Genomic DNA, 57671 nt, shown 5'->3' with positions numbered 1-57671 from the left:
CATTCAACGACTCCATCGTTGGCACGATTTCGCCGAAAATCAGCAACTCAGACTATGATTTCGGTGCCGAAGTAGCTGCCATATATAAGGTGAAAAACCTCTCCAATGAGAAGAATATCGTCAAGTTAACCGTACTTTCCGCACAGTCGTCATCGTCGCCGATGCGCCTCGATTACGTTTCGTTGGCTTACGACAATCCCCTGCCGGCTCCAGATTTGAGAGCAGCAAACATCCCCACACCACAATATGTATATCGCATAACCAATCAGGACCATCATGCCGATCCGCAGGCAGATATGGTGATTATCATCCCCACATCGCAGAAGCTCCGTCCGCAGGCAGAGAGGCTGAAGGCTTACCGTGAGCAGAAAGACTCGTTGAGAGTGAACATTGTGCCAGCCGACGAGCTTTACAACGAGTTCAGCAGCGGCACACCGGACGTGTCGGCGTACCGCCGTTATCTGAAGATGCTCTACGACCGCGCCACCACCGCAGCCGACCAGCCGCGTTATTTGGTGCTCTTCGGCAACAGTGTCTGGGACAACCGTATGCTTACGCCTGCCTGTCGCAGCCTTAATCCCGACGACCACCTCCTCGTCTTCGAAAGCGAGAACTCACTCAATAAGGTGACTTGCTATATGGACGACGGCTTCTCATGTATGCTTGACGACGGAGAAGGATCGGAGCCGCTTTCCAAAGACAAGCTGGACGTGGCTGTAGGACGCTTCCCCGTCAATACTGTGGAGGAAGCGAAGGTGATGATTGACAAGATGATGGCGTACGAGGCAAATCAGAATGGTGGCGCATGGCAGAATACCATAATGGTTATGGGTGACGACGGCGACAGCAATCAGCACATGGAAGACGCCAATAGAGTGGCTGACCAGATTATATCAGTCCATCCAGGATTCTATGTCAAGAAGGTTATGTGGGACTCGTACACCCGTGAGACCACTGCGTCAGGCAATTCATATCCTGAAGTTACGAAGCTTGTAAAGGCGCAGCAGGAGCAGGGAGCGCTCATCATGAACTATGCCGGACACGGTTCGGAGATTCAGATATCGCACGAGAAGGTTCTGCGCATCAACGACTTCAAGTCGTTCACCAACACCAATCTGCCGCTTTGGGTGACTGCGTCGTGCGACATCATGCCTTTCGACGGCGTGGACGAAACCATCGGCGAGATGGCTGTGCTGAACGAGAAGGGTGGAGCAGTGGCGTTTTACGGCACCACACGTACCGTATATGCCAGCCAGAACACCCGCCTTAACCTCGCGTTTATGAAGCACGTGCTCACCTATGAGGACGACGGACGCCCCATTACCATCGGCGAAGCCCAAAGAAGAGCCAAGAATATGAATTCGGATTCGGGCTTTGCGAAGAACTCGCTACAGTACTCGCTGTTCGGCGATCCTGCCATGCGACTCAACTTGCCGACCGCGCAAGTGGCAATCGACTCCATCGCTGGGGTGGATGTCACGGACGGAAAGAATGCGCATATAAAGGCAGGACAGGTGATAACGGTCACAGGACATATTGTCGATAATGACGATTTCAGCGGCATGGTGAGCCTCACGGTTCGCGACAACCTTGAGAAAATCGTGACACGAGGCAATACTGCTTCAGAGAAAGACTATGTAGGACCGTTCACATACACCGACCGCACGAAGAAGATATTCTCCGGCGACAACGTCGTTAAGGACGGACGATTCCAGATAACCTTCGCCGTGCCGAAGGACATCAACTATTCCGGCGAGACCGGACTCATCAATGCGTTTGCCATCAACGACGACCGCACCCTCATTGCCAACGGCTATTCGGAGAACGTGGTGATTGGCGGTAGCGACATTGCAGCCAACGACTCCGTGGGACCGTCAGTATATTGCTATCTCAATTCGCCTTCCTTCGTAAACGGAGGAGCCGTCAATCCCACGCCTTACTTCGTGGCGGAGATAAATGACAAGGACGGCATCAACGTCTCTGGTTCGGGAATCGGACACGACATGCTGCTCATCATCGACGGCAAGCAGACACAGACATACACGCTGAACGACAACTTCAGCTTCGATTTCGGTTCGTACACGTCAGGCACCACTTACTACGTAATCCCCGAACTCGCGGTAGGAAAGCACAGTCTGAAGTTCCGCGTGTGGGACATTCTCAACAACGTCACGACGTCAGAGCTGCAGTTTGAAGTGAAGAAAGGCGTCAAGCCGTCGTTCTCCGTCAGCTGTACCGACAATCCTGCACGTGACAACACCACCTTCATCATTGCGCATGACCGCAACGGAAGCGATGTCAGCGTGACGCTTGAGGTGTTCGACATGAGCGGCCGACTGCTCCTAAGACGACAGGAAAGCGGCGCAAGCAACGGTTCGCTCTACACGATGAACTGGAATCTGGACCTCGACGGAGGCGCAAAGCTCCAGACCGGTGTCTATCTTTATCGCGTTCTGCTCACCGCAGACGGAGCCACAACAACGTCGAAAGCCAAGAAACTTGTTGTGATAGGCAATAAATAACACATAAGAACGTTTTAATAATAAAACAAGAAAGACTAAAATAAGAATGAAGCAAGACATAAGACTCGCGGCCATTTCGCTATTAGCCTTGATGGCATTGCCATCTATAGCCGACGAAAAGAAGGATATGTTCCGTCCGGAAAACGCTTCCGTGACGTCACAGTCGATAGCGCCTGACGCAAGGGCAGGCGGTATGGGCGACATCGGTGCCGCCACTGACCCTGACGTCATGTCGCAGTACTGGAACCCTGCCAAGTATCCATTCTGCATCTCACGTGCAGGAGTGGCGCTCAACTATACTCCGTGGCTGCGTCAGCTTGTCAGCGATATGGACCTTGCCTATCTCGCAGGATATTACCGCATCGGCGACTATTCAGCCGTATCGGCGTCATTGCGTTACTTCTCGCTCGGTGAAGTCTACACCAATTCGGGCTCTACTAACGACAATTCGATGACCATCAATCCCTACGAGATGTCGATGGACGTGGCTTACTCGCTTATGCTTAGCGAGAAATTCTCCATTGCAGCTGCCGTGCGCTGGATTTATTCCGACCTTACATACGACTATAGCGACGACACATCGCCGGGATCAGCGTTCGCCGTTGACCTTGCAGCATATTATCAGAACTACATCAATATCGGACAGCGTGAGTGTCAGCTCGGTTTGGGTCTTGATATCTCGAACATCGGTTCGAAGATCAACTTCGGCGGTGACGACAATTCAGAGTTCATCCCTGCCAACCTGCGTCTCGGTGCATCGCTGATGATTCCCATTGATGAGTACAACCGCCTCACCATCGCAGCCGATGCCAACAAGCCTCTCGTCCCCACCATGCCTATCAAGGGCGCCAATGAGAGCGACGAAGACTTCGAGGTGCGCAAGCAGAAAGACTACTATGACCTGTCGTCCATCAGTGGCATCTTCAAGAGTTTCGGCGATGCGCCGGGCGGATTCAGAGAGGAGATGCAGGAGATACGTTGGAGCGTAGGTGCTGAATACGTCTATAATGACAAGTTCGCGCTGCGTGCCGGTTATCATCACGAGTCGGAAAACAAGGGTAATCGTAAGTACTTCACAGTGGGTGCAGGATTCAAGATGAACGTATTCTCGCTCGATGCAGGTTACGTTATAGCCACGGCAAAGTCGAACCCGCTCGACCAGACACTACGTTTCACGCTGTCCTTCGATATGGACGGCATAAAGGATCTCTTTAAACGCAGATAAAAATCATGAAGATAAGAACAGGATTCGGATATGACGTCCACAAGCTGGTGGAAGGTCGCGAGCTTTGGCTTGGCGGCATAAAGCTCGATTATGAGTTGGGATTGCTCGGTCATAGCGACGCTGACGTACTCATACATGCCATCTGCGACGCCTTGCTTGGCGCTGCCAACATGCGCGACATCGGCTATCACTTCCCCGATACAGCTGCCGAGACGCTTAACGTGGACAGCAAGATATTGCTGGCAAAGACCATTGACCTCATCGCCACAAAGGGATATCGCCTCGGAAATGTGGACGCCACGGTATGTGCAGAGCGTCCAAAGCTCAATCCCCACATTCCGCAGATGCAGCAATGCTTGGCAGAAGTGATGCATACAGACATAGACAACGTATCCATCAAGGCCACTACAACGGAGAAACTTGGATTCACTGGACGTATGGAGGGCATCTCTGCATACGCTGTGGTGCTTATTGAGAAGGAAGACTAATGGATAAAAGCAAAAGAGCAGGAGCTTCGGAAACGTCCGAAACTCCTGCTCTTTTGCTTTATATCCCCTTTTATTCAGCTTTTAATACGCCATTTTCCGAATACGAATGGCACGTATTTGTATAATGCCCAGACGAGTATTGCCGTCAGTATATATACAATAAGGAAGACCGGCAGAACGGTCAGATAACACCCGTTGTATGCAAAACCTAAGCGTTGAAGTGCCATGCTGACCGTCAAAGGCACGCCGCCGCAGAGGAAATAGAAGCCGAGCGAGCGTATTCCGGTCCACTCCATCAGGCGCATTCTTGGCAGACGCTTGCATATAAGTATCAGCAATGCTGCTCCGCAGACGGTGTCTATCAGGAACATAGGATAGCAGTCGATGTTGATATACCATTCTGTCATGCTCACATCGTAATACATCTCCCATGTCTTTATTCCGACAAACGGCACCGACAGCAGCCCTATGGCAAGCGGCGGGCTGGTTATACAGCCGTCTATAGTCTCTTCATGCTTATGATAGGCATAGCCGATGCTGAGATAGAACATGGCTTGAAGGGCATTGTCAGCCTGCCAAGGGAATGGAGGATTGCCTGCATAGGGCATAAACATGGAAGCGATGAGGCCGGTTGTTCCCACCGCCAGTAGCGCCAAAGTCCTGCCTTTCGTCAGCCGTATGGCGATACTGAACAGCATTTCGGCAATGAACAGTGCCGCCACAAACCACGAAGCCTTTCCCGATAACACGTTAATAAGCATGTCAGCAATATTGAAGCTCAGTCCGTGCGCCAACGATTTGGGTAGCGCCATGGCTATGGTGAATATCAGGTAAGGCAGCAGAAGCCCCTTTATAATAGACCTTATCTTATTCTTCAGGCAGAATCCTGACCGCTTATACATCAGATACCCCGACAGAATGAAGAAGGTGGTAAGCGCATTCGGGACATACAGTTCGTAGGGCAGGACGTTGGTGTCTGAATAATAGATGTCCGTATGGTCATACAGGATGGCTGTCATACATATTCCACGCACAACGTCCGCCCAATGTTTTCTCTTGCTGCCCATCGCTGTTTCTGACTTTTCCATTTCTCTTATACGTTCTTTCCTTAACCGTTACGTCTCCATTATCCTCTTTTTCCTAAACCATTTGCAAGCCGAACGCCTCGACGAATGCGGCAAATTCCTTCTGCTTGGCGAGTTCGTCGAACACCTCTTTCTTCGTCAGACGCTTCTTTATCTCCTCCGGCGCCGCAAGTCTGAGAGTTATTTGGATGTTGCCGTTATGCAACGCCAACGCCAACGTAGCGCGGATACGTCCCTTTATATTGTTGATTTCGTCAAGGAGCAGTTGGTTGTCCGCCACGATTTCTATCTCCGGGAAGGCGATAATGCGTAGCGTGACGTTCTTCATTCGCGACGCCAGACCAATCATCTTCTTCGGCATACGGTTGCACATCGACAGCCATTGCAGCTCTAACATGTCCTGCGAGAACTCCTCGTTCTCGTCCTTGTTGGTCACCTCCACTTCCTTTTGGGCAGTCCTTTCCTCTTTCTTTTTCAGCGATTGGAAGGTTACACCGAGTCCGGAAAGCTTCAGCGGTCTGCCCATTGGCGACGGCGAAGCGGCAGAAGCCGGGGTCTGAGCGCCTGCTGGTGTTACCGGAGCTGTCTGAGCGCTGCCCGAATTGGTTGCGGCTGCGCCCTCTTGCGGTGCAGCATTGGCGTTGTCAGCCGTCCCTTGCGGGTATGCAGCATTTGAGGAAGCAGCATTAGCCGCTGCTCCCTGAATGTTTTCACCCGGAGCAGCCACCTGCTGGACCGCTTTATTCCGGGGCTTTTGAGTAAGAAGTCGGAACAGGATTTTCAGCTGTTTGGGGCTACGCCCCGCGCCATCCGCATCCTCCGGTTGCGTCAGCTGAGCCACCTGAATGAGCGTCAGCTCCACAAGCAGACGCTTGTTGCTGCTCTGACGGTAGGCGAGGTCGCACTGATTCATTATCTTCAGTGCCTGATAGAGGAACTTCGCCGGGCATTTCTTAGCCTGTTCCTTATACTGTGTCTTCTGTCTTTCGCTCACCTCCAGCAGCTTAACGGTCTGCTCATCCTTCGCCATGAGCACGTTACGTACGTGTGATGCAAGTCCGTTGATGAGGTTTCCGCCGTCAAATCCCTTCTCTATTACAGAGTTGAGCAACAGCATGATGTCGCTCACCTTGTTCTCCAAGGCAAGGTCGATGATGCGGAAGTAGTTGTCTGCGTCCAGCTCGTTGAGGTCTTCTATTACCTTGGCGTACGTGATGTTGCCCTGGCAGAAGCTGGCTGTCTGGTCAAAGATGGAGAGAGCGTCACGCATGCCGCCGTCAGCCTTCTCCGCTATCACCGCCAGCGCCTCCTCCTCGTAAGTGATGCCCTCCTTCTGCGCCACCATCTTAAGGTGTGCGATGGTGTTCTCCACCGTCATGCGCTCGAAGTCGTAAATCTGGCAACGTGAGAGAATCGTAGGCAGAATCTTGTGTTTCTCGGTGGTGGCGAGAATAAAGATGACATGCTTTGGCGGTTCCTCGAGAGTCTTGAGGAACGCGTTGAATGCAGCCGTGGACAGCATGTGCACCTCGTCGATGATAAACACCTTGTACTTGCCCACCTGCGGCGGGATGCGTGTCTGCTCCATGAGCGACTTTATCTGCTCCACGGAGTTGTTGCTGGCTGCGTCCAGCTCGAAAATGTTATACGAACGCTGCTCGTTGAAAGCGCGGCAGCTCTCGCACTCGCCACATGCTTCGCCGTCCGCAGTAGGATTGAAGCAGTTGATGGCTTTAGCGAAAATTCGCGCACACGTCGTCTTTCCCACTCCTCTCGGTCCGCAGAACAGGTAGGCGTGCGCCAGCTTGCCGCTCTTAACGGCGTTTTTGAGCGTCGTCGTAAGCGAAGCCTGTCCCACAACGGAGTCGAAAGTCATCGGACGGTACTTGCGCGCCGATACGATATAGTCTTCCATATAATGATATGCTAATACTGTTGTAGATGGTTTTCTATATACAAAAGTACTTAAAAATTCATACTTTCGTGTAAGAAAACGGAAAAATTGTAGTAAGTTTGCAGTCAAAACAATGAAACAGATGAGTCGTTTAAAACCAATCCTTGACCTCATTAGCCACTACAAGTATGCTATAACCATCATCATTTGTGTGTTGCTCGTCGGCTTTGTCGATGAGAACAGCTTCATGCGCCGCACCCAACTGGAGATGCAAATCAGCGACTTGGAAAGCGAAATTGAGAAATACAACGCACAGAATGAGGCGAACATGAAGCAGCTCAAGGCACTCGGACAAGGTCCGGACGCCGTAGAGAAGATTGCGCGTGAACGCTATTTCATGCACACGGACGACGAGGATATCTACGTACTCAGCGACGACCCCAAACCAGATAACGAAAATACAGACAATGATGAAACAGCTGAATAAGACACAGAGTGCGCTCTTCCTTATCGGTGGAGTGCTGATGGTTATCGGAGCAGGATGCTTCGCGTTCCTTTACGAGCAGCAAGTGGTGTGTTGGATCTACCTTGTGGGAGCATTATTGTTCGCCACCATGCAGGCTTTGCAGACATACGAAGGTACTGATCCGACCGTAAAGCGCCTGAAGCGCATCATGACTCTTGCTGATTTCTTCTTCGTGCTCTCCGGACTGCTCATGGTGGACAACGCCTACATGTGTCTGCGCGACGCATTCACCGACTGCATCACCTATCTGCAGCTCATCTACAACAAGTGGGTGTTGTTGCTTCTTGTGGCTGCCATCCTCGAAATCTACACCATGCACCGCATCTCACATCTCCTTAAAAAGGAAGAAGACAGGCTGCCAGATTCTGAAAAAAATCTAAATTAAGAATAATCATCATTTAAATCTCATAAACAACCGCAATTTATTCGGCAATACGTTGTACCTTTGTGTAACAAAAAAAGACCGATACATTAGCATATATGAATAAAATACTCTACGCATTATTGATTGTCATGGCTGTTACGTCGTGCGCCAACTCGTATAATATACAGGGAACGTCAAATGTGTCTACACTTGACGGACGAATGCTGTATCTTAAGGTTCTGAAGAATAATGACTTCAAGAACATCGATTCGTGCGACGTCGTTCACGGACAATTCCAGTTCTGCGGAACATACGACACCGTACGAATGGCGAACATCTTTATGGACGACGAGAGCGTCATTCCCGTCGTAATAGAGAAGGGCGACATCACTATAAGGCTGGACAACACGCAGCAGACGGTAAGCGGAACGCCGCTTAACGACGAACTCTTCAAGTTCTTCAACCGCTATAACCAGATTAAGAATCAGGAGTCAGAGCTGCTCCACACTCACGACCGCGCCATTATGAACGGTAGCGACATGGAGATTGTCAATGCCAAGCTGCGTCAGGAGGCAATGAAGCTGTCTGAACAGGAGGACAAGCTCGTCACCACTTTCGTGACAGACAACTTCGACAACGTGCTCGGTCCTGGCGTCTTCTTTATGGTTACCATCGGCAATCCTTATCCGGAGCTTACACCATGGATAGAGGATATATGGAGCAAGGCCACAGACAAGTTCAAGAACGACCCCTACGTAAAGGACTATTACGAGAAGGCGCAGGAGAATCAGGCCATCATGAACGGCATGAAAGCGCCCGTACAGCAAGCCCCAAATCCCTCAATGACCCAACAGCCAATGCCCGAGGGACCAACGCCTAACCAAATGGCGCAGCCGTCAGGAGCGCAGTAAGGGGCAAGAGCAGATAATAACAAGCAATAACGATAATAACAAGTAATAAGCAATAACGATAATAACGACAATACTCTTAATATGAAGACATTAATATACGGAGGAAAAGTCGTGGAAGAAGGCTGCTCACGCCTTGCTTCGGTCGTTGTCGACGACGACATCATCACAGACATCATCGACGGAACAGAAATGCCCCGTGGCAACTACGACAAGATCGTGGATGCCACGGGGTGTATTGTTTTACCCGGAGTGATTGACGACCATGTGCATTTCCGCGACCCTGGCCTGACACAGAAGGCTGACATTGAGACCGAGAGCCGTGCAGCAGCTTACGGCGGCGTCACATCTTACTTCGACATGCCCAACACCAAACCGCAGACCACCACCTTGGAGGCTCTGGACAACAAGATGGAGGAGGCGGCGAGACGTTCGCACGTCAATTACGGCTTCTTCATCGGTGCCACTAACGACAACATCGACACCGTTTGCGACATTGATCCGCACCGTGTGCCGGGCATAAAGCTGTTTATGGGCTCCAGTACGGGCAACATGCTCGTCGACAAGCGCGACGTGCTGAAGGCGCTCTTCCAGAGAGCCACACTTCCCATCATGGCACATTGCGAGGACACCGACATCATAAACCGCAACATGGAGAAGGCGAAGGCTAAGTACGGTGCCGACCCTGACGTCATCCATCATCCCGAGATAAGGTCGGAAGAGGCTTGCTATGAGTCCACCCGCACAGCCGTAGAGCTTGCCACCGAAGCAGGAGCACGGCTCCACGTGGCTCATCTTACCACGGCACGCGAGCTGCAACTCTTCGGCAACAACCCTCGCATCACGGCTGAGGCTGTCATAGCCCACCTCTTCTTCTCGTCGTCAGACTATGAGCGTCTGGGCACACGCATAAAGTGTAACCCTGCCATCAAGACCGTCAACGACCGAGACGCACTTCGCAAAGCGCTCTCCGACGGACGCATAACGACCATCGGCACAGACCACGCGCCACACCTCCTTGCCGACAAGGAAGGCGGATGCGCCAAGGCAGCGTCAGGCATGCCGATGATTCAGTTCTCGCTCGTGGCAATGCTCGAGCTTGTTGACGAGGGCGTGCTGACCATCGAGCGCCTTGTGGAGCTGATGTGCCACAATCCAGCCCGACTCTTCAGCGTCAGCAAGAGAGGATTCATCAAGAAGGGATATAAGGCGGACATCGCCATCGTAAAGGCTGGCGAACCTTGGACCGTCACTCCCGAGACCATACAGAGCAAGTGCGGATGGAGCCCGATGGAGGGCCATGCCTTCCGCTGGCGCGTCGTCAGCACCATCTGCAACGGTCGCATGATATACGACAACGGCACGTTCGACGGTGAAAGCCGTGGCGAAGCGCTGATGTTCAGGACGGACGAAACGGCTTAAAGCATGACTGAGCGAAAAGATTATGCCATAAACTCATTGCGTCCGTACATAAACTGGCTCTACTTCTATCATGCCTGGGGGCTTTCCGGCAAGCCGCAAGCCGAGAAGGACAAGATGCGGAAGGAGGCAGACCGAATGCTCGACGTGCTGGACGCTCGCTACATGACGCACGCCGTATTCGGTGTGTTCGACGCCAACAGCGACGGCGACGACATCATCGTGGGCACCGTGCGCATGCCGATGCTCAGACAGCAGTATGTGGCTGACGCATCCGGACCATATCTCTCCCTCGCCGACTTTGTCAGACCTCTCTCGTCCGGCGTGAAGGACAAGGTGGGAGCCTTTGCCACCACCGTGGACACGGAGATGGAACACGACTATCTGAAGGACGACTTCAAGCGGATGCTCGTCCAGACGTTGGCGGACCGCTTGGCGGAAGCCACGGCTGAGGTGATGCATCTGGAGGTGAGAAAGACCTATTGGGGATACGCGCCCGACGAAAATCTCTCCATAAGCGAGTTGCTGCGTGAGGATTTCCAAGGCATACGTCCCGCCGTTGGCTATCCCTCCATGCCCGATACGAGCATGAACTTCCTCATCGACTCCTTGATAGACATGAAGCAGATAGGGATTAGGCTGACGGAGAGTGGGGCTATGAAGCCGCATGCCTCTGTCTCCGGGCTGATGTTCGCACATCCTAAGGCGCATTACTTCGACTTGGGCAAGATAGGCGAGGACCAGCTTCGCGACTATGCACGTAGACGTGGCATACCTGTGGAGCTGGCAAGACGCTTCCTTGCGGCAAGATTGCAATAGGCGGTGCCTATTGCAGTTTTGAATTTTGAGTTTTGAATTTTGAATTAATAGATGATAGCAAGAATATCAATAATAATACTGCTGGTCACGCTTCTGCCTGACATTTATATATATCGCAGATACGTGAAGCGCAGGTTGGGGAACGTATGGGCACGCATTGCGTGGTGGCTGCCGACGCTGCTGATAACGGTTTCCACCATCAGCGTGTCGCTGACGCGCGACTTCGCCCCGCACAACCTCACCCTCTTCAACACCTACCTCTTCATCACCGCCCTCGTGGTGCTGCCGAAGCTCACCTTCGTACTGTGCTCCTTGGCGGGACGACTGGCAAGGCGCATGCTGAAGCTCCGTCGCAATTGGGGCAATTACGTAGGACTGGTCCTCGTACTTGGCGAACTCTACATCCTCTTCCACGGCACGATGGTGGGCACCGACCGTCTGAATGTCCGTCAGGTAACCATCGAGTTCGACGATCTTCCTAAGGCGTTCGACGGCTATCGCATAGCCCAGTTCACCGACGTGCATCTCGGTTCGATGAAGGACGAGTTGATGTTGCGTGCCGTCACAGCCATTGACGACATGCGTCCTGACCTCATCGTCTTCACAGGCGACATCCAGAATATGGGTCCTGACGAACTGCCTCGCTTCGCGCAGACCCTCAAACGCCTGAAGGCAAAGGACGGCGTGATGTCCGTACTCGGCAATCATGACTACAGCCGTTACGTCAATCTGCCGCTCGACGAAGCCCTGCGCAACGAGCGGCTTACGCGTGACTTTGAGACTTCCGTGGGATGGCAGCTGCTTCTTAACGACAACCGCATTGTCCGACGCGGCTCTGACTCCATCGTCATAGCCGGAGGCGAGAACGACGGACGCCCGCCGTTCCCTGCCAAGGCAGACCTCAAGAAGGCCATGCGCGGCATCCACGCCAAGTCGTTCGTAGTGATGCTACAGCACGACCCCTCTGCTTGGCGCCGCCACATACTGCCGCAGACCAATGCGCAGCTGACGCTCAGCGGACACACGCACGGAGGACAGATAAGCCTGTTCGGACTTCGCCCGACAGAACTTGTAGGGAAGGAAGACGACGGGCTCTACGCCGAAGGCAAGCGCAAGCTGTTTGTCTCCACCGGACTCGGAGGATTCATCCCCTTCCGATTCTATATGAATCCGGAAGTTGTGGAAATAACCTTGAAGAAAACCAATAAGTAATCATCCTAAGATAATAAAAAAGAAACATCATGAAATATCTATATCGACTTTATCAGCTGTTCATAGCCCTGCCGCTCATCGCCGTCTACACCGTGCTGACATCCATTGTGGTAATCATCGGCTGCGCCATCGGCAACGGTCACTTCTGGGGATATTATCCCGGCAAGCTGTGGGCACAGTTCATCGTACGTGTGCTTCTGCTGCCCGTGAAGGTGGAAGGCCGCGAGAACCTAAAGAAAGGCCAGTCATACGTATTCGTGGCTAACCACCAAGGCTCCTTCGACATCTTCCTCATCTACGGCTTCCTCTGCCGCAACTTCAAGTGGATGATGAAGCGACAGCTGCGCCAGATACCCTTCGTGGGCAAGGCATGTGAGTCTGCCCACCACATCTTCGTGGACAAGCGCGGACCGAGCCGCATCCGCGAGACCTACGACAAGGCTCGCCGCACCCTTCAGGGAGGCATGTCGCTCGTGGTGTTCCCCGAGGGCGCACGCACGTTCACTGGTCACATGGGAGTGTTCAAGCGTGGCGCCTTCATGCTTGCTGACGACATCGAGCTGCCCGTTGTGCCCCTCACCATCAACGGTTCGTTTGACGTGATGCCAAGGATGCGCGACATGAAGTGGGTGACATGGCATCCGCTGAAGCTGACCATCCACAAGCCCATCATGCCTATAGGCAAGGGCAGCGACAACATCAAGCACCTCGAAGAAGAGAGCTATAAGGCTGTGATGTCAGCCATCACGCCCGAATATCAGGGATTCGTGGAGAACCCTGACCAGTAATGTTATCCGAAACCGCCACTTTAGTGACCTCACACCGAACGAAGTGAATGCTTACACCGAACGAAGTGAATGCTCATATCGAACGAAGTGAATGCTTACATCGAACGAAGTGAATGCTTATATCGAACGAAGTGAGAGGCCGAAACAAATGTTTTGTGTCAGCAATAGTAACGGTTTTGTAAGAGAATAGGTCTTGTTTGACTTTTTTAGACAAGAAGACAGGTTGAATCCTATCAATTCAATCAGCGCCGTGTCCTGAAGGGACACGTATCTATCAAGAAACCCACTGCAAGCTGCGAAGGAGCGCAGCTTGCAGTGGGTTTCTTGATATAGGTCCCGCTCCGCGGAACCCGTAGCTAATACTCAATCTGCTCGCATTTGTGTGTGCGTGACTATGGCGTTTTTTAGTTATGCACCAGCGTACCGATGGGTTCGCCGTCCATAACCTTCTTGAGATTGCCCACGATGTCCATGTTGAATACGTAGATGGGGAGATTGTTCTCCTTGCACATGGTTGTGGCGGTGAGGTCCATCACCTTGAGACCGCGAGTGTAGATCTCGTCGTATGTGATGTCTGCGAACTTTGTGGCAGTCGGATCCTTCTCCGGGTCGGCTGTGTAGATGCCGTCCACGCGTGTGCCCTTGAGCATAACGTCAGCCTCAATCTCGATGCCGCGAAGCGAAGAACCAGTGTCGGTGGTGAAGTAAGGCGAGCCTGTACCGGCAGAGAAGATGCAGACGTAGCCTGCCTCCATAGCCTCAATGGCCTTCCACTTCGAGTAGAACTCGCCGATTGGCTCCATGCGGATGGCTGTGAGCACCTTTGTCTTTACGCCGATGGCGCCGAGAGCAGAGCTGAGAGCGAGCGAATTGATGACTGTGGCGCACATGCCCATCTGGTCACCCTTCACGCGGTCGAAGCCCTTGGAAGCTCCGCTGAGGCCGCGGAAGATATTGCCGCCGCCGATTACGATGCCTATCTGCACACCCATCTCGTGCACTTCCTTAATCTGCTGTGCATACTCGCCCAGACGAACGGGGTCGATTCCGAAACTCTGTTTGCCCATGAGGCTCTCGCCGCTGAGCTTAAGTAGGATTCTCTTAAATCTTGACATTTTTCTTTTATATGATTATGTTTATACGTTTCTGATTCGTTTTTTATCTCAGGACAAACCTTACTTCCTTGAGCGAGTAGGCGCGTTGCCGTCCGTTCTCGTCCGTAAGACGCAGCATTCCGTCCGTTCCGACGTGGTCAATGCTGGCGAGGAAGGTCTCGCCGGTGGCTGTGTCCTCGTAGCGGTGCAGGCCGAAGCGTCTGTAGAGCGCATCGTTATATTCGCTTACGATGGCGTCCTTGTCGCCTTCCACGACCCGTTGGTAATAGGCATCAAAGGCTTCGGCAAGCTCGTTCGCCACTCTTTCTATCGGCGTATAGAGTCCGGTGATGTTGAGGAGCGATATGGGATTAGGCGCGTCGCTGCGGAATATCTCCTGATTGACGTTCAGCCCGATGCCGAAAATGCAACGTGTGATTTCCTTTCCCGACACGGCAGTCTCGATGAGCGTGCCGCTAATCTTGCTGTCGAACCAATAGATGTCGTTAGGCCACTTCAGCTTTATGGCTCCGCAATAGTTGTCGAGCACGGATTTCACGGCGAGTGCACCAGCCATTGACAGCACGAACTGTTCGGTTATGCGCACCCCCTTGGGGCTTGTCAGAATGGACGTGAGCAGGTTTTCGCCCGCATTGCTCTCCCACGAGTTGCCCTTCTGTCCGCGTCCAGCCGACTGAAAGTCAGCCCTTACCATGACAAAATGGTCGGGTGCGGGAGTGGGACAGTCCTTCAGATAGTCGTTGGTGGACGTCGTGACGTCGAGGTGTATCATTTCTTTGTTCATGTCGGTGAGGATTTTAGTTGCTTAATAAACCAGGCACGGATTGAATGCGTCTTTCACATGCTCTATCTCCGCTACGTCCTTATTTCTGCCTACGATGGCTATAATGTCGAAGCGCAGCAGGTCAGCGATGTTGAACTGCTTGACGAAGGCGTTGGCGCAATATCCGATACTGCGTATCTTGCGTATGTCCACAGCGTCCTCCGGCTTGGTGATGATGTCGCCCGAGCGTGTCTTCACCTCCACGAACACCACCTCGTTGCCCTCCGGCGACCGTACAATGATGTCGAGGTCGCGGTGGCCGAACCGCCAGTTGCGCTCCATTATCTGGTAGCCGTTCTTTCTAAGGAAGTCGGCAGCAAGCTCCTCTCCCCATTTTCCCGTTTCGTTATGTTGGGCCATACGCTCGTTGTTTTTCGCAAAGGTACGGCAAAAAATCCGGTTAATCGAATCGAATGTATATTTATTTTATAATCATATCAGTCCTCAGCTGCTGATTATATCAGCGGCATGCCGAGCCTCTTGCATTCTTCACGCATTTCCTTAGGCCAGATGCTTGCCTGTATTTCGCCGATGTGCGCTTTCTGGAGGAGCACCATGCAGAGACGGCTCTGACCGATGCCGCCGCCGATGGAGAGTGGCAGTTCGCCGTTGAGCAGACGCTGATGGAAGTAGAGCTTCTCGCGTTCTTCCTCGCCCTCCTCCTTCAGCTGGCGCAGCAGAGCCTCACGGTCAACGCGGATGCCCATGGACGATAGCTCGAAGGAGCGCTCAAGGACAGGATACCAGATGAGGATGTCGCCGTTGAGACCCGCGCGTCCGTTCTCAGCCACGGTGGACCAGTCATCATAGTCAGGGGCGCGTCCGTCATGCTTCTTGCCGTCAGCCAGTTTTCCACCGATGCCGATGATGAACACGGCGCCGTATTCGCGGCAGATGGCATCCTCGCGCTCCTTCGGTGTCAGTCCGGGATACATCTGCTGGAGCTCCTCGCTGTGTACGAAATGGATTTTCTCGGGAAGGAAAGGCTTGATGTTGTCATATGTCTCGCAGACGAGAAACTCGGTTCGTCTTATGGCAGCATATATCCTCTTCACCACGTCGCGCAGGAAAGCAAGCGTGCGGTCCTCCTTGCGGATGACAGCTTCCCAGTCCCATTGGTCGACGTAGAGCGAGTGCAGATTGTCCAGCTCTTCGTCGGCACGGATGGCATTCATGTCCGTATAGATGCCCGCTCCCGGCTCTATGCCGTAGTCGGCAAGAGTCAGACGCTTCCATTTTGCGAGCGAATGCACCACCTCCGCCTTCTCGTCGCCGAGGTCTTTGATGGGGAACGTAACAGGACGCTCCACGCCGTTAAGGTCGTCATTGATGCCAAGGCCTTTCAGTACGAAGAGTGGAGCGGTGACGCGGCGCAGATGCAGCTCAGTGGCAAGGTTCTGCTGGAAGAAGTCTTTTATCAGTTTGATGCCCTGCTCGGTCTTGTGTACGTCGAGCAGGGCGGTGTAATGTTCGGGATAAATAAGTGTGCTCATATATATAATGTGTTTTGTCTTTAATTGAATAGATATAGGCAAATGTCGCCTTTTGCGTGATGCAAAGTTACGCAATTAATTGTTTATTGACAAGCGGAGTGGTATGTTTTATTAGCAAAGTGTTTATATTGTTGCTTAATTTGTGGCATTTGGATAGTTGCAACGGGTGTGATGCTTGCTTTTTATAAATCAGAAAACGTTGATAACATGTCAATAATGTTAACATACGGTAACGTAAAGGTTAAACTTAGTTATTGTCGTGGTATCATAAAATAAGGTTTCGCCAAAAATTTCTACTTTTGTGAGTCATTTATAACAAGACCGATGGTTTTCAAATACGACTTTCTAATTATTGGCGCCGGTGTAGCCGGCATGAGCTACGCCTTGAAAGTGGCCCGCGCACACAAAGGAAAGGTGTGCATTATCTGCAAGACTTCGCTTGACGAGGCAAACACTTCGTTTGCCCAGGGAGGTGTTGCCTCAGTGACTAACCTCGCAGTCGACAATTTCGACAAGCACATAGAGGACACAATGATTGCGGGCGACTATATCTCAGACCGTAATGCTGTGGAACTGGTGGTGCGTAATGCTCCGGCACAGATAAAAGAACTGGTGAAGTGGGGTGTGAATTTCGACCGTAAGGAAGACGGCGAGTTCGACCTTCATCGTGAGGGCGGACACTCTGAGTTTCGCATCCTTCACCATGCCGACGACACGGGAGCTGAGATTCAGCGCGGCCTGATGGCTGCCGTGCGTGCATGTCCGGACATCGACATTAAGGAAAACCACTTCGCTGTGGAGATTATCACACAGCACCATCTCGGAGCTCGCGTAACGCGCCGCACCCCACATATTAACTGCTATGGAGCTTACGTGCTCAATCCGGAGACGGAGAAGGTGGACACTTACTTGAGTAAGGTGACGCTGATGTGTACGGGCGGTTGTGGCGCTGTATACCAGACCACCACTAATCCTGTTATCGCAACGGGTGACGGCGAGGCTATGGTATATCGTGCCAAGGGAACGGTGAAGGACATGGAGTTCGTGCAGTTCCATCCGACGGCGCTTTATCATCCCGGCGAGACTCATCCTGCCTTCCTTATCACTGAGGCTATGCGCGGTTACGGCGGCATATTGCGTCTGCCTAACGGCGAATCGTTCATGGAGAAGTATGACAAGCGCCTCTCGCTTGCTCCGCGTGACATCGTGGCTCGCGCCATCGACAAGGAGATGAAGATACACGGTATCGACCATGTTTGTCTGGACGTTACGCACAAGGACCCTGAGGAGACGAAGAAGCACTTCCCCAATATATATCATAAGTGTAAGACAATAGGCATCGACATCACGACTGACTATATTCCTGTTCGTCCAGCAGCTCACTATATGTGTGGCGGCATTAAGGTGGACCTTAACGGACAGTCGTCCATCGAGCGCCTTTATGCCATCGGCGAGTGTTCTTGCACAGGACTTCATGGCGGCAACCGTCTTGCCAGCAACTCGCTCATTGAGGCTGTGGTTTATGCCGATGCTGCTGCAAAGCATTCATTGGAGCATATCGATGAGTATGACTTTAACGATAAGGTTCCGGCATGGAATGACGAGGGCACGATGACCAATGAGGAGAAGGTGCTTATCACGCAGAGCGTGAAAGAGGTGGGCGAGATAATGTCAAACTATGTTGGCATTGTTCGTTCTGACCTTCGTCTGAAGCGTGCCTGGGACCGTCTGGATTTGCTTTATGAGGAAACAGAGGAACTGTTTAAGCGTGTGAAGGCAAGTCGTGACATCTGCGAGCTCCGCAATATGATTAACGTGGGCTACCTTATTACACGTCAGGCCATCGAGCGCAAGGAATGTCGCGGACTGCATTACACGACAGACTATCCGCTTCACGCCTACGACAAGAAATAAATCTTTCCTGACACAATACGTCTGCTTATGAAACAGAATGTTTGGTCTGTGGCTGTGGCTTGCGCCGCTTTCGCTCTGATGAGCTTCTGCGTCAGCAAGAACGCCATAAAGTACAATAAGGATGTTGCCGTAATTAATACGTCTTCAATAGTGAAGGCGCGTGGATATATGGGCAATACGCCTGTGAAGATTTTCGTTCGCAATAATAAGATAGTCAAGATTGAGTCGCTTCCTAATCAGGAAACTCCGGCTGTATATGCCAAGGCAGAAGAGCTTCTTAAGCGCTTCGTCGGCAAGTCGGTGGATGAGGCTTCAGCCATGAAGGTGGACGGCGTTAGCGGTGCCACATATTCATCAAAGGCTCTTATACAGAACGTAAAGGGTGGACTGAAGTATTATAAGGATAATAAGAAGTCTAAATAATCGGGGCGGTTTGGCCTTTATTAATAGGACAGGCTTCCTTGATAAAAATGATAATGGCAAGCAGCAGCTCATGCAGTTGTAGCTTGCCATTATTTGTTTTTCTTAATTACTACTAACATTACATCTATGGACATTACTAACCTTACATCTATGGACATAGCAGACAACAATAACAATGTTCCTTCTGTGCTTGGCAGACAGACCAAGTGGGAGGACCTTTTCTTTTATCAGAAGGCTGACGTTATTTATCAGCTATCGTTTGTCTTCTGTGACAGATTCATCCATCTTTATAAGGACCGCACTCGCGATCAGGTCATTCAGGCTGCCCGTTCCTGCAAGCAGAACATTGTGGAGGGGCTGGCTGACGGTGTGACGTCTTCAGAAATGCAGCTGAAGCTGCTGAATGTGGCAAGAGCCTCGCTGAAGGAACTGCGTGAGGATTTTGAGGATTATCTCAAGTCGCGTCATCGCGAGTTTTATGTAGCGGGGGAGGAGCGTTATGACGTAATGCTTGATTACTGCAGCCGTCATAACAAACTGAAGGATTATGAGCCTTTCTTCCAGACATGGAGTGACGAGCAGATGTGTAATTATGCCTTAACGCTTTGCCACATGATAGACCGTATGATGATGTCTTTTCTGAAAAGGCTGGAAAGGGAGTTTGTGACGGAAGGAGGCATCAAAGAACGCATGCACAAGGCACGGACTGGCTACAGACAGCAGCAGGACGCTCGCCTCAAACAACTGGAGGCTGAGCTGCCTGTTATGAGAAAGGAGCTTGACGAAGCACGTGCCGCTGCCGAGAAATGGAAGGCTGCTTACGAAGACCTTAAGCAAAGAGCGCTTAAGGCATATTACAAGCAGCAGGAAGAGATAAAGAGGCTGAAGAACTTGCTGGGGGAGGAGGGGCTTTAAGCCCTTCTGGCATCTCTAACCCTTCTAGCGTCTCTAGCTTTTCTAGAAGCTCTAGAATGTCTAGAAGAGCTAGAACGTCTAGTCTCTCTAGACCGTATAGAAGAGCCAGACCGTCCAGAGCCTAAAGAGAAGCCTCCTAAAACAGCTTGTCAATGTCCACTCTCAGCCCCACTTGCAGTGTGGTGCCGTCCGTTAGCGGACAGTTCAGATAGTAGTGTTTTGGGCGGTAGTTCAGGAGGTTGTCAAGAGCTGTGGTCAGCGTTATGGCTTTGCCGATGCGCTGCACGAGCGACAGCTTCCAGATGGTGTAAGCAGGATACTTGACGCTTACGGTTCCTTCGCTCACGTCATAATAGTTCTTATACTCCACGTTTTTGCTTCCAGAGAGAACGCGTCCGCTTATTCCAGCGCTTATCCCGTAATTCTTTGTGAAGTCATGATCGTAGTCGAGACGGACGTTTACGGCGTGCTTGCGGGCTGGGATGTACTGGTTGTTGATGGTGTTGCCGTCCTTGTCCTTTGCCAACTGTTCGTTGGTGTAGGCGTAAGTGAGGCGTGCAGACAGACCGTTGTCCCATCTTCCCTGGGCAGCCAGTTCGCCGCCACAAACACTATACTCGCCGAGATTGGCATAGGGGAGGTAAGGCAGCTTGTCCGTTGGAGTCTTAAAGTAAGGAGCTGCGGTGGAAAGTTTGTTGGTGACGTGGCTGTAAAGAACCGAAGCCGTAACGTTATATTGTCCCTTCACCATTTCCACAGAAGCGTTAAAGTTGTGACTCAGTTCCGGCTTCAGGTTCTCGTTACCCTCAACAATCCAAATACCAGCCATATCAAAATTATAGTATTTCTCCTTCAGCGACGGCGCTCTGAATCCCATGCCGTAACCTGTGCGGAGAGTGATGTTGCTGCAAGGACGATAACGCACGTTAAGCTTTGGCGTAACGCGCGAATTCTGACCGTCAGAAAGATAGTCATAACGCAATGCTCCAACCACCTCCAGCTTTGACGTCACCATCCAGTCGTACTGTGCGAAGACATCGAAGCAGTCCTGCTCTCTCTTCTTGTTCTCAAGGTTGGTATTGAACAGGTAGTCATGCATATAGTCTGCGCCGACGGTAAGCATGTCGCCGTTGTCGAACGAATGATTGTAAGCGGCACGGAAGGAGTTTTGCACGTTGCTGTAATCGCGGATGTCCAGTCGGCGACGGGTCTGATAGTCCGACTTGTCATACTGGTCGAAGGTGTAGCCCACCTTCAGGTCGTCCGCGTCAGAGATGTTCCAGCCAAGCTTCAGTCCACCCGAGAAGTCGCGATAACGCTCCGGAAGGTCTGCCGTACGTGCTGTCTCGCGGAAGAAATAGCCTGCACGTGCTGTCAATGACAGCTTGTCTGTCGGTACCCATGTAAGCTTGTCGCCAATATTGACAGTCTTGCTGCCATAGATGGTGGAGATGACACGCGTAACAGGATTAGGCGCACTGGTGACGTTATAGTTGTCCATCGCCGTACGTTCAGCCGTGAGCAGATTGTGCACGTGCTTGCCTTTAAGTCCGAACGACGTGCCATAACGCTGTTCGCCATGTTTCGAAATGCGTCCGTTGACGTTCAGCGTCCAAGGTTTTGAAGGCTTCTTGGTTATGATATTTATAACTCCACCGTTGGCATTGCTGCCGTAAAGAGCCGAAGCCGCACCCTTCACAATCTCCACACGTTCCACGTTGTCCATGGAAAGGCGTGAGAAGTCGATGTCGCCACTGACGTCGCCAGCCAGACGTTCACCGTCAACAAGGAACAGCACGCCCTGTCCTCCGAAACCGGAGAAGTTGAGGTGTGTCTGCTGGTTCATGGCGTATGAAAACTCAGCGCCTGGTATTTCCTGCTGTAGCAGATCCTGCACGTTGGTGGCATCAGTACGTTCGATGTCGCGTGAGGTGATGAGTCGGGTCTGGATAGGAGTGTCCTTGAGCAGTTTCGGTGTGCGTGTTCCGGTTACCACCACCTCTTCCAGCATGTAATTGCGCATGATGGAGTCAGTGAAAGCCTCGCTTGTCTGTGCGGCAAGCGGCAGCGCTGAACAGCAGACGGTGGCGATAAGAGCGTTTTTCTTTATCATTATATTATTAATGTATTAATAAGGATACTTATAGTTGATGGTCATGAAGCACTTCTCTCCTTGCGGCGAAAGATAGTTGTTGAGTTGGAGAGCGGCGTAGGTTCCGTCGTTGAGTCGGAGCACAAACACACGGCTGTCCATTGAGAACTCTGGCGGCATTGGCGGCACCTTTACGATGAGCCATGACGAGAGCAGGCGGTTTATCTTTATGCCCTGCGACGGCACCAGACCCAACAGCATCTTCTCCTGTCCGTCCCAAACGTCGTTCTCTGACCATTCGTCCTCCGTGAAAGTCATTCCGTCGAAAGCCTCAGACGACTCAGGCAGTTCGGCCATCGACTTGCAGTTGGTTCGCAGAACGGCTCCACCATTCGTGCGGACATTGTTGCGATGAATGGCTATGGTCCATTCTTCAGGTTCTTCCTGTGGATCGCAAGGCGTAAATTCGCGAAACTCGCTCTTCGTTATTCCCTCTCCGAACACATCAAACCAGTACATATACTGTCCCGACTTGCCGTCCGACTCCTTTGTCAGCGTCATCGGAATGGGATAAGTCTCAGGCTCCATCTGTGCTTTCTGCAGCCCTTCCTCGTCGCCGCTCTCTGCCAGACGCTGCAGCTTCTTGAGGTCAAAGTAGTGCCAGTCGGTCCAGCTCGTTGCGTCCATGAACAGCTGTCCCTTTGCAGCCACAATCTCCTTGTCTGGTTGGTCGTATATATCGTCGAGAATGCCGTTGCAGGCAGTGGTGGTAAAGATCACCATGCATGCAACGGCAAGTCGGATGGAATATTTGAGTGAATACTTTAACATTCCTGTTATTTCAGTGTTTTTATTCTTTGTTTCTGCTTTATTTTCTAAGGTATTTCTTGCCGTTGATGATGACAATGCCCTTATAGTCATCGCTCACACGCTGTCCGGCAATGTTGTATGCCTTACCGTCCATAGGCTTGTTGTCTGTCTTTACGGTGTTGATGGCGGTGGTGTTTACATTGAATGTCGATACGATGTCGAACGGCATTGCACCCATCTGGAACTTGTTGATGATGGAAGTAACCTTTGTACCGTCATACTTCACGAGGATGTTGTTGTCCTTCTTGCTGTTGAAGACATAGTCGCCGTTAATTGTGGTATTGCCGTCCTTCTCTGCCGAGAAGTGGAATGTGAGACCGTCGTCCTTATAGTCGCGATAGAATCCACCCTGCTCGCTGTCATAAACCAGTCCCTTAACAGTGTATGCTCCAAGCGAAAGGTTGCCGATAAGAGTGTTGTCGAGTGTGTAGGCCGGAACAGTCACATCCACCTTCTCCACGTCGCCGTCCTTATACTTACGTACGTTGTAGGTGACGCTGCTGTTTGTGTAGGTGTAAGCGCTGCCGATGCAAACGCTGATGGCATCGGTTACTGACTTGACGTAATATCCCTTGACGGTATAAGTTACGGGGAAGGGCATTGAGCCGTATGTGAAAGTGGCGCTAAGGTCAAACGAGTTGTCTGCCATATTGTAAGTGGCGCTCAATGACGAACCCTTAATGGCTTTCTCCTTACCGCCTACGTTGATAGTGGCGCTGAACTCCTGTGAAGGAAACTCCACCACATGATTGGCACCCATCGTGAATGTGGCTCCCTTAATGGTAAACGAAGGAATGGCAGCCATGCCCTTCATCTCTGGCAAAGTGATGTCGCCGGATGTAAGGTCGTTCATCTTGAACTGTATGGTGTCGCTCTCGTTGTTTACGTCCATTGTTGAAACTTTAGCGTTAGACGCTCCCACGAAAGACATGGGTGTGTGCTGTTGGGCTGACATTGAGGCTGCAGTGAAGGCTGCAAAGAGGAGAGTAAAAATCTTCTTCATATTCTTATTGTTTTTATTTTTTACGTTTTATGTTATTCTATATTTTATTCTGTTTCTGAATTGTCCGAATGGTCAGCGTGACTGTCCTTGGCATTGTAAAGCCAGAAGCCTGCAATGAGGGCAACGAAGAGGGCGAGGATGCCAACCATCTCTGCCACGTGGTTTATCGGGTCCACCCATATCTCCTTGAAAAAACCGTTGCGTGCAGCCACCTCAACAAACGACCAGAAGACAATGACGTTGGCAAGAGCCATACGGAGGTTTCTGCCCCATGAGGCTATGTGGAGCTGCTTCTTGAGAATCATGCCTGAGGACACAAGGCAAGCAGCACCGATGGCGTAAGTGACGGGATGGTCGCTACCCAAGAATACGGGGTCGTAGCAGAACATGAGCAGGATATAGAGGCCCCACATCATGATGTTCCATTCCATGAATACCACTACGCTGGGATGGTATGCCATCGGGCGAAGCTCCACGTGCTGCTTTACGCCGCAATGATTCTGTATCCAGCGGATGAAGTTGCATCCTGTGCGGGTGCAGAAAACATACATGAAGATGGTCATTATCCACATTCCGAACGTGGCTGGCATAATGAGATATTCTGGTCTTGAGCCGCGTATCTCCTTCAGTTCGCCACGCGAGAAGTCTTCCAGCGGTGTGCCGTTGATGGTAAACGAGTGGTCTACTGCCACTCCGTTGACGTATCGGCTGACAGTCTCCACTACGCCGTTGCCTACAAGGTCGCAGTGAACGCCGTAGCGCTGAGCGTAATAGGCGAGCAGAAATTCCACCCATCCCGTCCAGAAAAGCATTGCGCCCGTTATGCCGAGGCAAGTCTGCTTGGTGTCTCCCTTGACAAAGATGCCCCAAATGGTTATGGCGAGACCCACAAGACCCATGAAGAAAGCCGAATAGTGAAGCGTTGTCGGTTCCAGAAAATGCTCCATAAGAATCATGAGAGCGTGACCGAGAGGCATTAGCAAGAGCACAATAAGGAGTGCTCCCAGTGTCTTGCCGGGATACATTCTTGATTTCATACTTTTGTTGATGTTCATAATTTTGTATAGAGGGCTTTGTTTGTTTTTCTATAAAAAGAATGGTTTTGTTTTGCGGATGCAAAGTTAGGTATTTCGTTTATTCCTTGAAATACTCATTTATTATGATTTTTATAACGAAATAAAAGTTAACGGACTAATGCTTTTATTGATTCAATAAAGCAAAAGTCCGTTAACTTTCCTGTTCGTATTCTGTTTACACTCTGTCTGTTATCTTGTCAGCGAGAACTTGATGCTCAGTCCGAAATCCTGCGTCGTTGTAGGATAAGAGCTTGACGAGAGCAGCGGGGTGTTGGTCTGACGGTCGTAATAGAAGCTCATGGTCAGCAGACGTGAGAGCGTGTAGTCGGCTGAGAACGATAGCTTGAACGCCGTGTTGCCGCTGTTTGCTGACGATGTCATCGAGGCGATATCACGACTGATGGATGCCTGCTTGCGCAGACTGAGGTCCAGTCGGAGCTTCAAGTCGTTGTTTACGCCGCCTGTTGATCGGCTGCGGTTTGTCATTGAAGCCGTCTTGTTGTCCTTGTCGTTGGCTCCCCTCTTCTTGCCCTTCACCTGACGGTGCTTGTTTGAGCCGCCGCCTCCGAAGAGATTGAAGTTGTTGATGGTGTATCCGGCACCAATCACCCAGTCGTGTGATGACGACTCGTTTATCTGAACTGACGTCATGCTGAGGCTAAGCACACGTGTGGTACGATATTCCGCCTTCACCGTCATGTTGTTGTTGAGTGTCACGTCTATTCCGAGCAACGGCGAGAACGACTCGTTGATGCTGACTGTCGACACGTTATACATAGAATTAGGTATAGGTGCTCCGGTTGTGGCGTCGTTGATGAATCCCAGTCCGTTCATGTATTCCATGAAGGTGCTGTACGACGAATACGAACCTACGGCGTATACGCTCTTGTATGCGTGGTTGACATTCACGCTCTTGAATACGTCCCTGAACCAAGGCAGCTTCGACAGTCCGCTGTACTTGATGGTCCAGTTGGGCAGCAGCTTGGAGAGTGAGGGGAATATGGACATGCCTCCGTCTCCCATGCTTGTGTAAGCGGAGAGGAATGCCGGCACCATTACGTCAGCACTGTATTTGTTTACAGCACCGTTGGCAGCGTCAAACTTCTGTCCTGCCAGCGCCGTTCCCTGCGGATAAATTGCCCCCGCGTAACGTGCCTCTACCTTTTCGCGGAATCCGTCGAGCGACTTGCAGAAGCGTTCGAACGACGGCGAGTGATAACCGTTAGAGGCATTGCCTGATCCTTCGAATGCGCTCTTGAGCGACAGCGTTGTCATCGTGAACGTTCCGCTCTGCGTTGTCGGGTTGCCCGCATACATATATTGTACGGAGCGTGCCGTTGTCATAGCGCGACTGGCGTTGAGGTCAATCTTGAAGTTGCGTACAGGCTCGAGCGTTGCTCTGAGTTGCAGGTCCTCCGTACGGTTGGTTGTGGCAGGTGTTGCCAATGAGTCGTTCATGAGTAACCATCCGTTCTCCCTCGCCTTGTCGATGTAGGAGTCGCCTATGAAACCGAAGGCGAAGTCGAGTCCAGGCGACATTGCTCCCATTCCTGAGCGCTGGCCGAAGATGTTGCCAATCATTGGCTTGAAGCCCGGCAGCGCCATAGAGTACTGGTTGCGGTAGCTGAGGCTTACGTTTCTGACCATCATCAGCACTCTTGCCACCGACTGAGCGGTCTTATACCAGCCCTTGTCCTCAAGCGGTTCCTTCGCAAGTACCGACACCTTAATCTTCGTTGCCGAGTCCACCTTGTTGAGGATGACGATGCTGTTGGCGTCAGTGCGGCGATATTTGATGTCGAACGCCTTGCCGTCAGCTGTCTTCGCCGAAACGATGATGCGCTTGGTGCGCTTGGCATGGTTCACCTTAATGGTGGTGTCAGGCGCCAGCGTCACCTCCTTCTCGAAGGCTTTCTTCTTCGGGTTCTTGTTTCTTCCCACCACGTTGTCGTCGCCAAGAAGAGGCTTGTTCTTTCCGCCGGGTTTCTTTCCGGCGTTCTCCTTATCGTCCTCGCCCTTCTTTACGGTGTTGAAGTTCTTCCGACGGTTTCTTTCTATCTTCTTGTTGCGGTTGGTTTCCTTCTTGAACCGCTCGTTGGTTTTCTTCAGGAACGGCACATGGTTGTAGAGCTTCTCCATGTTGAACTGTCCGTTGATGTTTATCTGACGGTTGTTGGCTATGTTGTTTCCAAGCGACGTTCCGTCCTCAAGGTCAGTTCCTCGTGTCCAGTTATACGTGGCGTTGTACGAAGCGTCCGACGTTATCCAGTCGAATATTGGCAGGAGATTTATAGGCAACTTGTATGAAGCCTGGAACGACTGGTTGTAGTTGAGCGGCGTGCCCATGTGCTTGATGGACGTCCATACAGAGTCTTTCCATGCCGAATACTGGTCAGGATAGAGGTCTTTGTTCACCGGAGTGTAAGGCTGTTCTATCTCGGCGTTCGTGGCACTTTGGAAGTTCATGTGCAGATTCTTCGTGATATCCCATCTGATATTGAACTCTCTGTTCCACAGGAACTGTGAAGAGAAGGTCAGCGGGAGAGCCGAATTTTCCGTCGATTCCATATCGCGCTCCTGCAATTCGTAGTAGTTGCGCGTGATGTCGGTGCTGAAGCCTACGTTCTGCGGCAGCCAGTTGATGCCGAACTTCTTCGGGAAGTCCATCCACTTCGACTTCGACTTAATCTTCTTGAACGGTTCAATTGGCTTATATACCGGCGTCCAAGAGTATGTCATCGATCCTCTCCAGTTGTCCTCCTTCTCATAAACAGTAGTCTCTCCTGACGTGTAAGAGTGGGAGTGGCTGTATGAGAACGAGAAGTTGGCAGGGTCGTACGGCATCGGGTGGCGCTTGTTCTGTATGCCGACGCGTACGTTGGACAGCGAGAAGTTGGTCTGAGTGACCTTCGTCACGGCGATGCTCTCAATGGAGTCGCGCTCGTGCTTTGATCCTGCTGCGTCGAGAGCGTCCTTCAGCTCCATATCGGTGTCGAGCGGATTATACTTAGGTGAAGTCTTCTCCTTCGTCACTGAGTAGTAGAGTGGGGCTGAAACCTTCGCCTTGTCGGGGAAGAACTTGCCCAGCTCAATGTTAGCTGTGACAGTATAGTTGGCTTGGTTGTCGGTGCTGCGTTGTGCCACACCCTCTTCCAGTCCGCCGAAACCTGACGACATATACTTGCCCTGCACGTTTACGGTGCCGAGGTCAGAGAGTTGCAGGTTGAGGTTGCCTTGTGCAGCCCAACCGCCGGAGTTGTTGTATTCGCGCAGACGCAGCTCATTGAGCCACACCTCGCCGCTCTTCTCCGTGCCCGAGTTGTTGCGCACACCAATCACCATTGTCTTTATCTCGCCGAGAGTCGGGTTACCCATCACCGAAATCTTGTTCTTCGGCTTGTCCGAGTCGTATGCTGAGAACAGTCGGTTGTACGATGCCTGTCCGTTGGCCTTCGCCTTGTTGCGTTCCTTCTTGAGGTCGGTCAGCTTCTTGAGGTCGATGTCCAGCATGTTCTCCTCAGGCCAAACCTTTCGTGCTTCGGCTGTTGAGTAGCGGTCGTACTTGCCCGGAGCTGTGAGCTTCAGCGGAATCTCGTACTCATAGAAGTTGCTCTTATAGTCCGATCCGAGACGTACGAAAACGGAGAGCTGTCCGTCTTCCAGTCCGGTGGTGTTCTGCTCGAAGGCGTTGGCATGCACGAACATCTGCAGACGCTTATACTGACGGACGTCCAGCGTGGTGTTCTTATATACCGCCTTTGCCTCACCTGAACCGAGCGTTGTGACGGTCATGGCAAGCGCCTGCTCGTTGTTCTCCACGAGCTGAGGCTGCGTCGGGTCCTGTCCGCGCTTGATGCCCGGAGGCAGAACGTAGTTGACAGGCTGCTTGTCAGCGTTCTCTTCTATGTTGACAGCCGAAACAGCCAGTCGTCCTGACGTTGAACTTGAATTGTCGATGTTCTGCTCGTATACTCGCCATTCGCCGCGAACGAGGTCGAGTGTGCCGAAACGCAGGATGATGGGGTGCTTGAATCCTGTTAGGAACATACGCATGAAGCGCACGGAGGTGAAGTCGCTGATGGCTCCGACGCGTTTTTCATACTCTCTGAGCGGAATGCGGAACTGATACCAATGTACGGTTTCCGTCTTCTTATTGCGCAGCGGTCGTGTGTCGGCACGCATGTCCACGATGTAGTTCTTGCCAATCTCGAGGTCCTCAGGACGGATGGAGATGCGATACTGGAAATACTTCTCATACTCGTTGAGCGTATAGTCCTGATTGATGTCCTCCACGTCCGGTGTCGACTTGTATGACGTATCGTATCCTTCCGTACGCGAGTCGTTGTCGGGCGAGTTGCCCTGCGGGTTGTTGATATACTTGTAGCGACGGAGGATTGGAGCCTCCATGCGGTCGTAGTCAGAACCGCGGAAGTAGTGATAGTTGTCGCCTGCGGGGTCAGCCCAGATAGAGTCCCACACAGCCGGATTGACCTTGCCCTGCACTTCCTTCAGAAAGTCCTGATAAGACTCCCACTTCTGTTCCTCTTCGTCGGTCAGTCCGTTGAAGCCCACGTCCTGCTTTGCTCTTGCGCCGCTTGACGTAGCGAAGGCGTAAGTTACGGTAGCCTGGTTCGGAACCTTACCCCATTGTGTGGTGGTGTAAGCCGCTGAACCGTCCGTAGGCATTCCGCTCTCATAGAATTTCTTACCGTCGCGGAGGATGTCCTCGCTCATTTCGCCGAGGTTGATATAGAAGTCGCCGCCGTAGTCGGACGCCGTTCCCTGCTCACGGGTGTAGATAAAGGGGTCGAGCATCCAGAATTCGATGTACTCGATGTTGGCTGTCTCGAAGTCGTTGGTGTCCAGCTTTCGCATCATACCGCCCCAATGCTGCTGCGGATTGTTGAGTGTTCCGTCGTAGTTGAGGTCCGGATTGAAGTTGTACGGTCCGCGCTCGTTGGGGTAATAGGCGAGGTTGAGGATGGAGAGAGTTGACGTGCTGCCGTTGTAAGCGCTCTGGTCGCGGTTAGGGAACAGCTCGTTTACGTATATCTCACGTACATAATGGTTTGACAACTGGTCGAGGTCGCTCTTGATGTGGCCCGGCGTAAGCGACGACGAGCGGCGTGTGAAGAGCGGGTCGATGGTATACCAAGCCATGCGAGAGCGGTTGAATCCCGAGCGCAGCGTGTTCTTGTCGTTCGATTCCTGGAACATTGACGGCACGCTTGAGATTATCCACGACGTCGGTGTAGACACGTCTATGGTGTTCTTCGTATTCTCGAAGTCGTCAATGTACGATGCGTTGTCCTGCGTTCCGTGGCTCTGTCCGGCGATGAGTTGTGCAAACTCACCTGAGAACGATATTGACGAAGGCTGTGTAAGGTGCAGCAATGGTATCTTGTCCAGCATGTTGGTGAGCCATTGGCTCTCCTTCTTCCAGTTTATGTTGAGTCCCCAGATGGTGTTGTTGAGCGGTTCCGAACCCATGTTCACCTTGTTGGTGAGCGGCTGTTCGGAGAGATGCTGGAACGTACCCGAGAGCTGGAAGTTCTTCGATATGTCGTACTCCCAATTGAGGCCGAACATTGTCTTTCGCTCCTGCGCATAGTCAGTGTTGCTCTCGAGCGACACGTTCACGCTCGTTCCTGCGTCGATGATGCTCTGATTGAGGATGGTCACCTCGCCACCCGAGTAGTCCACGGAGTAGTCGGTGCCCTCGGCAAGGGTCACGCCGCCTGCCGTTACCACCACTGAACCTTGCGGAATGTTGTATGCGCCGAGCGATATGACGTTGGCAGATGTACCACGGAACTGTCCCATGAGCACGTACTTGTCCTTCTCGGCTATCTGTTTAGCCACGGTTTTTGTCGAGTCGTACAGCTCGGTGAAGGCATACTTGGAAGCCTGGTCTGCTGTCACGCCCTTGGAGATGAGATAGTTGTAGATGTGCTTGCCGAACGGTTCGGCAACAGGGAAGAACACGCGACCGTTCGTGACGGTATATCCCTCCACGTAGTCGAAGTAGCCGTTGGAGTGTGCCTTGTTGTTATTGTCCAGTCGGTCGGCTCCGAGCACCTTGATAAGCGTCTGGTTCTTCACCTGCGGCTCTGGTATATAAGAAAGGTATACGCCAGCCGTGTCGCTCTGGAACTTCACGTCCAGACGGAACTTCTCCTTCTCCACCGACGAGGCAAGGTAGTAGACGTTCTTCATCATGAGTCCCCAGTTGCCCTGACTCGGGTTGTTCGACGTGTTCTTGAGCGACTTCACGAAGAGCGCCTTGCTCACGTCCGTATTGTCAGAGGCGAACTCGCCCACCTGATAAGTCACGCCACCGTAAGTGTATTCGTATGCGATGGCAAGCACCTGGTCGGTCTGCAGACCTGTCTTCAGCGAGATATAGCCGAGTGCGGTGTTGACGGTATATTCCGAAGAAGAGAGCAGACGCGCTTTCTCCAGCTTCTCATAGTCGGTGCCGCCGGCAAATCCCGGTATGGCGTCGAGCACAGTTGACGTCTGGTCAATCTCTCTTGCGCCGGCATACTGCGTGGTCATTGCGGAGTACTCGCTGTTGGAAGCGTTGGAAGGCACGGGCTGTCCGGTGGTAGCCCATATAGGGTTAGACACGCGTGTGTTCTCGCCAAGGTCGGTCAGGGCGATGATGTTACGCGTGTTTGACGTTGTTCCTGTCTTGTTGGTCACCCACACCTCCACACGGTTTATCTTCATTCCCGAAGTGAGGTTGGGCAGTGAGCGCATCCATTCGTCATAACGGTCATGGAAATACTGCGAGAGGAAGAAGTGACGGTTCTCCTCATAGTTGGCAGCGTCAATCTCGAACGGCGTAAACTGCTTGCCGCCTTTCGAAGATACACTCTTCGTTGTCGACTTCTTCTGCGATGCCACCATCTGCAGTTTCAGCTTGCCGAACTGCAGGTCTGTGCGGATGCCGAAGAGCGATGAGGCACCCTTTACGAGCGACGAGTTTGACGGGAACGACACGTTACCAGCCTCCACCAGCTTCACTATCTCGTCTTCCTTGCCGTCATACTTGAGCTTGAGGCTCTGAGCGTCAAAGTCGAACGTGGCGTCGGTGTTGTAGTTGAGGTTCATGTTCACCTTGTCGCCGACGCGTCCGTTCATGTTAAGGTTTATCTTCTCGTCGAAGTCCATTGTGGTGGTCTTGCGGTTGCGGATAGGCAGCGACGGGTTGTCGATGTTCTTCATCGTTGCTCCGAACTTCAGCTCTGCCGTTCCCTGCGTCTTGATGCGCACGCCGCCGGGACCGAATATCTTCTCCGCCGGACCCAGATCGAAGTGCATGTCAGAGAAGTCGAACTTCTCCTTACCCTTCGCCTGATATATCTCGTCATTCTTCTTGCGGAAGAAGTCCTTCATCAGCTGCTTCTCGCTCCAGTGCATATATTCCTCTGCGGTCATCATCACAGGCGCTGCGATGTACGAACCTGCCATCTTCGATCCGATGACATACCTGTCGAGAGAGTCGTTATATTCCACCTGCTGCCCTAAATTGTCAGGGCGTTTGAGGTCGGCGGCGCCCTGCGAGAGGTCGTCGAGAGTTATCGGCATTGTGCGCTGTATGGGCCAGCGTGTATGCAGCAGCGAGTCTGGTATCGAGTCGTCTCCCTCTATTACGGGCTGCGCCTTTATCGCCATGGTGTCGCGGGCAGCCTTTGCCTTTCCGCCTTCCGGCTTTGCTTCACGCTGTCTGACATCCTGCATTATGGGACTTCCGGTCATGGCAAGCGTAGCCACTGCCACCAGAAGTAGCGCGACTGCCATTGTCCGTGCCGTCTTGTGCGACGGGAATCGGCGTAATATGAGGAGTATGTTATTGAGAATTTGCTTCAACGTATTGAATTGTCTTGTGTCGTATCCTGTTATTGTCTTACTTGATCTGCTTCAGCGCCATCTTCACCACCTGTTCCACAGGCAGAGTCGGGTCGTCCGTAAGCAGGGCTGTCACCACCTTGGCTGTCGGAGCCGGTGAGAAGCCGAGCATTGTGAGCGCTGCCACTGCCTCGTCCCTGACGTCTGCGGGGATGGTGCTGTCGGCAGCGGTGCCGGCAGGAAGCTCCTGGGCGATGCCCAGCGACATGATCTTGTCCTTCAGGTCAACGATGATGCGCTGTGCCGTCTTCAGACCGATGCCCTTCACGCCCTTCAGCAGTCGCTCGTTGCCTGACGAAATGGCTCCGGCAAGCTCAGCAGGAGAAGCCGCAGAGAGAATCATGCGAGCCGTATTTGCTCCCACGCCTGATACGGTGATGAGCAGACGATAGAGGTCGCGCTCCTGCTTGGAGGCGAATCCGAAGAATGTGTACGAGTCGTCTCTGCCACCAGTGACAAGCGATTCGTGTACGTAGAGCTTCACTTCCTTCTTGCCCTGTACGGCTTCGTATGTGTTAAGCGAGATGTTCAGCGCATAGCCAACGCCGTATGCCTCGACTACGGCCTGCGCCGGAGTAAGTTCAGCGAGCTCGCCTTTTATATAGTCTATCATTTTATTATAAAGTGTGTTTGTCGGTTGAGTGATTTTAGTGCGTATTACACCATATTATATTATAACGACGTTTTTTTGTGTTTATTGTACGTTGAGGCTATCATAGCGTACAAATTTATTTATGTCCTTACTGACAACAAAAAAAGCGGGGCTGCACCAGAACCACTCTGCCACAACCCCTACGCATAAAAGAATAGTGTGTTTTTATTATGTCTAATGAATCATATGATAATGTTTTAATGTGTTGCTGCGTTATCTGCGGCTACCGAAACCGCCACCGTGTGACGAACCGCCACCGCGTGAAGATGAACCTCCGCTGAACGAACCGCTGCGTGAGCCTCCGCCGAACGAACTGCCACCGCGTGAGCTGCCGAATGACGAACTACCTCCGCGAGGAGCACTCATCGAGCTGCTGTTAGAGCGACTGCTGTTGCCGAACGAACGTGAGCTGCTGCTGCCGCCAAACGAGCTTGAGCTGCTGTTAGAGCGGCTACTGCTGCCGAACGAACGTGAGCTGTTGTTGGAGCGACCGCTGCCGAACGTAGAGCGCGGCGAGCTTTGTACGGAATTCTCAGGAGAAGCCACCCTGAAGCCGCCTCTGCCACCGAAAGAAGAGTTGCTGTTGTTGTTCGGCTGTCTTACAGTGGTGCGAGTGCTGCTCTCGCGGTTGGTGCGCGAACCAAACGAACCACGCTGTCCGTTGTTGTTTATATTAGTGTTGTTACCAAAGCGCTGCTGCGTCTGGTTGCGCGAACCGAACGACTGGCGGTTTCCTCTGCCATAATCGCCGCGATTAAATCCGTCACGCATTCCGAAGTGTGCGTCGCCACGACGCTCAGCGTAACGTCTTCCGTTATACCATGAACGACCTCCGTTGCGATGCCAAGAGTGGCCTCCGCAGTAGCTTACGTACACCACAGGACGGTCAAAGTAGAAGTAGTCGCGGTGCGGATAGCGAGCGTAAATACTGAAGTGCCACAGACCGTCGCTGAAGTAGAGCGGACGATAGAAGTAGCTGGCGGCGCAGTATGCGCGATACTGCCAGTCGAGGAGCACGTAGCTGAGGTCCACGTTACGATAGCGCCAGTACGGTCCGTAGAGGTCGTCGTATGTGTTTACGCCGATGAGGTAGTCGAGGTTTATCTCGTAAGCAGCCTCATACTGGTCGTTTGTGAGATTGAGTTCATACGCCATCTTGTCTGTGAGGAACAGTGCCTGCTGGCGTGCCTGCTCATAGCTCATTGCGTTTACGGTGACTGTCATTGTGAACAGTAACGCTAAGATTGATATAAACTTTTTCATAACTCTATATTTTTAAATTGTTATTCTTTCCGTTCTTGTTTCTTTACGCTTGCAAAGTTAGCCACATAAATCATAGCATCAAAAGGATTTTCCCTAAACGCCGGTGGGAAATTCCCTATTCTTGTTTTTTCTTACCGTTAAACAATGGTTTTTCGGAATATTATGTTTATATTTGCCTTACATTAATAACTAAATACAATTATCCGATGAAAGTATTACAGAGTTCGCTCCTTCGAGCCATCTGCGCCATTGTCGTGGGAGCGCTGCTCGTCAAGTATCGTGAGCAGACGGTTACGTGGATGACGATAGCCATAGGCGTATTGTTCTTCATATCAGGCGTTTTCTCGTGCGCTTCATATCTCATTGCGCGTAGTCGTAAGGACGACGTACAGGTGTTCGATGCACAGGGACGTCAGCTTCGCGGCATGCGTCCGGCATTTCCCATCGTAGGTCTTGGCAGCCTTATCCTCGGCCTTATCCTTGCCATCATGCCCGGCACGTTTATCAGCAGCCTAATGTATATCCTTGCCGCCATACTCATCCTCGGCGCCGTCACGCAGTTTATGAATCTCATAGCCGCCTCACGCCTGGCTCGTGTGGGCGTCTATTTCTGGATAATGCCCACGCTGACGCTTCTCATAGGTCTCATTGCCGTCATCTCTCCCTCGTCCATTGCCTCGGCTCCGCTCTTCGTGATAGGATGGGCAATGATGGTGTATGGCGTAGTGGAGGTGATAAACGCCGTGAAGATACATCTCCTGCATCGCACCATTGAGCGTGCTTTGCAGAACCAGATACAGCAACAACAGAACAACGAAACAAATACAAATGAAAGTAAAGACTAATCTTCTGTGCATGGCAGCAGCCTTCGCTCTTGCCATGCCCGCCTGCGCCGCAGGCCCCCGTTCACCCAAGTCGGCAACCAAACTGCTCACCCGCCAGAAGGAAGCTGGCCTTGCCACCATCACCGAGAATGCCGCCCGTGCCCACGTCTATTTCCTCGCTGACGACCTTCTTGAGGGTCGTCGTGCCGGTCAGCGTGGCTCGCGCATCGCCAAGCAGTACATCATCTCGCGCCTTCGTGAGGCTGGCGTCAAGCCGCTTTTCGGCGAGAGCTATGAGCAGCCCTTCCAGGCTTATGCCGACCAGAAGCTGAAGCGCGGCGTCAGATTCTTTGTGGATGCCGACTCCATCGCGCAGATAAAGAAGCACGTACACCAGCGCATGGACCTCAGTAACGTGCTCGGCGTCATTCCCGGACGTCGCTCTGACGAGATAGTAGTGGTGGGTGCCCATCTCGATCATGAGGGTATGTATGCCGACGTCGCTGGCGACAACATCTATAACGGTGCCGACGACAACGCGTCAGGCGTTACTGCCGTGCTGCAGATTATTAAGGCGTTCGCTGAGAGCGGTGCCACACCGGAACGCACCATTGTGTTCGCATTCTGGGACGGTGAGGAGTTCGGACTGTTAGGCTCTAAGTACTTCGTCAATCATTATGCTGACATCAGCCAGGTGAAGGGCTATCTCAACTTCGACATGGTGGGTGGCAACAACAAGCCTGAGGACCCCACATACATGGTATACTTCTATACTGACACTCATCCTGCGTTCGGCGACTGGCTCAAGGACGACATCAACAGATATTCGCTCAAGCTCAACCCCAGCTATCGTCCATGGGACAACCCCGTCGGAGGCAGCGACCAAAGCTCGTTCCACCTCAAGGGTGTGCCCATCATCTGGTATCACACCGACGCACAGCCCCACTACAACCAACCGTCGGACGAGCCTAACACCATCAACTATCCCAAGCTGACCGACATCTCGCGTGCCTCGTTCCTCACAACATGGCATCTTGCGAACGACACCGCATACTAAGAGTATGCTATGGTAGGCAGGGCTTCGTCACTATATGTTATCGCCTTCTATCCATTTTCTGAAGGCTAACGCACGTTCCCTGCTTACTATGATTTCTTCGTCGCAATGAGTTTTGCTTACTATCAGTCTATAGTCATTGGTCTTACATATTTTGACTACCGCCTCCACGTTTACCAAGTACTGTCTGTTAATGCGGAAGAACATCCCGGGGACAAGCTTCTTTTCTATATCCTTAATCGTTGATGGCAACGCATACTCCGTACCGTCTGTCCCGACAACATTCTGAATACGTTCAGAAGTATAGATATAAGCTATGTTGTCCACACATACAGGAACATACATTCCGTCATGAATCAGCAACACACGCCTTTTTGTGAAAGGCGCATCCGAAGAATATGCGATGCTGTCAGATTTCTGTTCGTTCATCGTTGCTGGATATTGGTCGCATAAGCAGAAAGGCTGATGGTTAAGCTTGTCTATAGCTGCTTCCAGTTCCTTCCTGTCTATCGGCTTCAGGAGGTACGCCATCCCATTGTTTCCTATAGCCTCCATAGCGTAATTGTCATAAGCGGTAGTGAAAATCACAAAAGCCTGTGGCATTTCCTCTTTGAAAGCCTCAAAGACATCCCTGCCATGCAGCTGGATGTCAGCGAATATAAGGTCGTAGTCGTTGTTTTCCTTCAATGTGCTTATTACGGTGTCAACGCTTGTGAGCGGTCCGTCAATAACTGCGTCCGTCAATATCTCGCTGACCATACGCTTCAGCCTCTTGGCGCTGATAACCTCGTCTTCTATTATGAGGATTTTGTTTATCATGATTACGTTTTATGTCTATGAATTTGTTTGCTGTGTGACAATGGGTAGAGTTACGGTGTACAGTCCGTCGGCGATGCTTACCGAAATATCATCAATACCCAGAAGTCTGTGGCGTTCGTGAAGATTTGCCATTCCCATACGCGTTGATTCGCCTTTCGTATGGTTGTTTTTTCCGTCCATTATGATGTTGTTTGAGACAACAAGGCTGTCACCATTACGGCTGATGGTTATCAGCAACGGGTGCTGACAGTCCGCAGGATTATGCTTGATGGCATTCTCTATAAGATTATGAAGGCTCATACTGACAATCATCTCATTGGACGAGAAGGAGAAAGGCTCGATAACGAGCTGTATGTCAGGAAACCTGATTTTCATGACATTCATGTATTCGCTTGCAACTGTGAGGGCATCGTCCAAGCTTACATAGTCCTTGTCAAAACTGTTGATAAGATGACGGTATATTCTTGACAGCTTTATCGTGAACGACGTTGCGCCTTCGTTGTCGTTGTCCTCAATGAGAGAGATTATGACATTAAGGCTGTTAAAGACAAAATGCGGTGACAGCCTCGACTTTAGTTGTTCTGTGCGCATGGCTATCATCTCGTCCTTTTGTTTAAGTCGGTCTGAGTTGAGCTGGTTAATGGTGTAGATGAGCGAAACTACCGAACTGATAATGCCCATAATATATGTATTGCCGAATATCTCGTCATCAGTAGAATTGTCCACAAAAATATCGTAAGTGTTTTCTGCTATAAAAGCAAGAGCCGTGTTTGAGAATATGAAAACCAACACAAGAAGCATCGTATGGCGTTCCTTGAGAGGCTTCAGCTTGTTTAAGCGGAGAATATACGATGTGATTAACAGGCAGACCATGGCGAAAATCATGCTATACAGCAAGTCCGTAAAAATAAACGACTTGTAGTATCGCAGATATTCCAATGCTTCCTTGTAGTCGATGACCAGCCAGATGATGTCATAAAGAAAAAGGATAAGAAGCGAAGAGTATATCCAATCCTTGACGAAATGGACATTAAAGTGTTTTGCTATGAATGTCTTTGCTTTGTTCATCGTATAAAATGGATAAGCGTGAAGCCTCCATCTTTCTGACTGAATGGAGACCTCACGCTATTGTGTTGTATCTTTTTTAGAACATGTATGCCAAACCTATAATAAAGGTCTGTTCCTTATTGTCTTTGTCAAGCATTCCCTTGAATGTGTTGGTCAGACCAAGGTTGTAGCCGAACTGCACCTGACAATGCGAGAACACCTCTGCACCTACCTTGAAACCAATGCCACATCCCACTCTGTTCATAACCTTATCCTTGAAGATATTTGAAGAAACGGTTTCCTCCGTCGGCTCGCCAACGAGCAATCCGTTCTCGCCATATTTCTGGCTTACCTGTTTGGCTTTGCCTCCCAGACCGATATTCAGATAAGGACCGGCTGCTGCAAAGAGTCCGAAGTTGTCAGAGAATTTAAATTTATATCCCACGTTTACAGGGATGGTGAAACCGTATGAATGATATTTATAGTAAACCTCAATATGTTCGTTTGAATATCCGGCATGAACACTTTCACATCTTTTCGAATCGAACAAGACAGCAGCATCAAGAAACAATCCCTTGTTTTCCTTGCCTAAAGTCATGTCGCCCTGCACACCAGCAGCCCAACCCATCTTGTTGTTTACAGCCTGCGTGCCACTCCACTGAATCCTTGCAGCCGGACCAATTCTGAATGACTGGGCAGAAGCCATTGTCGTGAACAACAAAGCAATAGCAAATGAAATGATTTTTTTCATCACTTTAATTTTTTGTTATGATTTATACTAAGTCAGACCGTGCACTGTCTTTTGTCGTTGCAAAGGTATATAAAAAATAAAAGGTATACAAATGGCGATTTCGGCCAACTCGTCAAAATTGCGTTTGAACTGTAGAAAATCGCGTATGAACTGGATAATTTAACGTTTGAATTTTTTTGTGCATTGCTGTTTTATGCAGTAGCGGAGGCCTCCGTTGCACCAAGTCTGATACAAACATAGGAGGCTATGGCGTCCTCGCCGTAGCCACGCACCCACGAACACAGCTGATTGAGTATGATGTACGGGTTCCGCGGAGCGGGACCTATATAATGAAACCCACTGCAAGCTGCGAAGCAGCGCCGCTGTGGGTAAATATGATACCCCCAAAATGAGTTCCCCGAAGGGGGACTGACGCATTCCCTATGATGGTGAGGATGATAGTCGGTCCCGCTTTGCGGAACCAAGAGAGGGTGAGGGGATGCTTATCCCACAGCTGCGCTCCTTCGGAGCTTGCAGTGGGTTTCTGACAATAACGTGTCCCCTCGGGACACGGCGCTGGAGTCGGTCTGAAATAATATTGGTATGAAAAGTGAAAATAAATAAGCAAAAAGTTGCTTTTATTAGCTTTTATTTGTAAATTTGGCGCAGATTTAACTCGATTGTTGTTCTTTTAACATTATGGCTTATGAAGAAACTTAACCTACTCAATTCCTTCCGTGCCATCGTTTTGGCAGGATTGTGTTTAGCTTCTCTTCAGGTTTCCGCCCAATGGAAACTTGTGAAAGAACTTGAAGCAACTTATTCAACCGACGTTACCCCATCCGGCAATCTGTTGCTTTCAGACTATCGTTACGACTATGCCGGAGGCATATATCTGTCCACCGACAAGGGAGCCAGTTGGGTGCATACCAATGCCGAGGACTATATGTATAGCAAATTCCTTCATTTCGGTAACTATATCTTTGCTGCCGGTTCGAGTACCTGTATCGCCCGTTCTGACGATAACGGCAAGACATGGAAGTCTTTGTTCTATGAGGATGCAGTGAAGGATGTATTAGGCGATCAGACAAACCAGACTGTTGCCTATGCTATGGCTGTGCATAACGGCAAGCTCTTTGTGGGCGACTTCTGCCAGGGCGGTATCGTGTATAGCGAAGATTATGGCGAGACATGGAAGAAGACCGACATCAATTCGCTCACCTATAGTTTTGCTGATGAAGATGGAGATAAAGGCAAGGGTAAGGGCGATGAGCCTGAAACATACGTAGAGAACATCTATCAGCTTGTCGACTATAACGGACGTCTCTATGCCTTTGGCATTTATTTCGTGTTTGTGCTTGATGACGAGACGCTTACATGGACTCCGGTCAGATATGACAGCAACTTTATGGCTGTCTCAACACAGTATAAGGACAAGCTTGTTTTGGGTCGTTCTGTCATGAACGACACTTTCGCTGTTCCTTTCCTTCTGACGCTTGACAAGAATGGCGAATGGGGAGAGGTTTATCGTCCTGAAGGTCTGATGGACAACAATGTGCGTTCTTTGGCAAGTGACGACAAAAACATTTATGTTGGCTTGCAGCAGCGTGGATTGTATTTCACTCCTGATTTCGGCGAGAAGTGGTATAACATCTCTGAAGGACTGCCCTACAACCAGTATAATCCCGACAGCGAGCGCATATATCTTTCTCCGCTAACCATTGTTCCTGCTGACGATTGCGTTTATTTGGCTGTTTATAATTATCCTGGAGCTCCTTCTGGCAGCGGTCTTTATAAAATCGACCGTAAGGATTTGGACGATATTGCCACCAGCATCAGCAGCCCGCTGCCTTCTTCGGATAATGGCGGATCATTCGAACTTCAGTTCGGCAACCGTCAGGTGAGCTTTGTTGCAGGAGATGTGCCCACCACATTAACTGTATGGGATGCTTCTGGACGTCGTGTGGCTCAACAGGCGGTCAAGGGTACAGCCCAGATTCGTTTCTCCGCTCCTGGTGTTTACACATATTATGCTAATTACGGCGGTCAGGTGAAAGCGGGCAAGTTCCTTGTGAAATAGAATTAGTAACCTACTAACACTTAATCCTAATGTTTATGAAGAGATTATATATGGCGCTTGCTGTAGCAACGCTTGCAACAATGTCTTTTGCACAACCACTTTCGACATACCGGTCGATGAAGGACAAGCCTACGGGCAAGCCGATGGACATTGTCATGTCGCCAGTCGGCAATAAGACGGCAATGTTGGCACGCATGAAGAAGGCTGCCGGCAATGCTGACATTATCACCGAACAGCCAAAGGGAACCCTGCACGACAATCTTTATGGTACTGGCGAGGGCTTCATGACTTTCTTCAACAGTGTGTATTCGTCGGCATCCGACGGCACTGTTGAGCGTTATGTCGAAACAGACAACGGTGAGGTGTATATTCAGAATATCGTCAGCACTATTTCTCCCAACACTTGGGTGAAAGGTGAGAAGGCTGAAGGTGATACCATTAAGTTTGTCTTCCCACAGAAATATGTGGCTCAAGAAGGAATGGACGATGATGGCAATCCAACGGGTATTGTGGAATTCTTCTATCTTTACCGTTGTAGGATAAATGCCGAGCGTACATCGCTTGACCTTGACGAAACTTCGCAGACCATCAATTATGTCCTTCGTAACGACTCGCTTATTCGTGTTGACAATCTGGACAATGGCGTGATTCTTGCTCTTTGCAATGGTGCCGGCGAATGGACAGGTTTCGGCGACTACTATCAGACTTGGACCAAGATAAAGGATGAGCCTTGTGTTCCTTCTGCATCTGCGAACAAAATGAAGTATCAGCTTGACTTTGTGAATACGGGTGAGCAGTATGATTCGCGTATCATTAATGTGGCTATTGACGGCAATGACTTCTATCTTGGAGGCCTGACCGATTCTGCCCCGGACAATTGGGTAAAGGGTAAGATTGACGGCGACAAGGTGGTGTTTGAGGGCAAGAAATACATGGGCGTGGATAAGGAGAACAAATGCCATGCTTATTTCAGTGCCTTAGGAAGCGAGAAGGTGTGGAGCGATTATTATCATCAGGAGGCGGACAGCTTCTTCTTCGTGAAATCTATATCGTTCGATTATGACGCAGAGAACAAGACCCTTAAGTCGGACAAAATGTTTGGCGTGAATATGGGTACGAGCACCGTGAAATTCATCAATGTTTTTATGGAACCGCAGATGAAGCCTTGGAATGATTTGCCTGCCAATCCTAAGGATCCCGATTTGCTGGAATTCCGTCCTTACGACCCTAACTATGGTTATGGCGCAATGCTGTATTGGCTTGATAACATGTCGGTTGACGATAACCTGCTCAATGCTGACTATCTCTACTACAACTTATATTTTGATGGAGAACTGTTTACGGCTTATCCTGACGAATATGTATTGCTAAAGGAGGCGATGACAGACATTCCTTACTCGTTCAGCGATGGTTATGATTTCAACTTCACAGGAAGTATGCACAACATGTTCTTCTATAAGGACGGAGTGTCCAAGGTTGGCATTCAGGCTATGTATAAATACAATGATAAGGTGTATAAGTCGAATCTGGTGGAGTTTGAGATAACGGAAGACGGATTCAGACCTACTGCCGTCAATGGTGTGACTGATGATGCTGACAGAGTTTTGAGCGTAAGCTTCTGCGACCTTAGTGGACGTAGAGTGAGCAACCCTTCAAGTGGTATCTATCTTAAGACAATGAAAATGGCGGATGGTACGCAGAAGACAGTAAAGATTGTAAAGAGATAAAGAAGAAAACATAAAAAAACGATGATGTCAGAAATGGCATCATCGTTTTTTTTTACACCTCCAACACCCTTACTTCCACGTTCTTCATCGGTTCGATGTCCTGCATTGGCTTGCCGAAGAAGACGGACTGTATGGCTTTGTTTATTATTCCGTGACCTACGGCGGCTACTGTCTTGCCGTCATAACGCTGGCGCATAAGCTGGAGGAAGGCGTTGGCACGTTGGCGCATGGCGTCTGTGGTCTCGATGTCCGGCGTCCACTTTGCGTCCTTCAGGTCGGGGATGTATCGACCGGTGAAGCTGCCCCAGTCGCGCTCTCTGAGCAGCGGAGTCTGGAAGATGTTGGCGAGAGCAGCCTGGCGGTCGCCTTGGAAGTGGGGGGCTGCCACCTCCACACAGGTGTCGACGGCACGTTGGAGGTCGCTCGATACGAAGGCGTCGATGTGTTTTTGGCTCAGTTCGGCGCCGAGACTGCGTGCCTGATTGATGCCGTTTTCTGTAAGTTTGCCCGGCGTCTGACCCTGCATGATGCGGTTTACGTTGTCAACGGTCTCGCCGTGACGGATAAGAAGAAGCTTGCATGCCATGATTGTATGTTGTTTACTGTTTGTTAATGTTTAATGTGTGACTCTTGCCATTACATGTTGTCTATCTCTTTCAGCACCTCCAGAGCGTCGCCCACCGATGTGATGCCGGTCACAATCATGAAGCGGTGGCCTCTGGCTTCCTTGAGATTGCAGCGACGGGTGTGCGAAGATATATAGTTGAGGGCGCGTCCGAAAGCCTGACTCTTATAGTAAGCAGACTCTGGATTGCTCACAAACTGCATCTGCATGCGACCCTGCTTGAGGATGATCTTCTCGCAACCGAGCTTCTTGCCGATTCTTCTTAGCGGCACAACGAGGAGCAGCTGCTCTCCCTCCTTCGGCATCTTGCCGAAGCGGTCTTCCAGCCTCTTGCGATAAGCGTCCAGCTGGTCGTCGTCGCTGATGTTGTCGAGCTCGCGATAGAGGAACATTCTTTCTGCCGAACCGGGGACGTAGGTCTCAGGGAAATACATCTCCAAGTCGCTCTCCAGTGCGCAATCCTCCACAAACTCGTCGCCGCTGATCTCCTTACCCTGTGCTATCTCCTCAGCGTAGATGTCCTGGAATTCCTCGTTCTTGAGTTCGGTGACAGCCTGATTGAGGATTTTCTGATAAGTCTCGTAGCCGAGATCTTCCATGAATCCGCTTTGTTCGGCACCGAGCAGATTGCCCGCGCCGCGGATGTCGAGGTCCTGCATGGCAAGATTAAATCCGCTGCCGAGTTCGGAGAAATTCTCCAATGCCTCCAGTCGGCGGCGTGCCTCAGGCGTCAGCACCGACTTTGGCGGAGCCAGCAGGTAGCAGAACGCCTTGCGGTTGGAGCGTCCCACACGTCCTCGCATCTGATGGAGGTCAGAGAGTCCGAAGCGGTGTGCGTCGTTGATGATGATGGTGTTGGCGTTGGAGATGTCGATGCCGTTCTCCACGATGGACGTGGAGAGGAGCACGTCGTAATCATAATCCATAAAGCCGATGAGGATTTTCTCAAGCTCTTCCGGATTCATCTGACCGTGACCGATGGCCACTCGTGCGTCAGGGACATACTTATGGATGAGCGCGGCTATCTCGGGAAGGTTGGATATGCGGTCGTTCACGAAGTATACCTGTCCGTTACGCGACATCTCGAAGTTGATGGCGTCGGCTATTATCTCGTGTCCGTATACGCCCAGTTCGGTCTGGACGGGATAGCGGTTTGGCGGCGGCGTGCGTATGATGCTCATGTCTCGTGCTCCCATCAGCGAGAACTGTAGCGTGCGCGGGATGGGGGTGGCAGACATGGTGAGCGTGTCCACGTTGGTCTTCAGCTTGCGCAGCTTCTCCTTCGTAGCCACGCCGAACTTCTGCTCCTCGTCGATGATGAGCAGTCCGAGGTCATGCCATTCCACCGACTTGCCTATTAGCTTGTGCGTGCCTATGAGAATGTCAATCTTGCCCTCCTTCAGATCGGCAAGCACCTCGCGGGTCTGCTTGGCTGTGCGGGCACGTGAGAGATAGTCCACGCGGACGGGCATCTCCTTCAGGCGGCTGAGGAATGTCTTGTAATGCTGGAACGCCAGCACCGTGGTGGGCACCAGCACAGCCACCTGCTTGCCGTCCGTGGCAGCCTTGAAAGCGGCACGTATGGCCACTTCCGTCTTGCCGAATCCCACGTCGCCGCATACGAGGCGGTCCATGGGTCGGTTGCTCTCCATGTCATGCTTTACGTCCTGCGTGGCTTTCGACTGGTCCGGCGTGTCCTCATACAGGAACGAAGCCTCCAGCTCGTGCTGCAGGTAAGAGTCGGCAGAGAATGAGAATCCCTTCTCGTGGCGACGCTTCGAATAGAGCTTGATAAGGTCACGCGCGATGTCCTTGATGCGCTTCTTTGTGCGTTCCTTCAGTCGGTCCCACGCACCCGTGCCGAGAGCGCTGAGGCGTGGCGGTTCGCCGGTGTCGGCGCGGCGGTATTTGGATATCTTGTAGAGCGAATGTATTGACACGTCCACGATGTCGCCGTGCTGATAATAGATGCGTATGGCCTCCTGATAGCTGTCGCCGACCGGCACGCGTAAGAGTCCGCCGAACTTGCCGATGCCGAAATCCACGTGTACGATGAAGTCGCCCGGCTCCATTTCCTGCAGTTCCTTCATCGTCAGCGCCATCTTTCCGGTCCGTGCAGCGTCCGACTTGAGGTTGTATTTATGGAAACGGTCGAATATCTGGTGGTCCGTAAAGAAGCACAGACGGAGGTCGGCGTCGGCGAATCCCTCGTGCAGAGTGTGGTCAACGGGGGTGAACGTGATGTTGTCAGCTACGGAGAGAGCCTCCGAATTGGGCGATTTCTGATGGCGGGCGTTGCGTACGGCACGCAGTTCGTCGCTCTCGAAAATCTCCTTCAGTCGGCGTGTCTGCTTCTCGCTGTCCGCAAGAATGTAGAGATGATAGCCCTGAAGCAGGAAGTCTTCGAGAGTCTGAGCCAGCAATTCGAAGTTCTTATGAAACAGCGGTTGCGGCGAAATGTTGAATGTGATGGTGGTTTGGGGAGTGCCGGACGGATGTGCTCCCATCTCGACGAAGCGGAAACCGCTGATAGCTTTGCGAAATTCTACGCCGCTGACCAGATTGTTCTCCTTCCGCATTTCGCGCAAAATCTGCTCCTGCTCCATCTCCGTGGCACCCTCAAGACGTTCCGTGAAGGCTTGCTTGGAGAAGCCGTTGTCATAAATCTGCTCAATGGCAGAGCAGAGATAGAGGCGGTCCTTGAAGACCAGCAGGGCATCCTCGGGCAGCATGGCAGTGAAGGGCTGCTTGTCTGTGACGGTCTGTGCCAGTTCGGGAACAATCTGAACCGTCTCCTTCGAGTCCTTCGAGAGCTGGTCTGCCACCTCGAACGTGCGGATGGTGTCCACCTCGTCGCCGAAGAAGTCGATGCGGAAGGGCAGTTCAGACGAGTAAGAATAGACGTCGACGATGCTTCCGCGCATCGCAAACTGTCCCGGTTCGTAAACGTAGTCTACCTCCTCAAAGCCAAGACTGCGCATCTTTCGTCCGAGATCAGTAAGATTGACGATGTCGCCGACGCCGATGCTTATGGTGCGCTCGTCGAGGTTTCGCTTCGACACCACAAGCTCGCTGAGGGCTTCAGGACATGTTACCACATAGAGGAAGCCCGGATTGTCCTTCCCTTTGCCAGTCGTATGAGCTGCCGAGAGGCGTGAGAGAGTCTCCGTGCGCAGAATTTCGTTGGCTGCGTCGCGCTGTCCGTACTTCACGGCACGGCGGTAAGATGACGGGAAGAACAGCACGTTGTCCGTACCGAGAATCTGCGTAAGGTCATGATAGAAGTAGCCTGCCTCGTCATTGTCCTGCAGTATGAAGACCGCCGTGAGCGGTTTCTGCGCCCCTTTCTTGCCGTTTTCTGTACGGCTTGCGGCTGCCGCAAAAAACACAGGAGCCGATGAAGCAACCATTCCCTTAAGGAATAAATGCTTCACCGACTCGTCATTTACAGCTTTCAAAAAAGCCCCGCACTGAGGCAGGGCTGAATATATGTTGCTAATCTCTCTTATTTCCATAAGCATTTAAGGATGTCCTCTCGACGTATCTCGAATGTTTTAATGTTTTGCCTTAGGATACTTTCTGAACCATCCGTCCCAACGCAGACGCATAACGCCGAAGAAAGCTTCGGAGAAAATGCCACCGCTCATCTTGCTGACACCTTCGCGACGGTTGACGAACACTACGGGCACCTCCTTAATCTTGTAACCCATCTTGTATGCCGTGAACTTCATCTCTATCTGGAAGCCGTAGCCTTTGAAGCGGATCTGGTCGAGCGGAATAGATTCGAGCACGCAACGGCGATAGCACTTGAAGCCCGCTGTGGTGTCGTGCACCTGGAAACCAGTGACCATGCGCACGTACTTGGAGGCGAAGTAGCTCATCAGTACGCGTCCCATAGGCCAGTTTACGACGTTGACGCCGCTTACGTAGCGCGAACCGATGGCGAGGTCGTAGCCTTCGTCATGGCAAGCTGCGTAAAGGCGCGGCAGGTCGGCTGGGTCGTGAGAGAAGTCGGCGTCCATCTCGAAGATGTAGTCGTAGCCGTGCTCGAGCGCCCACTTGAATCCTGTGATGTAGGCGGTGCCGAGTCCCAACTTGCCGCTGCGCTCCACGATAAAGAGGCGGTCGGCAAACTCCGTGTCGATGAGATGATGCACTATCTGGGCTGTTCCGTCGGGGCTTCCGTCGTCGATGACGAGAATGTGGAAGCACTTTTCGAGAGCGAAGATGGCGCGTATGATCTTCTCGATATTTTCCTTTTCGTTATATGTGGGGATGATTATGATGCTGTCGCTTTTGTTCATACTACCTTTATATTTAGTTCTGTTTGGCTTGTCTTTAACTATCTATTTTGCAAATGTACGAATATTATTCTAAAGGCACGCCCGCAAACGAATAAAAAAAAGCCGCTTTATGTAAGTTTTCATAAGTTTTAAAGCTTATTTATTTAAGGCAATATGCTTTTGTGGCTCCTGCCTTTTCGCCTGTCGAGCCGAAACTGCACTTTACCTTCTTTGCCTTCTTGAGACTTCCCTTCAGCTTCACCTGCAAGTTGATGGTCTGCTGCTTCTGTGCCGGGTCAGCCACGTGCAGCCAGACATGACCGTCTGCCCTGCGGCGTACCATAAGCGCACAGGGACGGTCGGTCTTCACCTCGATGTCACCGTCCTTATACTTTCCCTTCTCATGGAACACCATCTGCCAGACGCCGAGTCCGCCACGACGTACAGCCTGAAGCTTCTTGCTGTTGGAAAGAATGCTGATCTCATTGCTTTGTGCATACTTGTCGAGGGCATTGTCAGACGTGTTGTCGGGTACGATGACGTAGACGTAAGAGGCGTTCTGCGGACGTGTGCCGTGGTCGATAGCCACGGTGGCTACGTCGAGCGTGGAGGTACGGTTCGGCTCCACGTTGTTGATGTCGTGCCAGTTGCCGCTCTGCTTCTTTCGTTCGATTGTCACCTTGCCACCCTTCGGGAACACATAAGCCACACCATTATGGCGCACCCACCGGATGTCGGTCTTCGTAATGTTGTCAGACAGCTTGAGCTGTGACTTGCCGTTGCCGTCCTTATAGTCCAATGTCCATTTGGCATTGTCCAGACATTGGTTTACGGTTGTCTGCACGTCGCTTTGCGATGACGACGTAACGCCGGCTCCGAGGCAGACCACCTCGTCGTCAAAGAAGAACCAAGACTTGCGTGCTCCGGTGTTTATGCCGTCGTAGGAGTCGTAGTAAGCGTAGGTTGAGGCTCCGTAGATGGAGTCGGTCACGCCACCCGCAAACTGCGATGTGCCTCGCAGCTCCCAGTCTTTCTTGCCCAGTGGCACACGTTCCGTCACGGGAGCCGTAACGCCGGGGATGTGCGTCCAGTTCCAAGCGGGGAAGATATTGAGATATTCGTCGCCCGTCTTATTTATGGAGCAGCTGCCGTCCGACACGTAGTAAGCCTTCAGATTCTCGCCGTTGCCATACTCCATGCGTGATGTTCGCGTAGAGCAGAAACGCACGCCTACGGAATAAGAGGGGCGAGTGTGTAGCGTGTAGTCAGCCCTGTAGAAGTGGGTGTTGGCGGATGCGACGCCCTTGTCAGCCTTTGCCTTACCCTCTATTCTTGATACTATGTCCTGATACTGTGCGGCATATTCAGGATCGATGGTCATCATACGGCGGGCGTAAAGGGCTGTATTGGAAGCTTTGAGCGAGTTGTTGCGGCTCACACCACGTCCCAATGTATTGTAAATCTTATACTTTCCGCGTATGGTGGGATAAAACGAATGGAGCATAAACTGCCTTACCATCTCCTTCTTGTCAGCGCTGAGCGCAAACTTCGTGCCCGCAGCATATCCGGCTATCTGCGTGATGCCCTTCAGAATCTCGTCACCGTAGCCTCCGATATAGAGCTGCTGTCCATGCTGAATGAAGCTGCCGTCACACTGAAAGCCCTCGCCTGTAGTGTATTTTATAGGCTCGAAAGCCAGCTCCATAGCACGTTTCAGGTCGGCATCGTTACGCTCTACGGCAGCACGATAAATCCAATGGAGGCACAGGTCGGTGCGGTTGGCACCGGTCCACTTGGCAGGATCGCCGCCGTCTTCGCGCATGTGATTGAGAATGTTCTGCTCCAGCTGTTTGGGCAGATGGTGCTTGCCCTGTCTCATCTTGACGAGCATCACGCCGAGCGACTGAGGTTCAGCCACCTGGGCGTACCACCAGTTGGTGCTCTTCGGGCGACGTTCCATCCAGTATGACAGAGCTTTCACGATGTTGTTATATACATTCTCGTTGCCATACAGCTTGCTCTTCTTGTTGGTATAGGCATAGACGAGGTTGCTGAGGCGGATGAGATGTGTGCGTGGCTGCCATCCGTCTTGGGCTGTACTGGCATAGTCGATGTCGCTGAAGCTGCCTTTCTTGATGTCGAACGTCTTCAAGTCCGCCGTTATATCCGGCGCACTTTGGAAGTCATTGCTGATACGTTCCACGAGCGTGTCGTAGTCGTCGGTGGCGGCAAGCGTGACTGTCGGTATGGCGGCGAGGAAGAGCAGGGCAGTGGCGATGCGCTTCAGAGGAGTGTGTATTTTGTGCATAGCGGTGTTGTTTAGGGGTTACTGTTTGGGATTATTGCCGTTTACGATGCTCTCGATGTATCGGCAGACCATCGAAATGCCCTTCTCGTTGTCTCCTCCCTCAGGTATGATGACGTGAGCGAAGCGCTTTGTGGGTTCGATAAACTGCTCGTGCATGGGCTTGAGAACCTTCAGATAACGGTCCACAACCATCTGTACGGTACGTCCTCGCTCAATGATGTCGCGCTGGATGTTTCGGATAAGGCGCTCGTCCGAGTCGCAGTCCACGAAGATGCGGAAGTCCATCATGTCGCGCAGACGCTTGTTTAGCAGGGCCATGATGCCCTCCACGATGATGACGGGCTTAGGCTCGACGTGGATGGTGGCTTCCTCACGGTTGCACTTAATATAGGAATATGTGGGCTGTTCGATGGCTTTTCCCTCGCGCAAGTCGTTTATCTGCTTGATGAGAAGCTTCCAGTCGAAAGCGTCAGGATGGTCAAAATTGATGGCATGGCGCTCCTCGTCCGTCATGCCTGTGGTGTCGTTATAGTACGAGTCGAGAGGCACCACGGCTACATGATGAGGCGGAAGAGCCTCCACAATCTTCTTCACCACGGTGGTCTTGCCTGATCCGGTTCCTCCTGCTATACCTATAATTGTGATTTTATTGTTTTCCATATACTTGTTTTTAGTAGAGATTTACGGTGTGAATATACTGTCGAACATCTTCTGATAGAACTCCGCCTTCTTCTCCACAGCCATCGGGTAAGCCCTTGAGCTGCTTGGCATCCTCCACAGACGCAGCTCACGTCCTTCAAAGCAGAACGTGGTATGCTCTCCAACCTTCGGGCTTTCCTTGATGGAGAAGCATTCGGCAAGTGTGTCCGTGGCTTTCTGTCCCGTCGTTACGATGTCGGTAAGAAGGGGAAGGCCGCTTACCATCGCCTTAAGGTCAGTAGGCTCCACGACCATGAGGTCCTTGTCCGACGCCGTGTTCTTCAGTCGGCGGACGGCTGTGGCGGTGTCGTACATGCCGATGCGCTGACGGGTAAGAAAGCTTTTGATGTCGTCAAGGTGGAACGTCTTGTGCTCTTGGCTGACGAAGCGCATCTTGTCTTGGAAGAAGCAAATGCCGAAGATGCGCCACATGTCGTTGGTGAAGTTGGGATAATAGAAGTGCATTGTCCAGCGTTTCTCTCCCGGCGGGAAGCTGCCGAGCATCAGCAGACGGCATCCTTTGGGAAGGAAAGGCGTGAAAGGATGGCGCTCCACAGGCGGAAGAGTCTGTGTGGCACCATCCTTAAGTTGGTGTTCTGACATCATTACTTCTGCTCCTTTACGAGGTAAACCACAACGGGGAGGTGGTCAGAATATCCGTCCAGCCATACGCCGCCAGCTGTGGTACGCTTCGGAGCACCCTTGTATTTGCCCTCGCTCTGGATAAGATACGGTCTGACGTGAATCTGGTTCTGGAAGAACTTGAGAGACGAATAGTCCTTGCGTCCGTTCTTGTTGAGAAGGTTGGGAGAGAGGACAATCTGGTCGAAGAGGTTCCATGTGCCGCTGTAGAAGAGCGTTCCGCGTCCCTCCTTGGTGAGAATGTTATACCAGGGATTATACATGTCGTCCTTGCCCACCTTGTCTACGTCGGGCTTGCATGAGAGCGCCTCGGTCATCGACTTGTTTGTCGGGTCGTCGTTCATGTCGCCCATGACCATCACCTTGCAGTTCTTGTCAGCCTCGATGAGCGAGTCCTTTATCTTCTTCACCTGACGTGCTGCCACCTCGCGATAGTATGGCGAAGAGAAACGGCTGGGCCAGTGGCATACGATGACAGCAACGGGTTCGCCAGCCATCTCGCCCTTCACGGTAAGGAAGCCACGTGTGACGAAGCCGGAGTCCTTTGCTTCCTCGGGAACGTAGGGATAGAGGTGTACGTCCTTTACGCTGAAGTAGCGCGGATTGTAGAGCATGGCGCAGTCGATGCCTCGCTTGTCCGGTCCTTCCACGTGCACATACTTATAGCCGCGCTCCTTGAGCTTGGGCTGAGAGATGAGTGCGTCCAGCACGCGTGAGTTCTCCACCTCCGACAGACCGATTACGGAGCATCCCACGCCCGGCAGCTTGTCCGTTCCGAGATCGGCGAGCGCCTGAGCCATGTTGTGCAGCTTATGGCTGTATTTCAGTCCGTTCCATTTATACGAACCGTTGGGGAGGAAGTCGTAGTCGCGCTTGCCCTCGTCGTGGCAGGTGTCGAAGAGGTTTTCCTGATTGTAGAAACCTACGGCGTAAAGGCTGTACTTCTTCTGTGCGTTTGCTCCTGTTATGGCGCAGAGCAAGAACATAAGGATAAGTAGAAAGTTCTTTTTCATTTTTGTTTGTATTGTCATTTCTTGTTGATTACATATTGTTTCAATCTGCAAATTTCGCTAATAAATCTGATATATGCCATAACTTTTCAGCGGATTTAGCTTAATGTCATATAAATTTCTTGTTTTCTTTTATTAATTTTGCCCCATAGACCATTCATATTATGAAATACATTCTTGCTACAGACTCATTCAAAGGCAGCCTGTCGTCCACGGAAGTGGAGGCGGAGATAGCCGAAGTGTTAACAGAAAAGGGCGCGGATGTCGTCAGCCTGCCGATGTCGGACGGCGGCGACGGCATGCTGGAGGCTTTCACGAAGGCTTTGGGCGGAACCATAGAGCCGGTGTATGTGCACAATCAGATGATGCGCCGTGTGGACGCCGCTTTCGGTATGACGGCTGACGGCACCGCCATTGTGGAGGTGGCGCAGGCGTGCGGACTGGAGTTAGTGAAGGAAGACGAACGCAATCCGATGCGAGCCACCACCTACGGCGTGGGCGAACTGCTCTCAAGAGCCGTCAAGCGCGGATGTCGCAACTTCATAATCGGGCTTGGAGGCAGCGGCACGAGCGACGCAGGAATTGGTATGCTGAGGGCGCTTGTTGACATCTTTGCAAAGGGAAAGACCTTCGACGACGCCATGAAGACCGAGCTGGGCGAATGCCGCTTCACCTTGGCGTGCGACGTGGACAATCCTCTTTGCGGCGAGAACGGTGCGGCTTGCGTATTTGCTCCACAAAAGGGGGCTACGCCGCAGATGGTGGAGCAGCTCGACAGAAGGGCGAAGCTGTTCGCAGAGAAGTCTGCTCTGCATTACGGCTACGACCGTTCGTGCTGTCCTGGAGCAGGTGCTGCAGGCGGACTCGGCTATGCTTTCATGCAGTATCTTGGCGCCGAGATGCGTTCCGGCGCCGACATGCTGCTCAGTCTTTGCCGCTTTGACGACGTGGCAAAGGACGCCGACATGATAATAACAGGAGAAGGACACGCTGACCGTCAGACGCTGATGGGCAAGCTGCCGCAGAAGGTGTTGCAGCGTGGACTGCAGATTGGCGTGCCTGTAGGACTGGTGGCTGGTAGGGTGGACGCCAAGGAACAGCTGCTGGAAGCTGGTTTCCGATTTGCCGAAAGCGTCACGCCTGACGGCATGTCCACAGCCGAAGCGATGAAGAAGGAAGTGGCGCAGGCTAATCTGAGGCGTTGGGCTGTTTTTCATCACCATCACGAACTCTTTAATGATTGAATCGATGTACGATATTTGCATTTCTAACGCTCAATACTCCTCGTTCAGCGCACAACAAAATCTTTGGTGCGAAATTCTTGAGTTTTGAGCGTGCAGCGATAGTGGGCTGACATACAGCTGATTATGCTGCTGAGAAGAGAAATGTGCAATGAATGACGGAGCCAAAAAGCATCATTGGGTTGCAATAGCGCCACTTTTACACTACAATAGCGCCACTTTTATCATGCAATAGCGCCACTTTTACACTCTAATAGTGGCACTATTGTAGTGTAAAAGTGGCGCTATCGTTAAGTTCGGGTGCTGTTTGCACAGCAAAACACCGAAAAAACAGCAAACCGAAACTCTAAAATCAATTTTTATTTTGTAACAGCTTTTTACTCTTTGTACGATATTTGCATGGCGGACAGGAAGACGTGTATTTTTGACATGAAGACATGAAGAACAGGTATTTTTGACATGAAGACATGAAGAACGTGTATTTTTGACATGAAGACATGAAGAACAGGTTTTCATAGCGTAGCGGAGAAAGAACAACGAAAGCGAATTGCGACTTGTTGGATGAGAGCCACAAGCTGCCGTAACAAACATAGGAGGCTATGGCGTCTCGCCGTAGCCCCGCACCCACGAACGCAAGCAGATTGAGTATGAGCTGCGGGTTCCGCGGAGCGGGACCTTTATAATGAAACCCACTGCAAGCTGCGAAGCAGCGCAGCTGTGGGTACATATGCCCAAAAAATGAGTTCCCTGAAAGGGGACTTATGCTTCCTGTATATTGTTGAGGATGATAGTCGGTCCCGCTTTGCGGAACCAAGAGATGGTGAGGTGATGCTTATTGCATTTCGGTTTAACCTACAAAAATGACGGTTTAAATGTGTTTTTTTACGTTTTAGCTATAGTTCTATTGCGCAATTACCTACGTTATACTAACTTTGCATTGTGAAATATTAACGCGTCGGTTTTCATGATTAATAATTTAAAGAAAACATAATTTGAAAAAGATATGAGACTATTATTATTATCATTCGTCCTGTTGGCATCTACTATGGTTAATGCCCAGTCTTTCCGTGTGGGCCCAACTGTTAGGGCATTGTATACGAGCCCGACCGATGACGCACGTTCGGGATGGGGCGTAGAAGCAGGCGTTACGGGAGAGATGAACTTTAACAAGGATAATGCGGGATTGTTTGTCGATGCTTCTTTGCTCTTTAATAATTCTAACTGGAAATCAGGAACTTATTATATGATGGATTCAAAGACTTGGAGCAAATATGATTATTCCACATATAATCTTACCGTACCAGTTAACGTTGGATATCGCATGCGATTGACTGATGCAGTTTCTCTGCACGCTGCTGCCGGTCCTTATTTGCTGTTCGGACTTTCGGCAAAGTGTAAGGAAAAGTCATGGGTGGATGGTAGTGCTAACAAAAAAACAGAAGAGTCTGATAATCTGTATGGCAAGTCTATGCAACGCGTGCAATGCGGACTGGGAGTTGCGTTAGGAGCGGAACTTTTTAAGCATTATCAATTGAATGTCAGATATAATTGGGGACTGACCGATACTTATAAGGCTGATTATGCGAACGGCAAAAATAATATGCTGTCAATCGGTTTGTCTTACTTATTTTAAAGCTAAAAGCTAATGAGTAGTTTAAAGGAAGGGTTTGATATACGAATATCATGCTCTTCCTTTCACGGTATAAAAACAATACAAAAGGTTGTATTATGGTTTTGAAGAAAAGATATAAATCATTACTTGTAGAGTTGACGTTGTTCACTCTCTTCATATTCTTTTTTTATGACATAATTTGGATGATTATAGATTTTGATAATTTCTATAATCTTCTTACAACTTCAACGGATACGTTTCTTTTTAATTTTTTGATAGACTTTGTCTATTGTGTTGTTTTTGCTTCGATAAATATTACCTCCAAAAATGTTATATTCAATAATAAATTTCGAAGACGTAATAGTGTAAGCTATCGGAATTTGGTGTATTCTGGATTTCTGTTATTATCTATAAATGTAGTATTGGCTGTTCTTTGTGAGTTTGTCTTGAATGTGATGGATTCTGAATTACCGGATGAGGATTTCTTGGGAAATGCTTATTTCTTTTGCTTTGTATCGTGTATCTTGTCGTTTGTGATGTTGCTGATAGAGTATTCGAGGATTATAGATGAAAAGGAGAAAGCAAGAGTGGAGCTGCAAAAGAAATTGTTGAGCATGCAGTTGAATCCTCATTTTATCTTCAATAGTTTTAACGTTCTTAATGGCTTGATTTCTACAAATCAAGAGCTTGCATTGAAGTTTTCTACCAAATTAGCAAGGTTTTATCGTGTAGTCTTGTCCAATATGGATAATGATTTGATCTCTATAGACAATGCTTTGGATATGGCAAGGGATTATGTAGGTTTGTTGAATGTCCGTTTCGGTAACAGCATTTGTTTGGAGATTGAAAGTATGAGTGTCCTTGATGACGAGTATATATTGCCATGCGCTTTACAGTTGACTATCGAGAACGCAGTAAAGCATAATCACGTAAGAGATAGCAGCAAGCTTTATCTGACAATAAAGAGGAAAGATAACATGCTGATTCTCAAAAATAATCGCATTCTGTCAAAGGATGATGTTGTGGAGGCGGATTCTTGTGGAATAGGTTTGAAAAACTTATTTGACAGATATAATCTGATATGCGAATGTGAACCTATCGTCAAGGCTGATGCGAGTTTCTATGAAATTATGCTACCTATTATAAAACGAAAGAAATTATGAGTAAGAAATATCTGATAATTGAGAACGAACCTATATCTGCGATGTATCTTAAGAGTATGATTCTTAAGCTGAAAAGTGATGTCTAGGTGTGTGGACCCGTAAGTAGTGTTGCTGGTGTTGTTGACTTGTTGACCAAGGAGAATGATTTTGACTTGATCTTTGCTGACATTAAAATAGATGGCGGTACTGTCTTTGATGCTTTTAACAGGTGTGTTCCTAATTCTTTCGTGGTGTTTACGACGGCGTATGATAATTATGCTCTTAAGGCTTTCAAGAACAATGGAATAGATTATCTGCTCAAACCTATAGATATAGATGAATTGGAGGAGACATTAGATAGATTTGAAAGATGCAGTGGAAGTAAGTATAATCAACATAAGGAGCTGATGCACCGTTTGGCGAACGAGAGAGTTGGTCCGTATAAAAGGCGTTTTCTTTTAAATTTTAGAGACGAGTTGTATATGTTGGAGACTTATAATATAGCATACTTCTTGAAAGAAGATAATGGTGTGGTGGCTTGTGACTTTAGTGGCAAGAAATATAATTTGTCGTATACAATGCAGCAATTGGAAAGCTGTCTGGACCCTGCGGGCTTTTTCCGAGTCAATCGTCAGTATATAATAAATTTCAAAGCTATCAAGAATATCTATACATCGTTTCTCTCAAAAATGAGAGTTAGCTTGAAAGGTTGTGATGATTGCAATATAATTGTGAGCAGAGATAGAAGCCGGGGATTCAGGGAATGGATAGAGAATATCCGGACCACTGGAAAAAGTGTGTGGATATCGTAGTACAATAAAAACACTATATTGTCCGTTTATAAAGTCAAAGAACGGATAAATATGGAAAAGTATAGACTCCTTGCAGAATGTCTTTTGCCCGAACACATGCTGGATTGGTTCGACCTTAAAGACGTGTTTGTAGAGCAAAAGAAAGAAACAAAGCTTGTTCACATATACCTTGACGAAAACGAGCTGAGACCAGGTGACAGAACCGATATTCGT

Annotated in this window: 44 protein-coding genes (1 of these 44 running past the window's edge); 21 read left to right on the top strand and 23 right to left on the bottom strand. The window is 50.7% G+C overall.

Annotated features, from left to right (window positions below):
• The 3 genes in view from porU to ispF are tightly spaced (at most 46 nt apart) and all read left to right on the top strand, a layout consistent with a single transcriptional unit that may run on beyond the window.
• Positions 1–2522: the 3' portion of a type IX secretion system sortase PorU gene (gene porU / locus CHL74_RS04280; RefSeq protein ID WP_141241229.1), read on the top strand. Its footprint begins 1015 nt before the window's first position; 2522 of the gene's 3537 nt are visible here — the last part of the coding sequence; its start codon lies beyond the left edge, outside the window; the stop codon is at positions 2520–2522.
• A gap of 46 nt (positions 2523–2568) precedes the next feature.
• A complete protein-coding gene (gene porV, locus CHL74_RS04275) occupies positions 2569–3747 on the top strand; it encodes a type IX secretion system outer membrane channel protein PorV (RefSeq protein ID WP_094879929.1) in 1179 nt (392 codons plus the stop codon).
• A gap of 5 nt (positions 3748–3752) precedes the next feature.
• Positions 3753–4235, top strand: coding sequence for a 2-C-methyl-D-erythritol 2,4-cyclodiphosphate synthase (gene ispF / locus CHL74_RS04270; protein WP_094879928.1), 483 nt, complete (start codon positions 3753–3755; stop codon positions 4233–4235).
• A 74-nt stretch (positions 4236–4309) separates the two neighbouring features.
• Here the strand turns inward: ispF and CHL74_RS04265 are convergent, their stop codons facing one another.
• Positions 4310–5323, bottom strand: coding sequence for an acyltransferase family protein (locus tag CHL74_RS04265; protein WP_094879927.1), 1014 nt, complete (start codon positions 5321–5323; stop codon positions 4310–4312).
• Between the two features lie 52 nt (positions 5324–5375).
• Positions 5376–7235 (bottom strand): DNA polymerase III subunit gamma/tau, encoded by a 1860-nt coding sequence (locus tag CHL74_RS04260; protein WP_094879926.1) that lies wholly within the window; start codon positions 7233–7235, stop codon positions 5376–5378.
• A gap of 121 nt (positions 7236–7356) precedes the next feature.
• On the opposite strand from CHL74_RS04260, the gene CHL74_RS04255 reads away from it, so the two are divergent.
• The 7 genes from CHL74_RS04255 (at position 7357) to CHL74_RS04225 (ending at position 13250) form a co-directional block, all read left to right on the top strand.
• The gene (locus tag CHL74_RS04255) at positions 7357–7701 is read left to right on the top strand and encodes an FtsB family cell division protein (RefSeq protein ID WP_094879963.1); all 345 of its coding nucleotides are present in this window, start codon (positions 7357–7359) and stop codon (positions 7699–7701) included.
• Positions 7685–8125, top strand: coding sequence for a hypothetical protein (locus CHL74_RS04250; RefSeq protein WP_094879964.1), 441 nt, complete (start codon positions 7685–7687; stop codon positions 8123–8125). The genes CHL74_RS04255 and CHL74_RS04250 overlap by 17 nt, the downstream gene beginning before the upstream one ends.
• 95 nt (positions 8126–8220) lie before the next feature.
• A complete protein-coding gene (locus CHL74_RS04245) occupies positions 8221–9015 on the top strand; it encodes a DUF4369 domain-containing protein (protein WP_094879925.1) in 795 nt (264 codons plus the stop codon).
• Positions 9016–9096: 81 nt separating this feature from the next.
• Entirely contained in the window at positions 9097–10434 is a 1338-nt protein-coding gene (locus CHL74_RS04240) for a dihydroorotase (RefSeq protein ID WP_094879924.1), read from the top strand.
• Between the two features lie 3 nt (positions 10435–10437).
• Complete coding sequence (locus tag CHL74_RS04235; protein WP_094879923.1) at positions 10438–11250, top strand: vitamin B12 dependent-methionine synthase activation domain-containing protein; 813 nt, start codon at positions 10438–10440, stop codon at positions 11248–11250.
• Positions 11251–11301: 51 nt separating this feature from the next.
• Positions 11302–12462 (top strand): metallophosphoesterase, encoded by a 1161-nt coding sequence (locus CHL74_RS04230; RefSeq protein ID WP_094879922.1) that lies wholly within the window; start codon positions 11302–11304, stop codon positions 12460–12462.
• Positions 12463–12491: 29 nt separating this feature from the next.
• A complete protein-coding gene (locus tag CHL74_RS04225) occupies positions 12492–13250 on the top strand; it encodes a lysophospholipid acyltransferase family protein (protein ID WP_094879921.1) in 759 nt (252 codons plus the stop codon).
• Between the two features lie 404 nt (positions 13251–13654).
• On the opposite strand, the gene pyrH is transcribed toward CHL74_RS04225, so the two are convergent.
• From pyrH to asnA, 4 genes are all read right to left on the bottom strand, one after another.
• Positions 13655–14365 (bottom strand): UMP kinase, encoded by a 711-nt coding sequence (gene pyrH / locus CHL74_RS04220; RefSeq protein WP_094879920.1) that lies wholly within the window; start codon positions 14363–14365, stop codon positions 13655–13657.
• 43 nt (positions 14366–14408) lie between these two features.
• A complete protein-coding gene (locus tag CHL74_RS04215; RefSeq protein WP_094879919.1) occupies positions 14409–15149 on the bottom strand; it encodes a biotin--[acetyl-CoA-carboxylase] ligase in 741 nt (246 codons plus the stop codon).
• A 21-nt stretch (positions 15150–15170) separates the two neighbouring features.
• On the bottom strand, positions 15171–15548 hold the full coding sequence (locus tag CHL74_RS04210) for a YraN family protein (protein ID WP_094879918.1): 378 nt from the start codon (positions 15546–15548) through the stop codon (positions 15171–15173).
• A gap of 95 nt (positions 15549–15643) precedes the next feature.
• On the bottom strand, positions 15644–16681 hold the full coding sequence (asnA, locus tag CHL74_RS04205; protein ID WP_094879917.1) for an aspartate--ammonia ligase: 1038 nt from the start codon (positions 16679–16681) through the stop codon (positions 15644–15646).
• Between the two features lie 324 nt (positions 16682–17005).
• On the opposite strand from asnA, the gene nadB reads away from it, so the two are divergent.
• The 3 genes from nadB (at position 17006) to CHL74_RS04190 (ending at position 19933) form a co-directional block, all read left to right on the top strand.
• Complete coding sequence (gene nadB / locus CHL74_RS04200) at positions 17006–18595, top strand: L-aspartate oxidase (protein WP_094879916.1); 1590 nt, start codon at positions 17006–17008, stop codon at positions 18593–18595.
• Positions 18596–18622: 27 nt separating this feature from the next.
• Positions 18623–19018 (top strand): FMN-binding protein, encoded by a 396-nt coding sequence (locus CHL74_RS04195; RefSeq protein ID WP_094879915.1) that lies wholly within the window; start codon positions 18623–18625, stop codon positions 19016–19018.
• A 126-nt stretch (positions 19019–19144) separates the two neighbouring features.
• Positions 19145–19933 carry a four helix bundle suffix domain-containing protein gene (locus CHL74_RS04190; RefSeq protein WP_254923215.1) on the top strand — a complete coding sequence of 263 codons (789 nt, stop codon included), beginning with the start codon at positions 19145–19147 and terminating at the stop codon, positions 19931–19933.
• A gap of 136 nt (positions 19934–20069) precedes the next feature.
• On the opposite strand, the gene CHL74_RS04185 is transcribed toward CHL74_RS04190, so the two are convergent.
• The 7 genes from CHL74_RS04185 to CHL74_RS04155 form a co-directional block, all read right to left on the bottom strand.
• The gene (locus CHL74_RS04185; RefSeq protein WP_094879914.1) at positions 20070–22046 is read right to left on the bottom strand and encodes a TonB-dependent receptor plug domain-containing protein; all 1977 of its coding nucleotides are present in this window, start codon (positions 22044–22046) and stop codon (positions 20070–20072) included.
• Positions 22047–22061: 15 nt separating this feature from the next.
• Complete coding sequence (locus tag CHL74_RS04180; protein ID WP_094879913.1) at positions 22062–22856, bottom strand: HmuY family protein; 795 nt, start codon at positions 22854–22856, stop codon at positions 22062–22064.
• A gap of 37 nt (positions 22857–22893) precedes the next feature.
• The gene (locus CHL74_RS04175) at positions 22894–23898 is read right to left on the bottom strand and encodes a hypothetical protein (protein ID WP_094879912.1); all 1005 of its coding nucleotides are present in this window, start codon (positions 23896–23898) and stop codon (positions 22894–22896) included.
• A gap of 44 nt (positions 23899–23942) precedes the next feature.
• Positions 23943–24935 (bottom strand): hypothetical protein, encoded by a 993-nt coding sequence (locus CHL74_RS04170; RefSeq protein ID WP_094879961.1) that lies wholly within the window; start codon positions 24933–24935, stop codon positions 23943–23945.
• A gap of 228 nt (positions 24936–25163) precedes the next feature.
• Positions 25164–32654 carry a cell surface protein SprA gene (gene sprA / locus CHL74_RS04165; protein ID WP_441339036.1) on the bottom strand — a complete coding sequence of 2497 codons (7491 nt, stop codon included), beginning with the start codon at positions 32652–32654 and terminating at the stop codon, positions 25164–25166.
• Between the two features lie 232 nt (positions 32655–32886).
• Positions 32887–33501, bottom strand: a complete 615-nt coding sequence (gene ruvA / locus CHL74_RS04160) for a Holliday junction branch migration protein RuvA (RefSeq protein WP_094879910.1) — start codon at positions 33499–33501, stop codon at positions 32887–32889.
• A 252-nt stretch (positions 33502–33753) separates the two neighbouring features.
• Positions 33754–34803, bottom strand: coding sequence for a hypothetical protein (locus CHL74_RS04155; RefSeq protein WP_094879909.1), 1050 nt, complete (start codon positions 34801–34803; stop codon positions 33754–33756).
• A gap of 206 nt (positions 34804–35009) precedes the next feature.
• Here CHL74_RS04155 and CHL74_RS04150 point away from each other — a divergent pair, with 206 nt between their 5' ends.
• Positions 35010–35648 carry a DUF308 domain-containing protein gene (locus CHL74_RS04150; RefSeq protein WP_094879908.1) on the top strand — a complete coding sequence of 213 codons (639 nt, stop codon included), beginning with the start codon at positions 35010–35012 and terminating at the stop codon, positions 35646–35648.
• Positions 35632–36684 carry a M28 family metallopeptidase gene (locus CHL74_RS04145; protein ID WP_094879907.1) on the top strand — a complete coding sequence of 351 codons (1053 nt, stop codon included), beginning with the start codon at positions 35632–35634 and terminating at the stop codon, positions 36682–36684. The genes CHL74_RS04150 and CHL74_RS04145 overlap by 17 nt, the downstream gene beginning before the upstream one ends.
• A 30-nt stretch (positions 36685–36714) precedes the next feature.
• Here the strand turns inward: CHL74_RS04145 and CHL74_RS04140 are convergent, their stop codons facing one another.
• The 3 genes from CHL74_RS04140 to CHL74_RS04130 form a co-directional block, all read right to left on the bottom strand.
• Complete coding sequence (locus tag CHL74_RS04140) at positions 36715–37500, bottom strand: LytR/AlgR family response regulator transcription factor (RefSeq protein WP_094879906.1); 786 nt, start codon at positions 37498–37500, stop codon at positions 36715–36717.
• Between the two features lie 15 nt (positions 37501–37515).
• Positions 37516–38568 (bottom strand): sensor histidine kinase, encoded by a 1053-nt coding sequence (locus CHL74_RS04135; protein ID WP_094879905.1) that lies wholly within the window; start codon positions 38566–38568, stop codon positions 37516–37518.
• A gap of 76 nt (positions 38569–38644) precedes the next feature.
• The gene (locus CHL74_RS04130; protein ID WP_094879904.1) at positions 38645–39298 is read right to left on the bottom strand and encodes a porin family protein; all 654 of its coding nucleotides are present in this window, start codon (positions 39296–39298) and stop codon (positions 38645–38647) included.
• A gap of 685 nt (positions 39299–39983) precedes the next feature.
• Between CHL74_RS04130 and CHL74_RS04125 the strand changes: the two genes are divergently transcribed.
• Positions 39984–41357: a T9SS type A sorting domain-containing protein gene (locus tag CHL74_RS04125; RefSeq protein WP_141241228.1), complete on the top strand. Its 1374-nt coding sequence runs from the start codon at positions 39984–39986 to the stop codon at positions 41355–41357.
• 35 nt (positions 41358–41392) lie between these two features.
• The gene (locus CHL74_RS04120; protein WP_141241227.1) at positions 41393–43084 is read left to right on the top strand and encodes a hypothetical protein; all 1692 of its coding nucleotides are present in this window, start codon (positions 41393–41395) and stop codon (positions 43082–43084) included.
• A gap of 52 nt (positions 43085–43136) precedes the next feature.
• Here CHL74_RS04120 and CHL74_RS04115 read toward each other — a convergent pair whose 3' ends face one another.
• The 7 genes from CHL74_RS04115 to CHL74_RS04085 form a co-directional block, all read right to left on the bottom strand.
• Entirely contained in the window at positions 43137–43670 is a 534-nt protein-coding gene (locus CHL74_RS04115) for a histidine phosphatase family protein (protein ID WP_094879901.1), read from the bottom strand.
• 50 nt (positions 43671–43720) lie between these two features.
• Entirely contained in the window at positions 43721–47224 is a 3504-nt protein-coding gene (gene mfd / locus CHL74_RS04110; protein WP_094879960.1) for a transcription-repair coupling factor, read from the bottom strand.
• 39 nt (positions 47225–47263) lie between these two features.
• Entirely contained in the window at positions 47264–48013 is a 750-nt protein-coding gene (locus tag CHL74_RS04105) for a polyprenol monophosphomannose synthase (RefSeq protein ID WP_094879900.1), read from the bottom strand.
• Positions 48014–48152: 139 nt separating this feature from the next.
• A complete protein-coding gene (locus tag CHL74_RS04100; protein ID WP_094879899.1) occupies positions 48153–50300 on the bottom strand; it encodes a polysaccharide lyase 8 family protein in 2148 nt (715 codons plus the stop codon).
• Between the two features lie 18 nt (positions 50301–50318).
• On the bottom strand, positions 50319–50960 hold the full coding sequence (gene udk / locus CHL74_RS04095; protein WP_094879898.1) for a uridine kinase: 642 nt from the start codon (positions 50958–50960) through the stop codon (positions 50319–50321).
• A 21-nt stretch (positions 50961–50981) separates the two neighbouring features.
• Positions 50982–51605, bottom strand: coding sequence for a uracil-DNA glycosylase family protein (locus CHL74_RS04090; RefSeq protein ID WP_254923214.1), 624 nt, complete (start codon positions 51603–51605; stop codon positions 50982–50984).
• On the bottom strand, positions 51605–52654 hold the full coding sequence (locus CHL74_RS04085) for an endonuclease/exonuclease/phosphatase family protein (protein WP_094879897.1): 1050 nt from the start codon (positions 52652–52654) through the stop codon (positions 51605–51607). Before CHL74_RS04085 ends, CHL74_RS04090 begins: the two co-directional genes overlap by 1 nt.
• Before the next feature lie 161 nt (positions 52655–52815).
• Between CHL74_RS04085 and CHL74_RS04080 the strand changes: the two genes are divergently transcribed.
• The 4 genes from CHL74_RS04080 to CHL74_RS04065 all read left to right on the top strand — a co-directional run bounded on the left by CHL74_RS04080 (position 52816) and on the right by CHL74_RS04065 (position 57458).
• On the top strand, positions 52816–53895 hold the full coding sequence (locus tag CHL74_RS04080) for a glycerate kinase family protein (RefSeq protein ID WP_094879896.1): 1080 nt from the start codon (positions 52816–52818) through the stop codon (positions 53893–53895).
• 1000 nt (positions 53896–54895) lie between these two features.
• A complete protein-coding gene (locus tag CHL74_RS04075; protein ID WP_094879895.1) occupies positions 54896–55525 on the top strand; it encodes a porin family protein in 630 nt (209 codons plus the stop codon).
• Between the two features lie 434 nt (positions 55526–55959).
• Positions 55960–56667, top strand: coding sequence for a sensor histidine kinase (locus CHL74_RS15705; RefSeq protein WP_176452166.1), 708 nt, complete (start codon positions 55960–55962; stop codon positions 56665–56667).
• Positions 56668–56753: 86 nt separating this feature from the next.
• Entirely contained in the window at positions 56754–57458 is a 705-nt protein-coding gene (locus CHL74_RS04065; RefSeq protein WP_094879893.1) for a LytR/AlgR family response regulator transcription factor, read from the top strand.
• The last annotated feature ends 213 nt before the right edge of the window (positions 57459–57671 follow it).

Origin of the sequence: Prevotella sp. 885 (assembly GCF_002265625.1) — a bacterium.
Classification (GTDB): domain Bacteria; phylum Bacteroidota; class Bacteroidia; order Bacteroidales; family Bacteroidaceae; genus Prevotella.
Note: the sequence above shows the minus strand (reverse complement) of the source record. Positions and strands in the feature narration are given on the sequence as shown.

What these genes read in the sequence shown, in the direction of transcription:
- porV (WP_094879929.1), top strand. Translation starts at nt 2,569, where the DNA reads ATGAAGCAAGACATAAGACTCGCGGCCATTTCGCTATTAGCCTTGATG.
- ispF (WP_094879928.1), top strand. Translation starts at nt 3,753, where the DNA reads ATGAAGATAAGAACAGGATTCGGATATGACGTCCACAAGCTGGTGGAA.
- CHL74_RS04265 (WP_094879927.1), bottom strand. Translation starts at nt 5,323, where the DNA reads ATGGAAAAGTCAGAAACAGCGATGGGCAGCAAGAGAAAACATTGGGCG.
- CHL74_RS04260 (WP_094879926.1), bottom strand. Translation starts at nt 7,235, where the DNA reads ATGGAAGACTATATCGTATCGGCGCGCAAGTACCGTCCGATGACTTTC.
- CHL74_RS04255 (WP_094879963.1), top strand. Translation starts at nt 7,357, where the DNA reads ATGAGTCGTTTAAAACCAATCCTTGACCTCATTAGCCACTACAAGTAT.
- CHL74_RS04250 (WP_094879964.1), top strand. Translation starts at nt 7,685, where the DNA reads ATGAAACAGCTGAATAAGACACAGAGTGCGCTCTTCCTTATCGGTGGA.
- CHL74_RS04245 (WP_094879925.1), top strand. Translation starts at nt 8,221, where the DNA reads ATGAATAAAATACTCTACGCATTATTGATTGTCATGGCTGTTACGTCG.
- CHL74_RS04240 (WP_094879924.1), top strand. Translation starts at nt 9,097, where the DNA reads ATGAAGACATTAATATACGGAGGAAAAGTCGTGGAAGAAGGCTGCTCA.
- CHL74_RS04235 (WP_094879923.1), top strand. Translation starts at nt 10,438, where the DNA reads ATGACTGAGCGAAAAGATTATGCCATAAACTCATTGCGTCCGTACATA.
- CHL74_RS04230 (WP_094879922.1), top strand. Translation starts at nt 11,302, where the DNA reads ATGATAGCAAGAATATCAATAATAATACTGCTGGTCACGCTTCTGCCT.
- CHL74_RS04225 (WP_094879921.1), top strand. Translation starts at nt 12,492, where the DNA reads ATGAAATATCTATATCGACTTTATCAGCTGTTCATAGCCCTGCCGCTC.
- pyrH (WP_094879920.1), bottom strand. Translation starts at nt 14,365, where the DNA reads ATGTCAAGATTTAAGAGAATCCTACTTAAGCTCAGCGGCGAGAGCCTC.
- CHL74_RS04215 (WP_094879919.1), bottom strand. Translation starts at nt 15,149, where the DNA reads ATGAACAAAGAAATGATACACCTCGACGTCACGACGTCCACCAACGAC.
- CHL74_RS04210 (WP_094879918.1), bottom strand. Translation starts at nt 15,548, where the DNA reads ATGGCCCAACATAACGAAACGGGAAAATGGGGAGAGGAGCTTGCTGCC.
- asnA (WP_094879917.1), bottom strand. Translation starts at nt 16,681, where the DNA reads ATGAGCACACTTATTTATCCCGAACATTACACCGCCCTGCTCGACGTA.
- nadB (WP_094879916.1), top strand. Translation starts at nt 17,006, where the DNA reads ATGGTTTTCAAATACGACTTTCTAATTATTGGCGCCGGTGTAGCCGGC.
- CHL74_RS04195 (WP_094879915.1), top strand. Translation starts at nt 18,623, where the DNA reads ATGAAACAGAATGTTTGGTCTGTGGCTGTGGCTTGCGCCGCTTTCGCT.
- CHL74_RS04190 (WP_254923215.1), top strand. Translation starts at nt 19,145, where the DNA reads ATGGACATTACTAACCTTACATCTATGGACATAGCAGACAACAATAAC.
- CHL74_RS04185 (WP_094879914.1), bottom strand. Translation starts at nt 22,046, where the DNA reads ATGATAAAGAAAAACGCTCTTATCGCCACCGTCTGCTGTTCAGCGCTG.
- CHL74_RS04180 (WP_094879913.1), bottom strand. Translation starts at nt 22,856, where the DNA reads ATGTTAAAGTATTCACTCAAATATTCCATCCGACTTGCCGTTGCATGC.
- CHL74_RS04175 (WP_094879912.1), bottom strand. Translation starts at nt 23,898, where the DNA reads ATGAAGAAGATTTTTACTCTCCTCTTTGCAGCCTTCACTGCAGCCTCA.
- CHL74_RS04170 (WP_094879961.1), bottom strand. Translation starts at nt 24,935, where the DNA reads ATGAAATCAAGAATGTATCCCGGCAAGACACTGGGAGCACTCCTTATT.
- sprA (WP_441339036.1), bottom strand. Translation starts at nt 32,654, where the DNA reads ATGGCGATAAAGGCGCAGCCCGTAATAGAGGGAGACGACTCGATACCA.
- ruvA (WP_094879910.1), bottom strand. Translation starts at nt 33,501, where the DNA reads ATGATAGACTATATAAAAGGCGAGCTCGCTGAACTTACTCCGGCGCAG.
- CHL74_RS04155 (WP_094879909.1), bottom strand. Translation starts at nt 34,803, where the DNA reads ATGAAAAAGTTTATATCAATCTTAGCGTTACTGTTCACAATGACAGTC.
- CHL74_RS04150 (WP_094879908.1), top strand. Translation starts at nt 35,010, where the DNA reads ATGAAAGTATTACAGAGTTCGCTCCTTCGAGCCATCTGCGCCATTGTC.
- CHL74_RS04145 (WP_094879907.1), top strand. Translation starts at nt 35,632, where the DNA reads ATGAAAGTAAAGACTAATCTTCTGTGCATGGCAGCAGCCTTCGCTCTT.
- CHL74_RS04140 (WP_094879906.1), bottom strand. Translation starts at nt 37,500, where the DNA reads ATGATAAACAAAATCCTCATAATAGAAGACGAGGTTATCAGCGCCAAG.
- CHL74_RS04135 (WP_094879905.1), bottom strand. Translation starts at nt 38,568, where the DNA reads ATGAACAAAGCAAAGACATTCATAGCAAAACACTTTAATGTCCATTTC.
- CHL74_RS04130 (WP_094879904.1), bottom strand. Translation starts at nt 39,298, where the DNA reads ATGAAAAAAATCATTTCATTTGCTATTGCTTTGTTGTTCACGACAATG.
- CHL74_RS04125 (WP_141241228.1), top strand. Translation starts at nt 39,984, where the DNA reads ATGAAGAAACTTAACCTACTCAATTCCTTCCGTGCCATCGTTTTGGCA.
- CHL74_RS04120 (WP_141241227.1), top strand. Translation starts at nt 41,393, where the DNA reads ATGAAGAGATTATATATGGCGCTTGCTGTAGCAACGCTTGCAACAATG.
- CHL74_RS04115 (WP_094879901.1), bottom strand. Translation starts at nt 43,670, where the DNA reads ATGGCATGCAAGCTTCTTCTTATCCGTCACGGCGAGACCGTTGACAAC.
- mfd (WP_094879960.1), bottom strand. Translation starts at nt 47,224, where the DNA reads ATGGAAATAAGAGAGATTAGCAACATATATTCAGCCCTGCCTCAGTGC.
- CHL74_RS04105 (WP_094879900.1), bottom strand. Translation starts at nt 48,013, where the DNA reads ATGAACAAAAGCGACAGCATCATAATCATCCCCACATATAACGAAAAG.
- CHL74_RS04100 (WP_094879899.1), bottom strand. Translation starts at nt 50,300, where the DNA reads ATGCACAAAATACACACTCCTCTGAAGCGCATCGCCACTGCCCTGCTC.
- udk (WP_094879898.1), bottom strand. Translation starts at nt 50,960, where the DNA reads ATGGAAAACAATAAAATCACAATTATAGGTATAGCAGGAGGAACCGGA.
- CHL74_RS04090 (WP_254923214.1), bottom strand. Translation starts at nt 51,605, where the DNA reads ATGATGTCAGAACACCAACTTAAGGATGGTGCCACACAGACTCTTCCG.
- CHL74_RS04085 (WP_094879897.1), bottom strand. Translation starts at nt 52,654, where the DNA reads ATGAAAAAGAACTTTCTACTTATCCTTATGTTCTTGCTCTGCGCCATA.
- CHL74_RS04080 (WP_094879896.1), top strand. Translation starts at nt 52,816, where the DNA reads ATGAAATACATTCTTGCTACAGACTCATTCAAAGGCAGCCTGTCGTCC.
- CHL74_RS04075 (WP_094879895.1), top strand. Translation starts at nt 54,896, where the DNA reads ATGAGACTATTATTATTATCATTCGTCCTGTTGGCATCTACTATGGTT.
- CHL74_RS15705 (WP_176452166.1), top strand. Translation starts at nt 55,960, where the DNA reads ATGGATTCTGAATTACCGGATGAGGATTTCTTGGGAAATGCTTATTTC.